The organism is Calothrix rhizosoleniae SC01 (assembly GCF_900185595.1).
Taxonomy (GTDB): domain Bacteria; phylum Cyanobacteriota; class Cyanobacteriia; order Cyanobacteriales; family Nostocaceae; genus Calothrix_A; species Calothrix_A rhizosoleniae.
Genome location: NZ_FYBH01000312.1, coordinates 1 through 57,671 on the forward strand (window position 1 = coordinate 1; position 57,671 = coordinate 57,671).

The 57,671-nt window shown below is 40.3% G+C and carries 52 protein-coding genes and 2 pseudogenes (1 of these 54 running past the window's edge); 30 read left to right on the forward strand and 24 right to left on the reverse strand.

What is annotated here, in order from left to right:
- The 5 genes and pseudogenes from CALSC_RS18900 to CALSC_RS27920 all read right to left on the reverse strand — a co-directional run.
- Positions 1 to 567: pseudogene (locus tag CALSC_RS18900) on the reverse strand (hypothetical protein); the annotation flags it as partial.
- Between the two features lie 265 nt (positions 568 to 832).
- Complete coding sequence (locus tag CALSC_RS27915; protein WP_088242839.1) at positions 833 to 1,066, reverse strand: peptidoglycan-binding domain-containing protein; 234 nt, start codon at positions 1,064 to 1,066, stop codon at positions 833 to 835.
- Positions 1,067 to 1,988: 922 nt separating this feature from the next.
- Complete coding sequence (locus CALSC_RS18910; protein WP_088242840.1) at positions 1,989 to 2,366, reverse strand: nuclear transport factor 2 family protein; 378 nt, start codon at positions 2,364 to 2,366, stop codon at positions 1,989 to 1,991.
- Positions 2,367 to 2,478: 112 nt separating this feature from the next.
- Entirely contained in the window at positions 2,479 to 3,840 is a 1,362-nt protein-coding gene (locus tag CALSC_RS18915) for a gamma-glutamyltransferase family protein (RefSeq protein ID WP_200817690.1), read from the reverse strand.
- Positions 3,813 to 3,986 (reverse strand): gamma-glutamyltransferase, encoded by a 174-nt coding sequence (locus CALSC_RS27920; protein WP_200817688.1) that lies wholly within the window; start codon positions 3,984 to 3,986, stop codon positions 3,813 to 3,815. Before CALSC_RS27920 ends, CALSC_RS18915 begins: the two co-directional genes overlap by 28 nt.
- A gap of 403 nt (positions 3,987 to 4,389) precedes the next feature.
- On the opposite strand from CALSC_RS27920, the gene glgP reads away from it, so the two are divergent.
- The 3 genes from glgP (at position 4,390) to CALSC_RS18930 (ending at position 8,143) form a co-directional block, all read left to right on the forward strand.
- Positions 4,390 to 6,588, forward strand: coding sequence for an alpha-glucan family phosphorylase (glgP, locus tag CALSC_RS18920; RefSeq protein ID WP_088242841.1), 2,199 nt, complete (start codon positions 4,390 to 4,392; stop codon positions 6,586 to 6,588).
- A 76-nt stretch (positions 6,589 to 6,664) separates the two neighbouring features.
- Entirely contained in the window at positions 6,665 to 7,468 is an 804-nt protein-coding gene (locus tag CALSC_RS18925) for a Tab2/Atab2 family RNA-binding protein (RefSeq protein ID WP_088242842.1), read from the forward strand.
- A 348-nt stretch (positions 7,469 to 7,816) separates the two neighbouring features.
- Positions 7,817 to 8,143, forward strand: coding sequence for a hypothetical protein (locus CALSC_RS18930; RefSeq protein ID WP_088242843.1), 327 nt, complete (start codon positions 7,817 to 7,819; stop codon positions 8,141 to 8,143).
- Positions 8,144 to 8,328: 185 nt separating this feature from the next.
- On the opposite strand, the gene CALSC_RS18935 is transcribed toward CALSC_RS18930, so the two are convergent.
- Both CALSC_RS18935 and CALSC_RS18940 read right to left on the reverse strand, forming a co-directional pair.
- Entirely contained in the window at positions 8,329 to 8,655 is a 327-nt protein-coding gene (locus tag CALSC_RS18935; RefSeq protein WP_088242844.1) for a hypothetical protein, read from the reverse strand.
- 1 nt (position 8,656) lies between these two features.
- Positions 8,657 to 9,028, reverse strand: coding sequence for a 2Fe-2S iron-sulfur cluster-binding protein (locus CALSC_RS18940; RefSeq protein WP_088242845.1), 372 nt, complete (start codon positions 9,026 to 9,028; stop codon positions 8,657 to 8,659).
- 77 nt (positions 9,029 to 9,105) lie between these two features.
- On the opposite strand from CALSC_RS18940, the gene cimA reads away from it, so the two are divergent.
- Both cimA and CALSC_RS18950 read left to right on the forward strand, forming a co-directional pair.
- Positions 9,106 to 10,725 (forward strand): citramalate synthase, encoded by a 1,620-nt coding sequence (cimA, locus tag CALSC_RS18945; RefSeq protein WP_088242846.1) that lies wholly within the window; start codon positions 9,106 to 9,108, stop codon positions 10,723 to 10,725.
- 204 nt (positions 10,726 to 10,929) lie between these two features.
- Positions 10,930 to 11,181, forward strand: a complete 252-nt coding sequence (locus tag CALSC_RS18950) for a hypothetical protein (RefSeq protein WP_088242847.1) — start codon at positions 10,930 to 10,932, stop codon at positions 11,179 to 11,181.
- Positions 11,182 to 11,525: 344 nt separating this feature from the next.
- Here CALSC_RS18950 and CALSC_RS18955 read toward each other — a convergent pair whose 3' ends face one another.
- The 3 genes from CALSC_RS18955 to CALSC_RS18965 form a co-directional block, all read right to left on the reverse strand.
- The gene (locus CALSC_RS18955) at positions 11,526 to 12,149 is read right to left on the reverse strand and encodes a Uma2 family endonuclease (RefSeq protein WP_088242848.1); all 624 of its coding nucleotides are present in this window, start codon (positions 12,147 to 12,149) and stop codon (positions 11,526 to 11,528) included.
- 87 nt (positions 12,150 to 12,236) lie between these two features.
- The gene (locus CALSC_RS18960) at positions 12,237 to 12,626 is read right to left on the reverse strand and encodes a nuclear transport factor 2 family protein (RefSeq protein ID WP_088242849.1); all 390 of its coding nucleotides are present in this window, start codon (positions 12,624 to 12,626) and stop codon (positions 12,237 to 12,239) included.
- 107 nt (positions 12,627 to 12,733) lie between these two features.
- On the reverse strand, positions 12,734 to 13,765 hold the full coding sequence (locus CALSC_RS18965) for a tetratricopeptide repeat protein (protein ID WP_327331593.1): 1,032 nt from the start codon (positions 13,763 to 13,765) through the stop codon (positions 12,734 to 12,736).
- Between the two features lie 590 nt (positions 13,766 to 14,355).
- On the opposite strand from CALSC_RS18965, the gene dhaK reads away from it, so the two are divergent.
- The 4 genes and pseudogenes from dhaK to CALSC_RS18985 all read left to right on the forward strand — a co-directional run.
- Positions 14,356 to 15,426, forward strand: coding sequence for a dihydroxyacetone kinase subunit DhaK (gene dhaK / locus CALSC_RS18970; protein ID WP_088242851.1), 1,071 nt, complete (start codon positions 14,356 to 14,358; stop codon positions 15,424 to 15,426).
- Between the two features lie 65 nt (positions 15,427 to 15,491).
- Positions 15,492 to 16,136 carry a dihydroxyacetone kinase subunit DhaL gene (gene dhaL / locus CALSC_RS18975; RefSeq protein ID WP_407641953.1) on the forward strand — a complete coding sequence of 215 codons (645 nt, stop codon included), beginning with the start codon at positions 15,492 to 15,494 and terminating at the stop codon, positions 16,134 to 16,136.
- 420 nt (positions 16,137 to 16,556) lie between these two features.
- Complete coding sequence (locus CALSC_RS18980) at positions 16,557 to 17,135, forward strand: TIGR04376 family protein (RefSeq protein WP_088242882.1); 579 nt, start codon at positions 16,557 to 16,559, stop codon at positions 17,133 to 17,135.
- A gap of 13 nt (positions 17,136 to 17,148) precedes the next feature.
- Positions 17,149 to 17,364: pseudogene (locus tag CALSC_RS18985) on the forward strand (DUF4351 domain-containing protein); the annotation flags it as partial.
- A 115-nt stretch (positions 17,365 to 17,479) separates the two neighbouring features.
- Here CALSC_RS18985 and CALSC_RS18990 read toward each other — a convergent pair.
- Both CALSC_RS18990 and CALSC_RS26020 read right to left on the reverse strand, forming a co-directional pair.
- Positions 17,480 to 18,178 carry a hypothetical protein gene (locus tag CALSC_RS18990; RefSeq protein WP_088242853.1) on the reverse strand — a complete coding sequence of 233 codons (699 nt, stop codon included), beginning with the start codon at positions 18,176 to 18,178 and terminating at the stop codon, positions 17,480 to 17,482.
- Positions 18,179 to 18,385: 207 nt separating this feature from the next.
- Positions 18,386 to 18,664, reverse strand: a complete 279-nt coding sequence (locus tag CALSC_RS26020; RefSeq protein ID WP_143288304.1) for a hypothetical protein — start codon at positions 18,662 to 18,664, stop codon at positions 18,386 to 18,388.
- A 164-nt stretch (positions 18,665 to 18,828) separates the two neighbouring features.
- On the opposite strand from CALSC_RS26020, the gene CALSC_RS18995 reads away from it, so the two are divergent.
- The gene (locus CALSC_RS18995; RefSeq protein ID WP_088242854.1) at positions 18,829 to 19,746 is read left to right on the forward strand and encodes an alpha/beta fold hydrolase; all 918 of its coding nucleotides are present in this window, start codon (positions 18,829 to 18,831) and stop codon (positions 19,744 to 19,746) included.
- A 41-nt stretch (positions 19,747 to 19,787) separates the two neighbouring features.
- On the opposite strand, the gene CALSC_RS19000 is transcribed toward CALSC_RS18995, so the two are convergent.
- Complete coding sequence (locus tag CALSC_RS19000; protein WP_088242855.1) at positions 19,788 to 20,375, reverse strand: hypothetical protein; 588 nt, start codon at positions 20,373 to 20,375, stop codon at positions 19,788 to 19,790.
- 39 nt (positions 20,376 to 20,414) lie between these two features.
- Between CALSC_RS19000 and CALSC_RS27605 the strand changes: the two genes are divergently transcribed.
- Positions 20,415 to 20,513, forward strand: a complete 99-nt coding sequence (locus CALSC_RS27605) for a DUF4351 domain-containing protein (RefSeq protein ID WP_268807225.1) — start codon at positions 20,415 to 20,417, stop codon at positions 20,511 to 20,513.
- Positions 20,514 to 20,537: 24 nt separating this feature from the next.
- Here the strand turns inward: CALSC_RS27605 and CALSC_RS19010 are convergent, their stop codons facing one another.
- From CALSC_RS19010 to CALSC_RS19020, 4 genes are all read right to left on the reverse strand, one after another.
- A complete protein-coding gene (locus tag CALSC_RS19010) occupies positions 20,538 to 21,404 on the reverse strand; it encodes an SAM-dependent methyltransferase (RefSeq protein ID WP_088242856.1) in 867 nt (288 codons plus the stop codon).
- Positions 21,405 to 21,967: 563 nt separating this feature from the next.
- Positions 21,968 to 22,690 (reverse strand): hypothetical protein, encoded by a 723-nt coding sequence (locus CALSC_RS19015; protein ID WP_088242857.1) that lies wholly within the window; start codon positions 22,688 to 22,690, stop codon positions 21,968 to 21,970.
- 39 nt (positions 22,691 to 22,729) lie between these two features.
- Positions 22,730 to 22,954, reverse strand: coding sequence for a hypothetical protein (locus CALSC_RS26025; protein WP_143288305.1), 225 nt, complete (start codon positions 22,952 to 22,954; stop codon positions 22,730 to 22,732).
- A gap of 142 nt (positions 22,955 to 23,096) precedes the next feature.
- Entirely contained in the window at positions 23,097 to 23,390 is a 294-nt protein-coding gene (locus CALSC_RS19020; RefSeq protein WP_088242858.1) for a hypothetical protein, read from the reverse strand.
- A 327-nt stretch (positions 23,391 to 23,717) separates the two neighbouring features.
- On the opposite strand from CALSC_RS19020, the gene CALSC_RS19025 reads away from it, so the two are divergent.
- The 4 genes from CALSC_RS19025 (at position 23,718) to CALSC_RS19040 (ending at position 27,196) form a co-directional block, all read left to right on the forward strand.
- On the forward strand, positions 23,718 to 24,749 hold the full coding sequence (locus tag CALSC_RS19025; RefSeq protein ID WP_088242883.1) for a hypothetical protein: 1,032 nt from the start codon (positions 23,718 to 23,720) through the stop codon (positions 24,747 to 24,749).
- Positions 24,750 to 25,025: 276 nt separating this feature from the next.
- Positions 25,026 to 25,520, forward strand: a complete 495-nt coding sequence (locus CALSC_RS19030) for a host attachment protein (protein ID WP_088242884.1) — start codon at positions 25,026 to 25,028, stop codon at positions 25,518 to 25,520.
- Between the two features lie 346 nt (positions 25,521 to 25,866).
- Positions 25,867 to 26,457 (forward strand): TetR/AcrR family transcriptional regulator, encoded by a 591-nt coding sequence (locus CALSC_RS19035; RefSeq protein ID WP_088242885.1) that lies wholly within the window; start codon positions 25,867 to 25,869, stop codon positions 26,455 to 26,457.
- A 76-nt stretch (positions 26,458 to 26,533) separates the two neighbouring features.
- Positions 26,534 to 27,196, forward strand: a complete 663-nt coding sequence (locus tag CALSC_RS19040) for a glutathione S-transferase family protein (protein ID WP_088242859.1) — start codon at positions 26,534 to 26,536, stop codon at positions 27,194 to 27,196.
- Between the two features lie 138 nt (positions 27,197 to 27,334).
- On the opposite strand, the gene CALSC_RS19045 is transcribed toward CALSC_RS19040, so the two are convergent.
- Complete coding sequence (locus CALSC_RS19045; RefSeq protein WP_088242860.1) at positions 27,335 to 27,703, reverse strand: hypothetical protein; 369 nt, start codon at positions 27,701 to 27,703, stop codon at positions 27,335 to 27,337.
- Positions 27,704 to 28,082: 379 nt separating this feature from the next.
- On the opposite strand from CALSC_RS19045, the gene CALSC_RS19050 reads away from it, so the two are divergent.
- The 10 genes from CALSC_RS19050 (at position 28,083) to CALSC_RS19095 (ending at position 41,931) form a co-directional block, all read left to right on the forward strand.
- The gene (locus CALSC_RS19050; RefSeq protein WP_088242861.1) at positions 28,083 to 29,363 is read left to right on the forward strand and encodes a hypothetical protein; all 1,281 of its coding nucleotides are present in this window, start codon (positions 28,083 to 28,085) and stop codon (positions 29,361 to 29,363) included.
- Entirely contained in the window at positions 29,360 to 30,427 is a 1,068-nt protein-coding gene (locus CALSC_RS19055) for an AAA family ATPase (RefSeq protein ID WP_088242862.1), read from the forward strand. Before CALSC_RS19050 ends, CALSC_RS19055 begins: the two co-directional genes overlap by 4 nt.
- Before the next feature lie 196 nt (positions 30,428 to 30,623).
- Positions 30,624 to 31,805, forward strand: coding sequence for a hypothetical protein (locus CALSC_RS19060; RefSeq protein ID WP_235006854.1), 1,182 nt, complete (start codon positions 30,624 to 30,626; stop codon positions 31,803 to 31,805).
- A gap of 39 nt (positions 31,806 to 31,844) precedes the next feature.
- The gene (locus CALSC_RS19065; RefSeq protein WP_088242864.1) at positions 31,845 to 33,437 is read left to right on the forward strand and encodes a formylglycine-generating enzyme family protein; all 1,593 of its coding nucleotides are present in this window, start codon (positions 31,845 to 31,847) and stop codon (positions 33,435 to 33,437) included.
- Positions 33,438 to 33,653: 216 nt separating this feature from the next.
- A complete protein-coding gene (locus CALSC_RS19070) occupies positions 33,654 to 34,502 on the forward strand; it encodes a formylglycine-generating enzyme family protein (protein ID WP_088242865.1) in 849 nt (282 codons plus the stop codon).
- A gap of 691 nt (positions 34,503 to 35,193) precedes the next feature.
- Entirely contained in the window at positions 35,194 to 35,865 is a 672-nt protein-coding gene (locus CALSC_RS19075) for a hypothetical protein (protein ID WP_088242866.1), read from the forward strand.
- 269 nt (positions 35,866 to 36,134) lie between these two features.
- Entirely contained in the window at positions 36,135 to 37,256 is a 1,122-nt protein-coding gene (locus tag CALSC_RS19080; protein ID WP_200817689.1) for a radical SAM protein, read from the forward strand.
- Between the two features lie 41 nt (positions 37,257 to 37,297).
- Entirely contained in the window at positions 37,298 to 37,759 is a 462-nt protein-coding gene (locus CALSC_RS19085) for a hypothetical protein (RefSeq protein WP_088242868.1), read from the forward strand.
- Positions 37,760 to 38,058: 299 nt separating this feature from the next.
- On the forward strand, positions 38,059 to 40,074 hold the full coding sequence (locus tag CALSC_RS19090; protein ID WP_200817691.1) for an FAD-dependent oxidoreductase: 2,016 nt from the start codon (positions 38,059 to 38,061) through the stop codon (positions 40,072 to 40,074).
- 441 nt (positions 40,075 to 40,515) lie between these two features.
- Positions 40,516 to 41,931 carry a carotenoid oxygenase family protein gene (locus tag CALSC_RS19095; RefSeq protein WP_088242870.1) on the forward strand — a complete coding sequence of 472 codons (1,416 nt, stop codon included), beginning with the start codon at positions 40,516 to 40,518 and terminating at the stop codon, positions 41,929 to 41,931.
- 306 nt (positions 41,932 to 42,237) lie between these two features.
- Here the strand turns inward: CALSC_RS19095 and CALSC_RS19100 are convergent, their stop codons facing one another.
- The 4 genes from CALSC_RS19100 to gpmI form a co-directional block, all read right to left on the reverse strand.
- A complete protein-coding gene (locus CALSC_RS19100; protein ID WP_088242871.1) occupies positions 42,238 to 42,981 on the reverse strand; it encodes a response regulator transcription factor in 744 nt (247 codons plus the stop codon).
- 778 nt (positions 42,982 to 43,759) lie between these two features.
- Positions 43,760 to 44,605: a peptidase gene (locus tag CALSC_RS19105; RefSeq protein ID WP_088242872.1), complete on the reverse strand. Its 846-nt coding sequence runs from the start codon at positions 44,603 to 44,605 to the stop codon at positions 43,760 to 43,762.
- Between the two features lie 20 nt (positions 44,606 to 44,625).
- On the reverse strand, positions 44,626 to 44,859 hold the full coding sequence (secG, locus tag CALSC_RS19110) for a preprotein translocase subunit SecG (RefSeq protein ID WP_088242873.1): 234 nt from the start codon (positions 44,857 to 44,859) through the stop codon (positions 44,626 to 44,628).
- Positions 44,860 to 44,979: 120 nt separating this feature from the next.
- Positions 44,980 to 46,578 carry a 2,3-bisphosphoglycerate-independent phosphoglycerate mutase gene (gene gpmI / locus CALSC_RS19115; protein WP_088242874.1) on the reverse strand — a complete coding sequence of 533 codons (1,599 nt, stop codon included), beginning with the start codon at positions 46,576 to 46,578 and terminating at the stop codon, positions 44,980 to 44,982.
- A gap of 450 nt (positions 46,579 to 47,028) precedes the next feature.
- On the opposite strand from gpmI, the gene CALSC_RS19120 reads away from it, so the two are divergent.
- The 3 genes from CALSC_RS19120 (at position 47,029) to CALSC_RS19125 (ending at position 51,023) form a co-directional block, all read left to right on the forward strand.
- Entirely contained in the window at positions 47,029 to 50,019 is a 2,991-nt protein-coding gene (locus CALSC_RS19120) for a valine--tRNA ligase (protein ID WP_088242875.1), read from the forward strand.
- A gap of 219 nt (positions 50,020 to 50,238) precedes the next feature.
- Positions 50,239 to 50,427, forward strand: a complete 189-nt coding sequence (locus CALSC_RS26030) for a hypothetical protein (RefSeq protein WP_143288306.1) — start codon at positions 50,239 to 50,241, stop codon at positions 50,425 to 50,427.
- A 74-nt stretch (positions 50,428 to 50,501) separates the two neighbouring features.
- Positions 50,502 to 51,023, forward strand: coding sequence for a hypothetical protein (locus tag CALSC_RS19125; protein WP_088242876.1), 522 nt, complete (start codon positions 50,502 to 50,504; stop codon positions 51,021 to 51,023).
- Between the two features lie 431 nt (positions 51,024 to 51,454).
- Here CALSC_RS19125 and murD read toward each other — a convergent pair whose 3' ends face one another.
- Both murD and glyS read right to left on the reverse strand, forming a co-directional pair.
- Positions 51,455 to 52,897, reverse strand: a complete 1,443-nt coding sequence (gene murD, locus CALSC_RS19130; protein WP_088242877.1) for a UDP-N-acetylmuramoyl-L-alanine--D-glutamate ligase — start codon at positions 52,895 to 52,897, stop codon at positions 51,455 to 51,457.
- Positions 52,898 to 52,981: 84 nt separating this feature from the next.
- The gene (gene glyS, locus CALSC_RS19135) at positions 52,982 to 55,132 is read right to left on the reverse strand and encodes a glycine--tRNA ligase subunit beta (RefSeq protein WP_088242878.1); all 2,151 of its coding nucleotides are present in this window, start codon (positions 55,130 to 55,132) and stop codon (positions 52,982 to 52,984) included.
- 699 nt (positions 55,133 to 55,831) lie between these two features.
- Here glyS and CALSC_RS19140 point away from each other — a divergent pair.
- Together CALSC_RS19140 and CALSC_RS19145 are read left to right on the forward strand one after the other, a co-directional pair.
- Entirely contained in the window at positions 55,832 to 56,503 is a 672-nt protein-coding gene (locus CALSC_RS19140) for a hypothetical protein (RefSeq protein WP_143288307.1), read from the forward strand.
- On the forward strand, positions 56,500 to 57,671 hold the start of the coding sequence (locus CALSC_RS19145; protein WP_235006855.1) for a PAS domain-containing hybrid sensor histidine kinase/response regulator. Its footprint extends 1,357 nt past the window's final position; only the first 1,172 of its 2,529 coding nucleotides appear in the window; it begins with the start codon at positions 56,500 to 56,502; its stop codon lies beyond the right edge, outside the window. Before CALSC_RS19140 ends, CALSC_RS19145 begins: the two co-directional genes overlap by 4 nt.

The following is a 57,671-nucleotide window of genomic DNA, read 5'->3' on the forward strand; positions in this document are numbered from 1 at the left end:
AACTTCTGAGAGTGCTTTTAATTTTTCATCTAATCTAATGACATTTTTAGCAACACTTTCTGGAAGGGGTTTATTATCGCGAGATTCTTCCACTGCATCACGAGCAAGTAATACTTCTAATACTTTATCTATATCAGGATGCGGCAATAGTGATTCTAATGTTGAAATTGCTGATTCATAACGCTTTGCTGCTTGATTAGGTGAGAGGATTAATGGATATTTTAAATGCCACCACCATAGATTAGGTGCAGCACTTAAACTATCTTTCCATTGTGCCAATTGGTCATCTTCACTTAATACTTTAGCCTGTAATCTCAGACGAGCATCCAAACTCAACAGTTGGGCATAACTTCCCCCTTGGGGATTTTGATCCATCTGTCTTTTCTTTTCAACTGCATCACGAGCTACAAGTACTGCAACCTTTTGTTCAAATGTTGCTTCAGGCAAAGCCTCCTCTAAAGCATAAATTGCATTTTCGTAAGTTTCAATTGCAATGTCTAATTGAGATTTAGGAGGTGTAACAGGTGTTGATGTCTGTGTAGGAACTTGTCCGTTTGTTTGCATCATATTTATTATTTTTAGATGAATAGGTATTAGCTTTCAAGAATGACGGATAGGCAGTAAATTCGCTTTTGACTGACCGAGAAAGAAAAGGATATAAGCTCCCAAATTTATTTGTGGAAGCTCCCCTGCTTCCTGCCTCTTCCTGACATTTGTTGATAAACAATTTTATTCGCAGACAAAATATGTATTGAATATATGAGTGCCAGCATTAAACAATGCTGGCACATAATAATTATTTGCAAAATATAAAACTACTGATCAAAAATATTTAGCAGCCAACTGCACACATGAGAACATTCCATGTGTTGGGACCAACAATTCCATCACAAGTTAAACCATTTACAGACTGAAAACCCATTACAGCCTGTTGAGTTGCTGGACCGAATTTTCCATCTATAGAACCAACGCTAAAACCTGCTGCTTGTAAAGCTTGTTGTACCCCAAAAACAGACTGGTCTTCGCAGTAGTTCTGTAACAGATAACCTGGATACTCGTATCCCATTTTGACCTCTTTGTATACTGTAATAACTGTTTAAAAAAAATGATAGATAACGTAAATAATGGTGAATATATTTTTATATTTGACCGTAATAGTCAGAAATAAAAAATATAATTGACTATAGTCTATGCAATTCAAATAAGCGGAAATGTCTAAATATAGGAACTGAAAAACTATATTTTATATATTATTACGTTGACCATCAATCAATATTTTTGCATTGCGTATAATCTATAGCATCAGTATTATTACCTGATTATTTAGAGATGTATTAAACTGATAATAATTAACAAATACACAATATAAATAAATAAAAATTGCACTCCTGAACAGAGTTTATATTCATATCATTTAGAACTTCTCTGGTTCAATTATGGGTTGTGATATGGCACTACGCAATTAGGGTACGGACATTGTTGAAGCATCAAACCTATGAACCATAAACTTAGGTGATTTCTGAAAATAATTTTACCAATGAAAAAGGCGCAAGCCTTGCGCTCCTGAGGGAAATTTGTAATCGCCTAGTAATTTTAATTCTGGAAATCTCCTTATTACTTATTACTTGCACGTATCGCTATATCCGTGGTTACGGTGAATCACTGTGAGAGATAAAATGTACAATATAAAATGAAAACAACAAAAAACCTTCTCCCCTATGAACTGGAACCTCCAGACTGAAAAAGATAAGTCGCAAGCAAGTACCAATATACAAAGTGAGGGAGAAACAGAAAACGAAAAGATTTTATGTCCCCATTGTGAGCGCACAGCTACGAATGGAATTAAATGTAAAGGGATGTGTGTAGCTGATAGCGACTATTAAGGATAAACAAATGGATGTGTTGTTCTTAGTCTCTGGAATCCTTTGGTTAACAATCTTGCTAATCCAAGTATATAATGCGATCGCAGGCAATACATACACCCAGTTTCACTCTATTATACTTGAGTGACCAGCAATAACCTGCCATTGGAACTCTTTAATTTGTGCCCAAACCCTTGTGAACCGAAAGCTACCGCCTGTGGGCACACCTTTATAACTACCCGACAACTGCATTTTTACTGATACAATTGCGATTTGTTCTTTAACCTGTATATGCCTTTCTGATGCTTCTAGTTGATCAATTTTAAATATGCCAGTTTTGTGACCAGCAAGATCATCTTTTTTACTGATTAATTGCCCTAAATGATTCGTAAAAATTAAATCTGGAGCCAACAACTCATCTAATACTTCCAAGTTGGAAATAAGCATTGCAGTTCTTAAATTTTCTTCAGCTTCTATTATTTCTTTCTCAATGTCACGTTCCATAATGGCTTTTGATCTTAAGTTTATAATAGGAGCATTAATAACCTCGACTTTTAGAAAAAGTCAAATATTTGCGTTTTTTCACTACTGAATTAAATATACACCATTACGCCGACTATCCCCTGCCCCTGATATCATCCCATTCGCTATTTTTTGAACTCCATGTACACCCCCAAAAACATATTTTTTCTTGCCATAATCGGGATTTTGTATTATTAGGAAGTCTCAAAGTTGCCAAATCATTTAAATCAAATCCTGGCTCAATATCAAACTGATAATTTTCCCAATGACATCGAGGACTGGTAATCGCATCTGTTATGGGCATTTGCCAATCAACTAAATTAGAAATTACTTGTAAAATTGCTGTACGAATTCGATTAGAGCCACCAGAGCCTAAGACAATTTCTGGATGACCATTTTTGAGTAAAATTGTGGGAGACATCATGGAAGAAATACGTTGATTGTCTTGCCACTGATGAAAGCCATTGGGATTTAAATCTGCTTCACCCAACATATTATTCATCATGATCCCCGTCCCTGGAATCATATAACCAGAACCTTCTCCATTCGATGTGGTAACTGAAGCAGCGTTACCTTCCCCATCCATGACACTAATATGAGTTGTACTTCCCCATTTATTCACCACATTATTTAATTTTTGTTGATAAAATTGTAAATTATGATTAGCTGACAATTCTCCTGGGCAAACTTGATGATATTCATTTTCCCTCGCCTGATTGGTTAAGTGCATTACCTCTGCTAGAATTTGTAAATGTTTGCGATCGCCAAATTTAATCCCAGTAAAACTAATGCTAGATAATAGACCTAAACTAAAGGCTATAAGTATACCACCGGCACTGGGAGGGGGATTTGTAATTATGGTATAATCCCTATAATTAATTGTTAAAGGTTTGCGATTTATAACTCGGTAATTTTGTAAGTCTTCCCTAGTTAAATAACCACCATGCTCTCTGCAATCTTGGATAATTTTTTCGGCAATATCCCCTGCATAAAAATATTCTTCTCCCATGGCGACTAAATTCTTCAAACTTGCAGCTAAATCTTTCAATATCAGGATTTCCCCTGACTTTTTTAAATTTCCATTAGGTGCGTATATTATTCTCGCTTCTGGGGAAGCGAAAATAATTGGTTTGAGAAGTTGTAAACAATATGCCTGAAAATCATTAATTTCTAAGCCATGTTCAGCATAATGAATAGCTGGTTCGGCAACCACATTTAATGGTAATTTGCCTAATTTTTTGTGTACCTCAAATACTCCCTTGATATTTCCCGGTACAGCCATAGAACCTAATCCAATATGAAAGGTTTGTACCGCATCACCAAAGTTAACATGGGTGGGATAAAAATCAATCTCATTTGTAGCTTTTTTTTGCTGTGGCGTTTGCGTAAAAAAGTCAAATAAAATATTTTCTTGATTTTTCCTATGGGCTAAAAAAATCCCCCACCAGCAGGAGATGTCAGCATGGGTTCAGTCACAAAAGAGGCTAAAATTGCTGCAACTGCCCCATCAAAAGCATTACCTCCCATCTTGAGAACTTCTATACCTGCTTCAGCAGTTTTTTTATGTCCAGCAGCCACCACGCCACGATTTTTTTGTGCCATTTTTCTATGAATTTTACTATCGATTATAGTTTTTGTTTTTATTAACCTTAATTATTAAATTTTTCTAAATTTATTTTGTCAAATTTTGGGCGAGTAAAGAGATTCTAAAAAGCTTCAATCTTTACAGAAAATTTGAGGATATACAACCGTATAAACCCTTACAAAGTAGAAAGAACAGAATGTAAACAAATTTCATAAAAAACAAACAAATTTAAATAGTTTCTGTTTTTTTATGCGATAAATGTTACATATGGAAGATGCATAATGATGAATGTGCTAAAAAATTGGAAATAGAATCTGGCAACTGACAAAAACAATTGACAGGTCTAAAGCCTTAAAGACATCACGAGAGATTTTAGGTATTTAGCGAGTCACCGGAGAAATATACAGAGCATAGAAAATTATGACTACAAATAGTGCAACCACACCAGTACAAGAACTGAGAAATAGATTACCTGGTTCCCTCCAAAGGTTAGCTGATTTGGCATACAATTACTGGTGGTCATGGAATAGCGATCGCGCAGCCCTATTTCAAAATATTGATCCCCAAGAATGGGAAAAATGTGGGCATAATCCAGTCACTATTTTAAAATCAGCTAAATACGAAAGACTCACCCAATTATTGGAAGATCCCAGCTATTTAAAGCAAATTGCTGCTCTGGAGCAAGAATTTGATGGCTACATGAATCCCAAAGAGACTTGGATGAGTAGGGTTGCACCCCAAGTTACCAAGGAGCATCCCATTGCCTATTTTTGCGCTGAATTTGGCATCCATGAGTCTCTACCTATTTATTCTGGAGGTTTGGGAATTTTGGCAGGGGATCACCTCAAATCTGCTTCGGATTTAGGTTTACCCATGGTCGCTGTCGGTTTATTGTATCGTCAAGGTTACTTCCGCCAACGTTTAGATAGTGAAGGTTGGCAAGAAGATTATTACGTCGATAATAATTTTCATGAGATGCCCATTGAGTTGGTGAAGAATGACCACGGACATCCCTTGTCTATCGAGTTAGAAATTCGCCAAAGGATGGTGAAAGTGCAAATCTGGCGAGCCCAGGTAGGTAGAGTTAGTCTTTACCTCCTAGATACCGAACGCCCAGATAATGATCCCATAGATCGTTGGTTAACTGGACACCTGTATGGTGGTAATCAGGAAACCCGTATCGCCCAAGAAGTAGTATTGGGTATTGGTGGCATTCGTGCCCTCAAAGCTTTAGGTATTCAACCCTCCGTCTATCACCTCAACGAAGGTCATGCAGCATTCTGTACCTTAGAAGTAGCTAAGCAAGAAATTGAGCGTACAGGTGAGTCTTTCTATGACATTGAAGCTGATGTGCGTAAAAAATGCGTATTCACCACCCATACCCCTGTTCCCGCCGGTCATGATGTCTTCTCCTCCGACTTAATGGACTCCTTCTTTGCCCATTACTGGCATCAATTACACCTGTCTCGGGAGCAATTCCTGGCATTGGGAGCCAGAAGATTAGGGGATCCTTGGGAACCGTTTGGGATGACAGTATTAGCACTGCGGATGTGTCGTACCTCTAACGGAGTGAGCGAATTACACGGTCAAGTTTCCCGGAAGATGTGGACAGTGTTATATCCTCGTTGTTCGGAAAACGAAGTTCCCATCGGTTATATAACCAACGGTGTCCATGCTCCTACCTGGACTGCTCCCCTAATGGTGGACTTGTATAACCAGTACCTGGGTGAAGATTGGAAAAATAATGCCGTCGATCCCCAAATGTGGGCAAAAGTGGATAATATTCCTGATCAAGAATTGTGGTCACGGCATCAAATCCTCAAAGAGCGATTAATTGCTTATACCCGTTACAAAGTGAAAAAATCCCGCCAGGAAAGGGGAGAAGAGGAATATAGAATTCAAGCCACCGACTCCCTGTTAGATCCCAAGGTATTAACCATTGGATTTGCTCGGCGTTTCTCTCCCTACAAGCGAGCCTACTTACTGCTCCAGGATTTTGAAAGGTCTTTACGAATTTTTGGTAACAGCCAGCGTCCTGTACAAATTGTATTTGCTGGTAAGGCTCACCCTGCTGACGAAGAAGGAAAACGGATTATCCAACGTTTAGTAGAGTGGTGCCGACACCCAGAACTATTAAATCGAGTCGCATTAATTGAAGACTACGATATTTACACTGGTCAAAAACTGGTACAAGGGGTTGATATTTGGTTGAATAACCCCCGTCGTCCCTTGGAAGCATCTGGCACTAGTGGTCAAAAAGTCTGCTTTAATGGTGGTATTAATTGCAGTGTCCTTGATGGTTGGTGGTGCGAAGGTTATAAATCAGGGGTTAATGGTTGGGCAATTGGTGAAGATGCTCACACCAGCGATCAAGAATTACAGGATCGCATTGATTCTGAATCCTTGTATCACCTCCTAGAACAAGAAATCGTACCCATGTACTATAACCAAGATGCCAATGGTGTATCCCAACGTTGGGTACAAATGATGAAGGCATCAATTAAAACCAATGCCCCATTATTTAATACTGATCGCATGATTGCCGATTACGTTTCCCAGGTTTATGTCCCTGAGATTTCTACCTCTGTGAAACCAATATTGGCAAAGGTAAACGGATAATATCTGGTAAGAATAATGTAGGGATGTAACATTGTTACATCTCTACAAAAATTCTGGATCTAACTTTTTACCAAACATGGCTATCTGGCAAGTTGACTTTTATCGTCGTCCTCAACCAGACAAGGAAGGACAAGTGGTATGGGATTTATTTATTTGCAATGCCAATCGCAGTTTTGAATATCAAGCCACTTGTCCTCAATCCCAAGCTAATTCCAACTGGGTGGCATCCCAACTCCAATTGGCAGCTGGTAAAGTTGGTCATAAATTGCCAGATGTAATTCAAGTATTTCGTCCCCAGTCTGTAAATTTAATAAACCAGGCTGGGGACGAATTAAGTATTAATACAGAAGCTACTCGCCGCACCCCGGCATTAAAGCAGTGGTTACAGGAAAAACAAATTCCCATTAATTTAGAAAAACCACCTCCCGTTCCCTTACCAGAAAATCTCTGGGGAGAAGAATGGCGTTTTGCTAGTATCCCTGCTGGGGATCTAGTAGATGTATTTGCAGAGCGTCCCATTCCCATTGTGGAAATACCAGAATTTTTGTTACCCATCAATTTGGGTTTAGCTTCCACCCAAGGGATTCCTGGTATAGTGATTTATGGTGGTAGGCGATCGCTATCTCTAGCCAGGTGGTTACAATCAGCTAATCCTGTAAGCATTAACTACATTGCAGGGGAACCAGATGGTTTGGTGTTAGAAGCAGGTTTAATAGACAGGTGGGTGATTGCTACTTTTGAGGATCAAGAAGTCAAAACCGCAGCTCAAACTTACCAACAGCGACAACAAAATAGTCAAGGATTACATTTTTTATTAGTGCAGCCTGATGATTCAGGGATGACTTATAGTGGTTTGTGGCTGTTAAAGCCAGAAGATTAATTTGTTAAAATAGATGGGAATACAGGGGGAAAATACTTATTCTGGGCGATTTGACTTTTGCACAAAATTAGGTTTTTAGCGATCGCACTGAGAGCAAGCAAATTCAATTCAAAACAATCTGTCCTCTAACTTCTAAGCAGAGGACAGGGGACAAGAAGTATGGGGGAAGGAAAAATTATACTTAGATAATTAGTGGTGCAAATTATTTTTCATTGGGACTGACTTCCTTGGTAACATTAAAAATATATACAGTAAGTTTCCTCATTCTGAAATAGTTAGACGCGCTCAGAAGAAGTCCCCATGTTGAGTTGGAATGGTAACACATAGCCATCAAATGGAGAAAGCAGTATGGGTAACAAATCTACAGAAAAAAATCCCAAAGTTAGTGCAACATCTGGTATCTGGGGCTGTGCTATTGGTATGCTAGGCGTGTGTATCCCCTTAGTTGCCATCACCGATAGTGGAATTATATTGCCCCTGCTGGTAATTCTGGGTGCTGGCGGTGGAACAGCAGCAGTATGGTTTGCACCCGATAAACGCCAGCAAGAAGAAGTTTCTTTAACTCAGACAGTGAAGACGTTGGAAGAACGGGTGATTAATCTAGAGACAATTTATACCAGTCTTCCAGATACCACAAAACCCTTTTCACTGCCAAAAACAGAAGACCATATTTGAGGTGTGATATGAATACATAATCGGTGCAGATGCTCCCAGACCGATCATATTTAATTATATTTAAAAATAGGGTGAGTATATTCACCCACCCTTAAGCAATTATTTAGTTTGGTTATACCCATCCCACAAAATCAAGATCGATGACGTTAATTTGATGGTAGTACACAAACATTAACTTGCCGGTTCTACCACAAAGCACGAATTGGTTCGTTAGTTTGATTTACATTAGTCATAGGGCTTTCTGCGCTGGTGCTAGTACCTGGTGTTGTTCCAGGAGTGCTGCTGGTGGAAGTATTATTCTGTGCCACACTACTGGAATTAACATTAGCAGGTGTCTCCTTGGTAGCAGTGCTATTAACATTAATATTAGCGGGCAGTACTCGTGAAGCTTTACCGCCAATATCCTTATTCGCGTTTTGTTGACCACCCATAGGGAAAGTAATGCCTAACAAAGTACCTAGCAAAATTGCCAAGCCACCAGCCATTAAAATTAGAGGTGTCCATCTACCCATATTATTTTTCTCCGTTTTCTCCGTTTTCTCCGTTTTCAGCCTTTGGTTTCCAAACTATTTGAGAACCGTGTCCCCAAAATCCCTCAAATTTAGTCACTCTCACATCACCTAAAACCCTAGTTTGACAGGCTAAACGCAGGTCTTTTGTAGGAGAATGGGGAGGTAGGGAACGTCGAGTTTTATCGCGCCAATTTACTGGTGATACTTCGCCTTCTATCTGAACTGCACAAGTACCACAACTACCAATTCCCCGACAATTGATTAATTTAGACTTACCATTATGGAGATCGATACCATTTTCTAGCAAAGTTTTACGTAAATTGGCTCCGCGATCGCACTCAATTTTCTTACATTGAGCTAGTATCTTGGGCATAATATACAAATTCACTCATTGGCTTTTTGTTTTATACTTACCCATACCGATAAAATTGTCTTACAAATCCCAGTCTTATGTCCGCAAATAAAGCACCCCAAATTTGGATCTACGACACCACGCTACGGGATGGCACACAACGGGAAGGGTTGTCGGTGTCGATTGAAGATAAGTTACGTATCGCCCGGAGGCTCGATAGACTGGGAGTCCCTTTCATTGAAGGCGGTTGGCCCGGTGCAAATCCGAAAGATGTACAATTTTTCTGGCAGTTGCAAGAGGAACCCCTGCAACAAGCAGAAATTGTCACTTTCTGCTCCACTAGGCGACCCTACTCCAAGGCAGTAGATGAGACAATGTTACAAGCAATTCTTGCCGCCGGCACCCATTGGGTAACGATTTTTGGCAAGTCTTGGGATTTACACGTCACCGAAGGACTCAAGACCACTCTAGCAGAAAATTTAGAGATGATCCGTGATACCATTGAGTATCTTCAAAGTCAAGGTCGTCGAGTGATTTACGATGCAGAACACTGGTTTGATGGTTATAAACAAAATCCAGAGTATGCTCTGCAAACCTTAGAAGTGGTAGTTGCATCCGGTGCAGAATGGATTGTCCTATGTGACACTAATGGCGGTACTTTACCTCATGAAGTCACTCAAATTGTTGCCGATGTGGCAACATTTCTGCCCCAAAATACTCAACTGGGAATCCACACCCACAATGATGGTGAGCTGGCGGTGGCTAATGCTTTAGCCGCAGTCATAGCAGGAGCAAATATGGTACAAGGCACAATCAATGGCTATGGAGAACGTTGTGGCAACGCTAACCTCTGCTCTTTAATCCCCAATTTACAGTTAAAATTGGGTTATGATTGTATGGGTACAGAACAAATATCACAACTAACAGAAGCCAGTCGATTCATCAGTGAAGTTGTGAACCTTGCTCCTGACGAACATTCACCTTTTGTGGGACGTTCGGCGTTTGCCCATAAGGGTGGTATTCATGTATCAGCAGTAGAAAGAAATCCTTTAACCTACGAACATATTCAACCAGAGCAAGTAGGTAATTGTCGTCGGATCGTAATTTCTGAGCAATCAGGAGTTAGTAATGTGTTGGCTAAGGCTCGTTCCTTTGGTATGGAACTAGATAAACACCACCCAACCACCCGCAAAATTTTAGAGCGTCTCAAAGAATTAGAAAGTGAAGGATATCAGTTTGAAGCTGCGGAAGCCAGTTTTGAATTATTAATGCGGGAAGCCTTAGGTAGTCGTCAACGCTTTTTTGAAATTAAGGGTTTCCAAGTTCATTGCGATTTGGCAAAGGGGAAGGAAAATACTAATGCCTTAGCCACGGTGAAAATAACTGTCAATGGTCAACATATTTTAGAGGCTGCGGAAGCAATTGGTCCAGTGGCTGCTTTAGATAAGGCATTACGTAAAGCTTTAGTCAATTTCTATCCCCAAATAGCTGCTTTTGAGTTGGCAGACTATAAAGTGCGAATTCTCAACGGACATACGGGAACGGCTGCTACTACTAGAGTTTTGCTCGAGTCCCGCAATAACCAACAGCGTTGGACAACGGTAGGAGTATCAAATAATATTTTGGAGGCTTCCTATCAAGCGGTAGTAGAAGGTTTGGAATATGGATTGTTATTGAGTTTAATAGAGATACAATCTAGGGTGGACACTACACACTGATGGTGGATTTTTGACCGCCACAAAAAACGAGTCATCAGTCTAGCTGTACTGGCAGATGAACAGCAAAATTGGCGACCAAACCGTTACGAGTATTCCCTGGGTGGATGTCATGTAAGGTTAGAATTTTCCATCGTTAAACTATTAGACTATGAAGCACAATGGCAAAGCTTGGAGCAAACAAAAAACCCTTTCGGTATAGTTGTCATGGCACATTTGCAAACCAAAGCCACCAACCAGAACCTGGAAAGTAGGTTACAGTGGAAGCTAAGAATAGTAAGAATATTGTTTGCAAAAGGTTATAAACGCGAACAAATAATTGGGTTATTTCGGTTTATTGACTGGGTAATGATGTTACCAGAAGAATTAGCAAATAACTTTAAAACAGAATTAAGACGCGAGGAGGAAGCAGGTATAATGCGTTATGTAACTAGTATTGAGCGGTTAGCAAAACAATAAGGAATACAAGAGGGAATACAAGAGGGAAAAATACAGACCGCGTGTGAAAGCGTAATTGAAGTTCTAGAAGCACGTTTTGGGAAAGTACCAAATGCGATTCTCGAAAGGTAAATGGTATCAATGATGTATCTGTGCTTAAAGCATTACTTAGAGATACGATTGCAATTCCTTCACTTGACACATTTTCACAGCGACTCCCTTAGAGTACCGCAAAAATATTAGAATTTTCGTTGAAAGTTTAATGATGTCCTATTTAGTTAAAGAGCCAAGTTTGCTTTGCGAGTCTTTCTGCAAAAAGTATTTCCTTATCTAGCTCACTCAACCTAAACGGCTATTTTTAGTAATTACAAACGAGCATTAAAAATGTGATTTGCAGTTAGATTGAAAGTAGGAAAAATTGGAGAAAGAATTTGGTCGTTATTTCTAAATTGAGTTATTTGATATTCTCCATCAATGAGTTGATAAACTGAGATAGTTGGTTGTTTTGGATCGCCAATAAATCGTTTACCACCAAAAGCCTCATAGTCAACTATCCAATATTCTTTGATTCCCATTTCTTCATAATCAGCAGACTTTTTTGAGTAATCATCTCGCCAGTTTGTACTGACAACCTCAACAATTAATCTCACAGAATCAGCTTGTTCAATAATTGACTCACTTTCCCATCTTGTTTCGCTTACAAGATTTTCTTCATCTAAAACAATGATATCGGGTTCGTATCCAGATTTTCCAGCTAAAGTTTTGACAATTGATTCTCTGGGAATAAACCAAATATCCTCTTTATTTAAGTTTCTAATGGCTATATTGAGATGATTAATGGTAAAACCAGTTACCCTTGAATGCTTACCTCTCGGTTTTGCCATTTCCAATATTACCCCATTATGTAATTCATAACGTACCTGAGAATCTTCTGGATACCACTCGATAAATTCGTCAAATGTTATCGGTTTAGTTAATGCTTGACTCATGTATTTTCAGGCTGCAATATATGAAAAGTAAACTTATTACTTATTACTTATTACTTGTTACTTATTACTTGCGCCTAGCGCTATATTTTATGGCTGAACAGCTTTTACCACAGCTAAGGTATCAATATATTGACGAAACTGCACAACTTTGCCAGCTTTGAGCCTCCAAATTGAAGCGGTGGGAGCTTGCATACTTTTGCCAGTTGTATCATACGTACCACTATCAACCCCAAGGGTAATTACAATATCACCAGCATCAATAAATTCATCAACATGGGCACTAAAATTAGACCACTCGGAACCAATTTTAGCGAATACACCATTTACAATAGCCTCATGTCCTGTAAAAGTTCCTCCATAGGGAATGCCTTCGGATTCTATCCATTCTATATCCTCCGCAAGTATTTCTAGGACTGCATCAATATCTCCGGCTGCAAATGATTTATATAGATTCTTGATAATATCAACGTTATTCATGTATTTACAACTAAATACCGATCAACACCAAGATTAATTCATATCATAGATAAAGTCCGCAAGGGCGGACTCAGAAAATTGCAACAATATTTAATCCAATTATCCAATTATTGGTTCATATGACTGGCTGAGGCTTCGATGGAAGTTTTTGGAGTATTGGGTATTACTTCTGTTGGCTGTTGTTCTACAGAAAATTCCACAATCTGGTTCGGATTAGCTGGTATAGATGTTTCCGTAGGTTTGTTTTCTGAAGGGGATTTTTTGGGTAAATTTGCAGTTGCAGTTCCTGGTAATGAGGGTTGTTTTTGTACGTAAGCGATGTACTCAATAATTTGCCCTATTTTCTTCGTCTGCTGGATATCTCCTTGTTCCTGGTATTTCTTCTGGGCGTGCTTCAGAAATTGATTTGCTTGTTGGAGTTCACCTTGATTATATAAGGTAACTCCCAAATTATAGTAGGCAGTGGTATCATTGGGCAGACGGCGAATTGCTTCTTTGTAAGTAGCGATCGCATCCTTTGTTTGTTCTTGGACTACCAATAAACTACCCAAATTATTGTAAGCCACAGCATTTTCCGGATTGGTTTTGATCACTTGGCGATAAGCTGTGATTGCTTGCTCAAGTTCTCCTTGCTGTTGGAGAGCGATCGCTAAATTAAAATAAGCTTTATCATTATTCTGATCAAGGTTGGCTGCTTCTTTGTAAGCTGCGATCGCTTCTGATGTCCGTCCTTGTTCATATAAAACCACACCCAAATTATATTGAGCAGATGCCATTGTCGGATCGGTAACTAAGGCTTGGCGATAAGCACTAATAGCAGCTTCTGGCTTTCCTTGTTTTTGCAGTAATACTCCCAAATTATAGTAAGCTTGCACCAAATTTGGGTTCAGTCTAATGGCTTCACTATACTCTTGTGCAGCTAAATCTAGACGATTTTGCTGCAACATAATGTTACCCAAGTAATTATGCGCTTTCCCCAACTGAGAATCTTTTTCTAAAGCTTGACGAAAAGCATATTCTGCTGCTGGTAAATCATTGCGGTTATAGCGCATTACTCCCTGTTGAAATAGGCTAGCTGCTTCCAGGCTTTGGGAAACTACCTCTTCTTGGGCTAACAGCTTGCTATGGGGTAATTCCATTATTGTTGATGCTGTTAGTATGACACAGGCAGAGGAACACAAAATCCCTATTTTCTTAAATACGTGTAAACACTTTTTTGCAAGTTTATTATGATACATACTTTACACCTCGGTTATTAAATAAATCGATCTTAATCTAAGACTACCCAACATGCCAGTCTAATTTTCTTTCTTACATATTTAATTTGTGAATCTGTTGAACAGAATAATATTAGGTTGATGGGATGGCTGTCATCACAACTTTGGATTTTAGATTTTGGATTTTGGATTGACCTCATGTCTAAAATTAGCATATTGTGATAATTAATACTTGATGTGTAGATATAAGGCTGGAGTTGTAGAATAAAAAATTAAAAATTTTGATGAACTAAAGTTTTTGCCTACATTAAATGGTAGGTTTGTTTCCAGTTTGGATACTAGTACAGCTCGGCGTAAGGGACTTCCAAATAAAAAAAATAATCAATCACTTGAAATGCAGGGGAGCAGGGAGCAGGTAAGCCACTGACCCTTGCCTTATCCAAACGATAATTTTGTACGCCGACCTACTTACTTGTTAATTGTGCGTAGCGCTCTTAGTGGAGGTCAAGATTGTGAAAAAGTTGATTAACCAACCCCTGAACTTTATACGCGATAGTTTAGAGGGAATGGCGATCGCCCATCAGGATATAATTAAAGTTAATTTTGACCCCACTTTTGTCTATCGGACTCAAAGTCCTACCCAGGGTAAAGTAGCAATTATTTCTGGTGGAGGGAGCGGACACGAACCTATGCACCCTGGTTTTGTAGGTATGGGAATGTTAGATGCAGCCTGTCCCGGAGAGGTATTTACTTCCCCTACCCCCGACCAAATGCTAGCAGCAGCACAGAAAGTTGATGGAGGGGCTGGTATCCTTTATATCGTCAAAAATTACAGTGGCGATGTGATGAACTTCGAGATGGCAACGGAGTTAGCTCGTTGTGAAGGGATGCGGGTGTTGAATATCTTAATTGATGATGATGTTGCCGTCAAAGACAGTCTTTACACTCAAGGAAGAAGGGGCGTAGGAACCACAGTGTTAGCGGAAAAAATTTGTGGTGCCGCAGCAGAGTATGGTTATAATTTGACCCAAATAGCAGATTTATGTCGGCGGGTGAATTTGTACGGACGAAGTATGGGCATGGCACTCACTTCCTGTATTGTACCCGCCAAAGGTACACCTACCTTTGCTTTGGGTGAAGAAGAAATAGAAATTGGTATTGGCATTCATGGAGAGCCTGGAAGGGAACGTTTAAGCTTGAAATCAGCCAATGAAATTGCAGAGATATTGGCACTATCTATAATTGAAGATTCCGACTATAGTCGCACCGTGCGGGAATGGGATGAAGATAAAGGAGAATGGGTAGATGTGGAGCTGATAGATCCGCCATTACAAAGAGGAGATAATGTATTAGCCTTTGTTAATGGTATGGGTGGTACTCCTCTGAGCGAACTATATATTATTTATCATCAATTAGCAGAAATTTGTCATCAAAAAGGGTTGACAATTGTACGCAATCTAGTTGGTTCCTATATTACTTCTTTGGATATGCAAGGTTGTTCCATTACCTTACTGAAATTGGATGATGAAATGGTACGACTGTGGGATGCGCCTGTAAATACTACTGCACTGCGATGGGGCTAGTTATAGCGCTACGTGCAAGTAATAAGTAATAAGTAATTTTTAAACTCATTCTTTAGGCTGTGATTATGAATCAAACGCAAATTATCCAATGGATGCAAAAATTTGCTGATACAATCGAAAAAAATAAAGATTATTTAACAGAATTAGATGCAGCGATCGGTGACGCAGATCATGGAATAAATATGGATCGCGGTTTCAAAAAGGTGATGGAGAAACTACCAACACTAGCTAATCAGGATATTGGCAACATTTTGAAAACAGTCAGCATGACCTTAATTTCCAGTATTGGTGGTGCTAGTGGTCCTCTGTACGGTACTTTCTTTCTACGGGGAAGTACCGCAGTCATGGGAAAGCAGGAATTAACCCCAGAAGATACCTTGAAATTATTACAAGCAGGCTTGGAAGGGGTAATACAACGAGGTAAAGCACAATTAGGTGATAAAACGATGGTAGATGTTCTATCCCCGGCTGTAGAGGCATTTGAACAGGCTGTAGATGATGAGAAAACAACAGAGGAAGCTATGGAAAATGCGATCGCAGCAGCAGAAGAAGGGATGAAAGGCACCATACCCATAATTGCTAAAAAGGGACGAGCTAGTTATCTGGGAGAACGCAGCATGGGACATCAAGATCCTGGAGCAACTTCTACCTATCTGATGTTAAGAAGTCTATTGGAGAGTGTTAGGGAAGAAGTAATAAGTAATAAGTAATAAGTAATAAGTAATAAGTTTACTGCTCATAGGTTTGGGCCTTCAATAAGGTTCTTGCCCTAATTACGTAGAGTCTGCTGAATAACTGAAAAATATTGATTTATCAATGCTTTGAGGCTATTTTATTGAGGAAGGGCGTGCAAGGAAATTCGGATTTTAGGTTTAAAATCCTTGCATCTGTGATTTTTTCTGGCAAAAAGAATAGAAATAAAGAGGCTGGAACTACTCCCTACTCCCTACTCCCTACCCCCACCAAAAGGCTTTTATGCCTAACGGCACGCTCCGCGAACAGCAAGCCCTACGTAGTGGTATAGCAATAGACACGTCCAAAATCTAAAATCCAAAATCCCATCTCTTTGCGGCGAGGATAATAATTATTACAATAAAGCTAAGATATTTTGACCTGTGGAGTTTGGGATTGTGGGCTTATTTGATGATTTTAGTCGGTTTCTGGAAAACCGTTTAGAGGAATTTCTGCGTAATAATCCGCATTTGGAATTAGAAGCACTGTTGGAACAACTAGCAGAGCAGGAAGAAGATACTTTAAAGCTGATTGCAGACTTAAAAGTACAAGAAGTGCGATCGCAAGATGAAATTCTTTCCACAGCCCAGGAAATCCAAAGATGGCACATCCGGGTGCAAAAAGCACAAGCCTCCAATCGCCCAGATTTAGCTGCTGCAGCACAAGAGAGGGAAGCTGCACTCCTACGTCAAGGAAATACCCTTTGGGGACATATGCAAGGCTTGAAAGAACGTATTGCTCAAGCACAAGAATTATTAAGAAAAATCCAAGTGCGACGACAGGAAGTACAAGCTAAAGCCACAGCAGCCCAAGCAGCACGGGCTCAAGCTCAAGCTCAACAACAACGCATTGAAACTTCTGGTTGGTCAAATGCCACTAGTAGTTACGCTAGTAGCTATGATGATCTAGAAGAGAAGTTTCGCCGTTGGGAAACTGACGCTGAGTTAGAACAGATGAAGCGGGACATGGGAAAATAATGATTAATGATGGGAGAATATTATGCAAGAGTCTTTGATTTATCAAGATATTTTGCACAAAGGCGAGCGGCAGGAAGCTTTAAAATATACCTTACGCCTTTTAAATCGACGCTTCAGTGAAATAGATGCTTCAATAATTGAGCGCGTGCGAGTATTGTCTACGGAACAGTTGGAGGCTTTGGGGGAGGAATTTTTCAGTTTTTCTAATAAATCTGATTTAGAAGCTTGACTTAAGGAAAATACAAGCAGCTAAATAAAAACAGTTATATAAAATCCTGCAAATTAATTATTATTCAAATAAATTTCACCACACCATAAGTGCGGTGTGGTGAAATTTATTTTTATTACACGTCGTAGTCTAATGTCATATCCCGTGTTAAGATTACCTTACCATTGGGGTTAAAAACGTAAAGAGCAATAGCTTTTTCGTTTGCAGGATTGTAGATTACTTGATAGCTATACTGACCATTTTTGAAGCTATAAATATAAGCTTGTTCTTCCCGTGAAGTTTTGGGATTTTTCAAGGTCAATTTAGAACGAGTTTTTGTATTTTCGCCTTCGTAGATATAAGTTCCAGACTGATTAGTATAAAGTCTAACAACCCACTCTTGGTTAGCATCAATAAAGGTTCCTTGAGGACGACCATAGCCCTTAACCATATTCCGACTTAGGATAAGATTACCATTGGGATTGAAAACGTAAAGAAAGATAGATTTAGGTCTGGAAGGATTATAGATTACTTGATAGCGATATTTGCCATTTTTGAAGGTATATTTATAAGCTTGTTCTTCCCGTGAAATTGTAGGATTTTTCAAGGTCAAGGAACTACCATTTTTGGTGTTTACAGCTTCGTAGGAATAAGCCCCAAATTGATCTAGGTACAAGCGAACTTCCCATTCTTGGTTGACATCGGCAAAAGTCCCTGTTGCCCGGACGAAGTCTGTAGGCATAGCAGAAGCATTGTTTGTAGTGAAAGCAACTTCTGTAATTGCGGGTGTTCCCAAACCGAGAATAGATGCTAAGGCAATGGCTTTGATATTCATAATATTTTGACCCTGTGATTTAATGTATCTCTTTCTATAAATGTCTTCCATGCGAAGCATCTGGTTTTCGTATTTTCACTGGCAAAAAAAGACACTATGTTAACTGTCTATAAATAAGTACTAATAAAAACTTATTCTGACGTGACATTGCAGTTAAAAAACAAGGACAAAATAAAATTCGTCACATGGTGGTATATTATTCTGAATTTAGTATGGGCGCTTACTGATACAGTGCGATAAGTCTTCTTGCTTGACGCAGAGCGTATCACACGTCAAGAAGAGACGGGGAGACGCACCAGACACCGATGTGGTGGGGCTTGAACCGCCCACCAATCGGGAGCCATCAAATCGCAGATTTTGATGGGGGGACTCAGACCCTTGGGACTTATCGCCCCGGACACTGGGCTTGGGACACATCCTGCTCCGCGTCCCCGCGTCATCCGGTTGACAATCAAGACAGTCAGCACAATAATCTGTTATTTTCACTACAAAATTAGATGCGTTTACCCTGATTTATCTGCAAGTCCCTTATGGGATAATAAGCTAGAATACTTAGAGTTTCAGAGTATAGAATTAGAGGTAAGGTAAACAGTCGCTACTAAGAATGTTTATCCCTCATAATCAAGATTTAAAATCAGTAAGTTGTGCCAATGATATCAACAACATCAGCATCTACCCTTACCATTAGTAACATTGGTGGCAGAGTTTGTGAATATATTTGGAACTGGCAAGGGAAACAGTTCAAAATCGCTTATGAAACCAGAGGGTCAGGGCAACCAGTATTATTATTACCTGCCTTTAGTAGCGTTTCTACCCGTGGAGAAATGGCAGGAATTGCAGGAATGCTTTCATCTCAATTTCAAGTATTGGCATTTGATTGGTTAGGTTTTGGTGAGTCAGAACGTCCCAATTTAGATTACAATCCTGCTCTTTACCAACAATTACTGGAGGACTTTGTCAAATCTATCTTTAATGTTCCAATTATCATCATTGCAGCAGGTCATGCAACAGGCTATGCTACCAAATTAGCATCAAAAATTCCCAATCTTGTTACTAAAATAATTTTAATCGCTCCTACTTGGCGTGGTCCTTTGCGGGTAATGGGCGTACCATCACAGATAAGAAGCATGGTAAAGCAGATGGTTTACTCTCCAGGTATGGGGCAAATACTCTATCAGTTAAATACTACCTCTGGTTTCTTACGCTTTATGTATAGCCGACATGTCTATGTAAATGAAAGTAAATTAACTCCAGAATTTATTACCCAAAAAAGACAAATTACCCAACAACCAGGAGCAAGATTTGCCCCTGCGGCTTTTGTAACTGGAGGAATAGATCCTGTAGAAGAACGTACAGATTTAACTACTGATTTACAATCTTTATCTATTCCCAAATTAGTAATTATTTCTGAACAAGCCCCCCCTGCATCATTGGCAGAAATGCAAGCAATAGCTGCATTACCAGGGGTAGAGAAAGTTTGTCTTACTGGAACTTTGGGCATACATGAAGAATATTCAGCCAATGTAGGTACAACAATTCTGAGTTTTCTGAGCTCACCCCACGGATAAATCATGGGGGCAACAACTCACTGCCTGAGTTTCGTTTCATTTCATGGGTTTGGGATGTTTCCGCTTGCCCAAAGGTAACCGAAATAGAGCAAAAGATAGAGAATGTTCATCAGGATTAGTATGCTTTTGCCCCATTGCGATCGCGTCCGTCTAAAAATGAAGTAACTCGCTACCAAAACCAAAACCGTTTCAAGCCCTGCCCCCCACACTCCATAATGCTGCGGATCCCAGTAGGAAACGGGGCTTTCAAAGCGAAACTCACTGAAAGGCCAGAAATGACGGTGACCATCATCATGATGAAGTGGTAAGTCTTGGAGACAATGAAGAATGGTGCTAGCACAAAAGGCAGCAATGGCAGAACGTTTGTAATAAAGAGCAAGACTTAAGCCAATGAGGGCCAGGGGAATGGAGTTGAACAGGTCGAAGATGTTTTGCCAGTGAGGTAAAAAGTAGAGAGTGCCCCAGATTTCGCTGTCAGGTCGCCCTTGGATGATGCGAGTCCAAATGTAGAACCAAAACATGGCAGCATCAGGCACAAATGCCCCTAACATGATGGGTGAAGTCCACTTGGGGCGATGGCGGTGTCCGAGGATACCCAAATTAAGGATAATGTGACCTGGTGTTTGCATAAAGGGCGATGTAATGGGATAGTTGAGCACGTGTGAGTATTGTCTACGGAACAGTTGGAGGCTTTGGGGGAGGAATTTTTCAGTTTTTCTAATAAATCTGATTTAGAGGCTTGGCTTAAGGAAAATACAAGCAGCTAAATAAAAACAGTTATATACAAAAAATCATTCTTTTTTAGCGGTCACCATGAAGGAACGTCGCATTCCAGGTATTGAACGGGGTGTGATTTGGACAGAATAACGTCCATAATTTGCTCTCATTTCTCCAGGTTGGATAACTGACGCATTCCACCCATAACAAGCAAATAATTCTTCTGGTTCGTCTGTGCCAAAACGCCAATTTTTACTAATTAATCCATTCTGACGTTGAGAGCCTATCTCCCACGATTTTACACTTATTAAATCTACACCCAAATAACTTCCTTTGACACTGAAATCAGAAATTGTTTGCAGTAATGTATTTACCTCTTTTTCATCCAGATACATCAATAAACCTTCCATTAACCAAACTGTAGGTTCATTAGATTTATATCCCTGATTTTTTAATAAATGCACCCAAGGTTTTTGCAAATCTGTGGCGATGGTCTGACGATGACATTTAGATGGAATATCCTTAAGAATTTCTTCTTTGCGAGACATGATTTCTGGTAAATCAATCTCGTATATACATATTTCAGGTGGTAAGGGCAGGCGATACGCCCTAGTATCATACCCCACCCCTAGAATTACAATTTGACGTACCTCTGGTATTACAGATACCAGAAAATCATCGAAAAATTTAGTTCGCACTGCCACAAATTGGATGCGAAGGGTATTTGATTTCGGGTCTTTACCGTCTTGTTTGTCCCAATTATCCCTCAAAGACTGCATTTCCTTAAACCCAACTAACTGAGCAGCAAAAGGATCTTCAAAAAGTCGGTCAGTCCTTTCCGATTCAATAGCACGTTTAGCTGCCATTACTACTGCGGTACGACAGACATCATTTTTGATTTCTGGTATTTTTTCGGCTTTTGCTGCCAGTTCATTTTCCATAATTTACAATTTACTGCTTAATAACGGGCGCAATTATCATTGTCACAAAAAATCGGGATAAGCAATATTACATCAAAGTGCGATCGCCTCTTACACCTGGATGGTCTAGCCAAGTTAAGCATTTCATCGACACGATTTGTAATACCGAAGGCGTTAGGTGGCAAACCCTTTGAAGGATCAAAAATACCAACAGTAAAGTTCCTGTTTAATAAACTTTGCCTCTATACTAAATACCTTTAACTCTGTTAATTGTGGTATCAAAACCTTTTTAATAGGTTCAAAAAAACACACATCAAAGAATCAAAATAAATATGACCCACAAAATCGATGGAATAATCTTGATTAATTCAATGACTATCTCTTTAGGCATAGGTTGTCTACTCTGTAAGAAGCATTAAATTTAAGCTGGGGCAATGTGCGCAAGATAGCTCAATTGAGAGGTTTTTTAGCACGCTTCGGAGAGGAGATCCAGGTATCAAGACCTTGTGTCCATCTACTCCTCCCTAATAATCTTCCCAAACCTCAGTTTTCAGCTCATGCATACTCTTACAAGCCCCCTTCCTTCATTTGTGGGTTTTCTCCTTTGCTCCCTGCTGCCTTCCCCTCTGCTTCTTCGGTGACTTGGATGGAAGCGGAGTGCCATCCCATGGACAATATTTCCAGGATATATGTGCAGGTTTGCCGTTAGGACATAATCTTGGAACAAACAATGAATTGAGAGGAAATTCTATTACAGAATTGGGTTTGGTGGTATCAATTTTTCCGTCGAAAGAAATAATAAGTTTTCCTGCTTCATATGGTGAAACGATCTTTTTTCCAGACGAATCAACATTCTTAAATGTAAAGAACCACATTCCTTTACCAAGTTGACCTGCAAATTTTGACAAGAATGGTTTCATCTCTGTTAAGAAACGGCTGACATCGGCACTTTTCGTCGCTGATGCTAATTTTACAGATGTACCTTTAGAGTCGGTGTATGTAACTTTTAGCCCTCTTTGAACTTCAGCTTCAGAAGCAAACTTAAAATTACCGTTAGGTACAATCTCTGCTTTGACAACTGCAACTACAAGTACTGGTTGGGGAGGTAATCCCAACTGTTCTAATGGCAAATACCACGCCATATTTATAGAATTACTGTCTTGTTCAAATAGAATTGTTTCTTTGACTAACTCTTCAGTAGGTATTTCTGAAGCTGAACGTCTTTCTATAGCACTTGCTGGGACTGCACCCAGTCCAAATAGGGTGAATGTCGCGATTGCCAGACTCAAACTCTTACTTTTAGACATCTGCTCCCATCACCTACTTGCTTGTTGAAAATACTGGTATTATACAGACTTTCTCTGTATGGGGAGTAAAGCTCCAAAGTGAGATGAACTCTTTGAAAGTGCGATCGCCCTCCTACCTACCCCATCTTCACCTTTGGTACGACAGCGACAACCCAGACCCAAATATTTATTTACACGTGTCCTCGGACAGCGCGTATCTCGCCATATCCCCTCAATGTCCGCCTGATTACTTATGAGATTGCCATCCATGCAAAAATCACCCAAACTCTTTCTCCTCCTGCTTCCTGACCCCTGTCCCCTTGCAGCCCTAATGATAAGTATTTAACCGGACACGATATTACAGGAGTCTTACCCAAAAAAGTTTTTTCCTCATCCACAATCTCAAAATCCAAAATCCAAAATAGTGTTATTCCTCGGCTTTTAACTCTAAGGAATCATCCTCTGTAGAGGAAGTGGTTAAAGGAAGAGAAGCAGAGGTTAGGGATGGTGAATTTAACTGGATTTGTTCAGTAGATGGTTCTAGAGTTGCACCCATACTATGGTGCAAATAGGAGCCAAATATTTTTTCATAATTAGAAGCAATCGCTAAAAAAGCACCACCTAAAATACAAATGGGTAGCGGTAAAGAAAATTGTTTTACCCAATCAAATAGTTGAGCCAGGGCAAAAAGTACTACAAAACAAGCAATCCAAACCCTCATGTTCTTGCTCTCATTAAAATTCACAATTAGCCGATTTTATGCGGTTGGATCATATTGTATAGCAGTCGCCATTATGTTTAGGACGTTTTTCAGTTGTTAGTTGTTAGTTGTTAGTTGTTAGTTGGTGGTTGACAGTTTTTGAGTAGAACAATATTGTCCTAACCGATATGTCCATTGCTATATCAATCTTGCATCAATCTCATTGACACCTCCCACATTCCCCACACTCCCCACACTCCCCACACCTCCCACTCCCTATTAATTGATGCCCTAGGGTGAGATTATGTGATAATATCCCGTTCTATCCATATTTATACCTTCCCAGCCGTGCAATCAACTGATAACATCAACGAAATAGCTGATGCCTTGCAACAGCCAGCAGATTTAAATTTTGAGTTACCCGATCCAGAAGATGAAGATATTCCGGAGCTGGAGTTTCTCCAACAAGTGGATATTGCATGGCAAGTGTGCGATCGCTTTGATTTGCAAACGGAAATCTGGCGAGGTAGAATTTTACGGGCTGTCCGTGATCGAGAAAAGGTGGGAGGTGATGGACGAGGTACAGGTTTCCTTGGTTGGTTGAAGGAACGGGAAATTAGTAAAAGTCAGGCTTATGGTTGGATTCAACTGGCTAATAGTGCCGATACTTTGTTAGAAGAAGGTAAACTCCAACCAAGTGCCATTAAGAATTTCAGTAAGCGGGCTTTTGTGGAAACTGCTAAGGCTGTACCAGAGGTACAGGTAATGGTAAGTGAAGCTGCTGGAAAAGGCGATCGCATCACCAGAAGGGAAGTAAGACAAATCAATGATGAATGGACGGCGATGACTTCGGATTTGTTACCACAGGAAGTGAAAGCTAAAGCTGCCGATAACACCCTTCCTACCCGTTATATTGCCCCATTGGTTAAAGAGCTGGAAAAGCTGCCAGAGTCCCATCAGGAGTCTTTACAGGGGGAATTAGAAATCAATCCTGATGTGGATACCCTCAAACAAGTCACCACAGAAGCTCGTAACTTAGCTAAGTATCTCAAAGCTTCAGCTCAAGTACAAGCTCTAGATAAACAAAGGGTAGATATTGAATCTGCCCTCATAGAAGCACAAAGGGTTGGTTGCTTAAATATAGCTGCGGATTTGGTCAATCAAGCCTCCCAGATGGAACAGATGATTGCTAAGTTATACATGACCTGGAAGCGTATTAGTAATTTAGCAGATAGGTTATATGTTGATACTGGAGCCAGTACACCCAATTTGCGATCGCTCCTCGATTCCGTAGAACCCCTAGGTGGAGAAGTGATGGAATTACAAATAAGTGATGCGAGCGATCGCTCAATCCGTTTACAAATTCAAGAAACTGAATAATTGCTGAACCGGATGACACTGGGCTTGGGACACATCCCGCTCCGCATCCCCGTGTCCCTGCTTCATCCGGTTCATGTATAGGGTTTCTCCCCTGCTCCCTGCCCCCTGCCTTATCCAAACGATAATTTTTTACGCCTACCTAATTATTCTGGGGGTATCTTTGGTTTCCTCACAAATTCCTCAAGTTCTTCTGCTATGGGTAAGGTTAGAGTGGAATAAAGTCATTGTGATTACAAATGATTATTGATTCCCCAATATAAACAAGGGGGTAACCTAATGAATCAAGTCCTAGTTACTGTTATAGATAGAAGCAGAGCAAGGTTCCTGATTTTAGAAGGGGCACAATTTCCTGAACATGAGTCTGGTCCAAATTTGCTCGAACAAAAAAATATATTGAATCCTATTCAGAAACTACAGGGTAAGGAATTGTGGGCAAATGTAAAACCTGGACGCAATCAAGGTTCAGGAGGTAAGGCTCATGCCTATAATGATCGCCGTGAAAATCATGTGGTAGAGTTTGAACGCCGTTTCGCTCAGATGATTACCCGTGAAATTTTAGATTTCACTCAAAGCCTAAATATTCAACAAGTTTTGCTTGTAGCTGAACCAAAGATTTTAGGTATTGTTCGCCAAGAGGTAATTCCTGTACTACCAAAAAATCTACAAATCCAAGATTTACCTAAAGATTTGTGTAACCATAAACCTTTAGAAATTCATGAGCATCTAGCTAGTTATAACCTCTTGCCAGTACGCACAATCATCTCCAACTAATGCTCCTTGAGGACGGAGAGAACGTCAAAGAATATCTCCGAATAAAAGACCCCGATTAATAACCGGGGACAGGAGATTATTCGCAATTTGATCTGTGCAAGAACGCATGAATGTACATAAGATACAAATTCTGTGACCATGAAAGTTGCCAAAATGCCTAAAAAATAATTAGTATGCTATAAATAAATAAAACCCCAGCTTATAGCCAGGGTACTGCTCTACGCCTCAGCAAATAGCTGATTAGCTCCATCTTAGACTGATTAAGTCTGTAAAACTGCCAAAATGCCCCGTTTTTGCCAGGATGAAAGAAGGAAAAAGTGAAAAAGTATCAGAATTATCTGATAACTTGTCTAAAGGCGAACAAACAAAAATTAAAATCCTCCAACAAGCAGCTGAACTGTTTAACCAAAAGGGTTATGCTGGTTCTTCCATGTCTGATATCATGCGAGTAACTGGATTAAAAAAGGGAGGTATTTACAATCACTTTCAAAGCAAAGATGAATTAGCACTACAGGCTTTTGATTATGCGAATGCTTGTATTCAGGAACATTATAGAATTGCTTTGAAGGGTAAACGTCATGCAATTGAACGTCTACATGCCATTGTTAATGCTTTTCGCAGTTATGCAGTCAATCCGCCAATTAAGGGAGGATGCCCCATACTCAATACTGCTATTGAAAGTGATGATGCTCATTCCGCATTGCGCGATCGCACTCAACAAGCAATGGATTCTTGGCGGCGCATGATTTGTCGTATTATTGAAATTGGCATTAAAAAAGGCGAACTGTGTCCAGATATTAATCCTGATGAAATGACAACTATTATGATCGCCACCGTTGAAGGTGCTGTAATGATGAGTAAGCTCTATGGAGATTCAATTCATTTGGAAAGAGTATTGAATCATCTCAGCCAATATCTAGAAAATCATCGGCTGTAAACAATCACAATTTTTTTTGCCTATTTTCAGACCGCTTGATCTTTTTTTGAATTTCAAAATAGAGGATAAAGTATCAATGTTGACCTTTTATTACAATCCCCTTTCCCCTAACGCTCGTCGGGTGTGGTTGACTTTATTGGAAAAAAGGATTGACTTTGAGCCAGTGGTAATGAAGTTGGATGGGGATCAAATGCAGCCGGAATTTTTGCAGGTAAATCCTTTTCATCACATTCCCGCCATTGTTGATGATGGTTTGCGAGTCATAGAGTCTCTGGCAATTATGGACTATTTAGAAGCCAAGTATCCCCAGCCATCACTGTTACCAAAAGAACCAGAAGCATTAGCAAAGGTACGCATGGCGCAGATGTTGACAGCAAATGAGCTATCTCCCCAAATTGTCCCCTTGATTTATACCAGTGAAGAATCCCCGAAAGTTATACAAGCAAAGCAAAATATAGATCAAGTATTAAAATTTTTCTCGGAACTCTTGGGAGATAATGCTTACATAGGTGGCGATCGCTTAACTTTAGGAGATATTGTTGCTGGCAATGGTGTGATATTACTAACCTATTTGGAAATTGATTTAAGTAATTATCCTACAATTAAAAGTTGGTGCGATCGCTTAATGGGGCGGGAGTCGTGGCAAAAAACAGCAATGAGTACAGAAGATTTTCAGCTATTCAGGCGGCGAGTGCGAGTATTAATTAGACAACGAATGCAAAGTATGAAAGAGAAGTAATATGATGTCCGCCTGATTACTTGTGATATTACCATCTATGCAAAAATCACCAAAACTCTTTCTCCCCCCGCTCCCTGCTCCCTACTCCCTTTAGCTTGGGTCTGATTATACCAGCCCAAGCCTTATCTCTAAGTTATCTTACTTAAGATTCGATTGTGCCTTACTCACTAGCTTTCCATTCTTAAATTTGATAGTGATGTGAGAATCATCAAAGTTTTGCCAGAGAAAGGTTGCTGTCGTTTCAGTACGGTTAATTTCAATACCCCGACCCAAAATTGCTTGCACATCCGTCAAGGACATTCCTAGTTTTAACTGTTCGTAATCTACACGGTTAACATGCTGAAGTTCTACCTTAGAGCGTGTTTCTTTCTGCTCAATCACAGAAATACCTTTATTGATGCCAATCTGCAAACCGTGTCCAAATAATACTCCCAATCCAAAAACTACATTGAATAAGCTTTTGAAAGGAGTACGTTTTTCATTACTAGAGGAAGAATGCTGAGTCATTGTTTATGTCTCTCTTTAATTCAGTATCCTCATCGTGACAGCGGGATTTTCCCATGCAAGTAGAGACAGCAAGCTTTATAAGCTTATACACTGTTACAAGTATATATACATAGATGATTGATTGAAATGTGTTAAAAATAACTTTAATTTGATGGACTTTTAATGGAAATATCAATGACTTTGGCTTCAATACTTGATAAATAAGATACATCTATTTTTAGTTGCATAAGCAGTAATAACTAGCTTGGGATATTGCTCACTTTTCCCAAGCTAGTCCCACAAATGGTTTACAATGACCTTTTAAATGCCTGGGAAGCTCCCAAGCTTGTCAAAATAACTTCTTATAAGTATTAGTTATGCCTTGCATAGATATTAATCTATGAAAATATGTACAGGAGAAAAACACTTACAGAATTCATGTCATTTTGTTGAAGTCTTATTAGAGCTTGCTTATGCTGATATAGATACACAGATGCACGACTCTGAGCTAAAAGAAGTTCAAGTAAAATGGATTTATGATGACACTTTAGAAATTACCGGAACCAGTTTTGATAAAAAGAAGAAACCTAAAGAGGGTACGACATTAAACGCTTTATTAGAATTAGTTAAAAAACATAAATCCAATTTTCCTGAAAGTCATATACGAAATTCTATTAATTTATTAAATTCAATTCCTTATGATGTAAATCAACAAACTTGCTCTAGAAATGCGAGAGAAATGTATCTTATGGAAGAGGACGATTTACCTACTAAATCTCAAGGTATCAGGAAGTTCACACTTAGGTTGAAAGGTAAAGACGAGGGAATACAAGGTAATCTTCAATATATTAAAGAAAAGATAGAAAACAAATATAGTGATTTTGAATATCATATTGAAGATAAAAATCAAACTCCCGCCCGAAATAATCAGAATATAGAAAAACTCTTATGTTCTTTAGACTGTGAAACCCAGAAGAGAACGTTTCAAGATAGGACTCGTGATCATGATAATAGAAGAGGGGTTTTTCTTGTTAAGGCAGAGAAAATAATTCAGCCTTGGTTCCTATGGCGTTTAACAAAATTGATAGGAGATTTTGAGAATGCACAAATAATTAAAACTCAAATTGACTCTACTATGCGATTTAGATTTGATAATTTTTGGCAAAATTTTGCTCATAATATAGGGATAAAAGGTAATGTAGACCGTCAAGTGATAATTGAAAAATTGACTGATTATCATAAAACAAAGTCTGTAGTTATTGTTGTTAAGCGTTTTGAAGACTTGCCTGATAATCAATTTGAGGAGTTATCTAATTTCTGGTCTGATTTATTTAGAAGTATTAGTGATATATCCAGAACAAATGTTCAAAAGAAAAGGCTCTGGTTCGTTTTATTTTTAGTCAGCAATGAGAAAAATTATACTAATAACAATAATCAAGAAGCTCAAGAATATCCTGTTCCACTGGAATTAAGAGAGATTCAAACAGCAGAAGTAGAAAATTGGTTGACTGAAAATGAAGATGCTTTTCAAGCAAGCAATTATGATTTAGACGTGGGATACGAAATGCTTGATTATCATCTAACACATCCTCACAGTTTAATCGATGATATTTGTCGGAATGTATTTAAGTTAAATAATGGTATTGCAGATGTTGAACACTATTGGAAACAATTTGCATGATGAGCAATAATCAAAACCCAGATTATAAATATACAGCAGCAAAAAAGTACCAGACTGATGATGGTAATGAAGACCCTTTGAAGCAAATTTATTGTCCCTACCCCTATCTACCTAGTGATGATTTAAAAGAAGCGGTTAATTTAGCGATCGCACTGGAACGCCCGTTACTTTTGGAAGGTGATCCTGGCTGTGGTAAAACTCGTTTAGCTGGAGCGGTTGCTTATGAATTTACCAAAAAATATTTACGAAACCAAGAAGATAAAAATCAGGAAGATAAAAATAATAAACAACAATGGTGGGATTATTATATATGGAATATAAAATCTACAACCCGTGCTCGTGATGGACTTTATAGATATGATGCTGTTGCTAGATTACGGGATGCTCAATTGATGGGAACTGATCCAGACAAATTGAAAGATTTTTTAGATGAAGAGGCTGAGAAATTAAAGGAGCGGTTGAAGTCTAAGAAAAATTATAGAAAATTTGAACCGTTAGCTAAGGCATTAGGTGCAGAGAAACAACATGATTATCGTCCTATTTTATTAATTGATGAGATTGATAAAGCAGATAGTGATTTTAGTAATAATTTACTACTTGAATTAGAAGATTTTAGGTTTACAATTCCTGAAACTGGAGAGTCATTTACAACTCCTGAACAGAAACCGATTATTTTTATTACTAGCAATCGGGAGAAACCTTTACCAGAGGCTTTCTTGCGTCGCTGTATTTACTTTTATGTTGATTTTCCTGATGAAAAGCTACTCAGAAATATAATTGATAAGCGATTTGGTACCCTCAGAGGTAAGAAAAAAGAAGTAGGAGACAAAGCAATAAATATTTTTTATAAAATTCGTACATTGCTGGAAAATAATCCTGGAAGTAAGCCACCAGGAACTAGCGAATTTATAGATTTTTTCTATGCTATTTCCAAGAAGGAGAATGCACTGGAAGACTTGGATAACTTATTTAATAGAACACCATTGTTGGGAATGCTGATTAAAACCAAGCAAGACCGGGATTTAATATCAGAATCATTAATAAAGTCAGTAGGACTTACGTAAAAGTAACGTCACTGCGTCATTACGTTTGCGTAGCATGTCCGGAACGGACGAACGACAGCGACGTAATCGCAAAAATCCTGGGATTGCTTCCCTACACTTCGTTTCGGTCGCAATGACAAATCTTCGTTGCGTAAGTCCTGGTCAGAATCAGAATAAGTAAAATAATCCTCTCCTGAAGCTTATTAATCATCGCTTTATGAATAATTATCAAGATACTTCTACTTTCTTCGATGATGATTACCCACACTTATTAAAAACTGGAATTACTCTCACCTTAGAACAGTATGAATCTTTATTATTAGATTTATTCCAAGAATTGCGTCAAGCTGAAATGGCTTTAACCCTAGAACAATATGAGTTATTACAAATTGCAGTTGAAAAAGGGTATGGTTTAAGCGGATGGCAAGATTTAAAACGGTTATGTCAGTTACTGTGGGTAAAACCCCATGCTGATTATGATATTAATATTTTTAATCGTGTTTTTGACCGTTATTTCCAGCAGCATCGTGCTAAAACACCTGAGAAAACTCCTGATACTGAAAAAACTCCTGTTCCTGGAAAAACTCCTGATGCTGAAAAACCATTATCAAATCTTCCCCAAATTCCACCCAGAAATTTTGACAACCCATTATCTCAACAACCGAATACAGTACAATTTGCAACTGCATTCAAGGGTTCACCACCTCCCCAACAATTGAAATTTGAACAGTCTAATTTTGTCTTTAATCCCAAGGATTTCCCCATCAATTTACACGATGTTCAAAGAATTTGGCGTTTATTAAAAAAACCAGTACGGATTGGTTGGGAAGATGAATTAGACATTGAAGCAACCGTTGAGCGGATTGAAAGGGAAGGTTTTTTAGCTGATGTGGAGATGCATCCAAGAATGACTCGTAAAGCCGAATTATTGCTGCTAATTGATGATAATTCGGCAATGATACCATTTTTCCCAGCATTTGAGCCTTTTATTGCAGCAATTAACTCACATCGAGTCACTCCCGCTCGCATATATCGGTTTACCAGCTATCCCGACGAATATCTGTATGATTGGGAAGATCCAACTGTTGCTCATCCCCTGATTAATATCTTGCCAAAACTGCATCGCCACCGCACTATTGCCCTAATTTTAAGCGATGCTGGAGCAGCAACAATCACCGACAGCCCAAACCGCATTGAAGGAATATCCAAGTTTTTAATTGCATTATCTCCCTGTGTTCGTCAATTAATTTGGCTGAATCCTTTACCTCCTAACCGATGGCAGTATACCTCAGCTTGGAGAATCCATGAGATACTTAATGGCAAGATGTTAGCCTACGAGCTTGCCAATTTACAAACAGCAGCCAAAGAAATTCCCCAGCAGAATGGGATTAATATATAAGCCATGCTTCTAGCACGGGGTTTCTAACCTATTTTTCTGATGACAAAAGCATCACCAACAGCAACAAATTCTCACAAAAGAGGACAAAGAGAGGATTTAACGACTCGCCGCATTCGAGTCTTTGAACAACGCTATGGAAAAAAGGCGCTGGAATTAGCCTATCATGCAGCTTTCCCTTTGACTATCACTTCCCATTTACTTTATTGTTTGCGGTCAAATTTTGTCACCGATTGTCCTTGGTATGCTGTAGGAGATGTGTTGCTGGGGTTATGTGAATCCATTGGCTATGATTTGTATGAGATGGAAGAGGACACAAGAAGTGTCTTAATCAAGAGGTTAAGTGAAGATAAAAGGTTTGGAGAACAGCAACTCCAGAAACTGGCTGATTTTATGGCTCAGTATATTTTTAATCGCTTCACCCAAGAGAATAATGAATATCGGCGAGAATGGATACCTTTGTCATATTTAATGGCAGATAGTCAAGAAGCCAAGCTGATCAAGGAACAATTGCAAAGTTTACTACAATCCTTGCTAGAAAATGATGAAGAACGGATCAAGTGGAAAGAATTAGAAGAAAAATATGAGGATTTGCTACGGAAGGAAGGTTTTGAACCGTTGTTATTAAAACCGTCACTGGATGAGCTTGAGGGGGAATCCATCCTAGATGATGAACAAAAGCAAATTGCACAAGCGATGGGAGTTAAATTCAAACCTTTTGAGTTTGATGTCGCAGTTATTAGCCCAACCTTTGAGTTTGAAACTGTAACGGTTAATGCTCGCGGGGAAGAAATTAACACAGAGCAACACCAAGCAATTTATTATGTAGAATTTCTAGGAGAAACACCGGGGGAACCAGCAGAACTAAGCATAGAAATGGTAGCGATTCCGGGGGGAACTTTTGCAATGGGTTCCCCAGAAAATGATCCACAACGCTATAAAACTGAAAGTCCCCAGCATCCCGTAACCGTACAACCTTTTTTCATGGGTAAATATCCAGTGACACAGGCACAGTGGCGATTTGTAGCACAGTTAACCCAGGTAAATCAGGAAATATACTCAGAACCATCTAATTTTCAAGGAGATAATTTACCAGTAGAACAAGTCTCTTGGTATGATGCCGTTGAATTTTGCTCACGCCTTTCTCAATATACAGGCAGACCCTACACTCTACCAACCGAAGCAGAATGGGAATATGCCTGCCGTGCTGATACTACTACACCGTTTCATTTTGGTGAAACCATTACTGGTGACTTAGCAAATTATAGAGCCAGCAGGACTTATGCTTCGGAAGCCAAAGGAGAAGATCGGAATCAAACCACCCCAGTAGGACAATTTACACCCAACGCATTTGGTTTATACGATATGCATGGGAACGTTTGGGAATGGTGTCTTGATGATTGGCATAATAGCTATGAAAATGCGCCCACAGATGACACTGCTTGGTTTGACAGTGAGGATGATAATCTTTCTCAAAAGCGTGGTAATGCAGTGCTGCGGGGCGGTTCCTGGTTCAACCTTCCTAAACTCTGCCGCTCGGTGTACCGCTACGCTGACGTTAGGGCGGAGCGCGACTTCATCAACAGCGATATTGGTTTTCGGGTTGTCTGTGCCGTTGGGAGGATTCTTAAGTAGCCCTTTATACTCTTCCCGTTTTCCCCTGCTGTGGAGCGTAGCGAAAACTTGGTTTCAAGCCCTCCGAAGTTGCTCTTGGTGGGAAACTCACAAGACTGCACTGCTCTCTATATTTATATATGGAGTTTCTCCTCTGCTCCCTGCTCCCTGCTCCCCTGCCTCTTCGTGACGGCGACTCGATTTTTTTTGCAAAATATGAAGGTTAATTGACAGTTAATGGCACAAACTATCATTGAACGTTATCGGCGGAAAGGACTACATTTTGTTGAGGACTTGGGTAATGGAATTGAGCTAGAAATGGTGCTGATTCCTGGGGGTAGCTTCATGATGGGTTCACCAGAAGATGAACTAGAGTGTAGTGACTCAGAAAGCCCTCAGCATTTGGTAAACATTAACCATTTTTGTATGGGTAAGTATCCAGTCACTCAAGCACAATGGCGAGCAGTGGCGAATAGGTCGGATCTGCGGGTTAATCGGGACTTAGAACCAGAACTATCTTATTTCAAAGGTGATAGCCATCCTGTGGAAACAGTATCTTGGTACGATGCGGTTGAGTTTTGCGATCGCTTATCCCAACTTACAAAAAGAAAGTATCGCCTCCCCAGTGAAGCAGAATGGGAATATGCTTGTCGCGCTGGTACAGAAACCCCATTCCATTTTGGCGAAACAATTACATCAGAATTGGCAAACTATAACGCTAACTACACTTACGGTGTTGGTGTGAAAGGAACATATCGAAATGAAACAACAGAAGTAGGGAGCTTTGGAGTAGCTAATGCCTTTGGTTTATACGATATGCATGGGAACGTTCGGGAATGGTGTCTTGATGATTGGCATGGTAACTATAAAAATGCGCCCACAGATGGCACTGCTTGGTTTGACAGTGAGGATGATGATCTTTCTCAAAAATCTGGTAATGCAGTGATGCGGGGCGGTTCGTGGATCGTCAGTCCTAAGCTCTGCCGCTCTGCGTACCGCTACTACAACATTAGGGTGGAGCACGACCCCCTCGACTTCAATAGCGGTTTTCGTGTTGTCTGCGCGTTTGGGAGGACTTCTTCGTAGCTCTTTATACTCTTCCCCTTTTCCCCTCTACCCTTTTTCTTTTACCTTTCCTGAGCGGAGCGATCTAAAAATTTTTTTCAAATAAGCATTGCCAGATAACTTCAAAAGAGATACCCACAAGATAGGACATATTGTAAACAAAGATTGCGGAATGTACTTTATTGATTTACAAAATTGACCATCAATTATTTTTTTCGGGAATGTATCCTATAGGTGCTGTATTTGTTTTTTGTCCAAAGTTCAAATCAGGGACTTATATAAAAAACAGAAATTCATTTTCTGGCCGCATAAATCCCTAAACAATGACTAATAATTAGGAATAATGCACAGATGGCTTGTCATAGAGTGCCATGCAAAAATGTAAAGTTCAAATTTTGCTTTTGAACTTGGCACTTATGCAGTTTTTAACTAGTTTTGATGCCAAAAATTTATAAATTTCGATCCAAAACCGGAAAAATATTCTAGCACTATTGACAAGAACTAAGTTGCCGAGGATCGGAGTGAGTCGAAAGATTCATGCTCCGTTTCGCAGACGAGTCGGATGGGTGACTGTTCGGCTTAATTTAACAGCATTATGCCAATTACACAAAGCATCTAATGAATACTTACAGATTCAATAGTTGCACTCTGCAACGTTGTTAATCGTATGTATTGATGCAATATAAACTTCTATTTTCGGAGAAAAATATCTATGTCAAATCAAAATCCTGGGAATCCAAATAATCTCAAGAAATCTGCAAGTAAAGTGGCAGCTAGCTTACTTATATTAACAGGTTTTGTTTCTTTTGCTAGTCAAACTGGTTTGACTGACCAATTAGCTAGCAACTTGGATCAATATCTCATGCCTGCTGCCCAAGCTAAGGATGTTGGAAACCACCATATAGCGATTGTGGATCGGCAGTTAAACCAAAAACTAGTTGCTAATTCCTTAATTATCAATGACAAAACAGCTTTTGTAGTAAATCAAGTAGGAGAAAAAACACCAGCTCCTAGTGGTTACTACAAGCTTTCTGATGGCTCCATTCTCAAAGTCAAAGATGGTCAAATTACCAACTTAGCTAGCTTGCAGTCTGGTACGGAACAGAAAGTAAGTGCTAGACCTAGATGGTTAGATATCAATTGGTCTCAGGATGCAAGACGAACCTTGAGATCTAACAATCATACGGATGAGCAGGTTACTAACTTAGCTAGCTTGCAGTCTGGTACAGAACAGAAAGTAAGTGCTAGACCTAGATGGTTAGATATCAATTGGTCTCAGGATGCAAGACGAACTTTGAGATCTCAAGACATGAATGCTGACATTCAACAAGAAGTCGCAAAACTAAATGTTCGAGATACTTTAAACCGAATCATCGAAGCATAGAGTCATAGGTCGGGTGGGCACACTGCCCACCTAGCCTGAGTTTGGTATGTTCTATGAACTAATCACTGCAAGTTTTTTAAGTATTGGGTATTGACTCACATCTTGTACCACATGATTATTGCGAAAATAATCGCCTGTAACCCTGATTATCTCCTAGGGTGGGCAATGCCCACCTTACCCTTATTGAGAAGGTGCAAGATATGAGTTGAAAGTAAAACATCTGCTGGAGAGTGAGATTTTCTATGTATATTGTCATGAAGTTAAGCAAAATGTGCAATTTAAGATGTACATATTGTTATGAATATGATGAACTATCAAATAAAGAACGGATGCCATTAGATGGCATAGAGTACTTTTTTAAAAGCTTATCTGAGTACGTACTCAGCCGTGGTAATTATTTCCCAATCCATCTTGTATTTCATGGTGGGGAAGCTCTACTTCTTCCTCATGAATATTTGCGAGCAGTTTGCAGCATTGCAGAAAAATATCTTGGTGCTAATGGTGTTAAATACGATATTTCTGTACAAAGTAATCTATTTAAACTTTCCAATAAAACTCTGGACTTATTGGAAGAATTAAACCTCCATTTGGGTATTTCTCTTGATGTTTTCGGAGACCAAAGACTCGATATTGCTGGCAGAGTTTCCCAAGACAAGGTCTTAGATAACCTACAGCGTTTGTTAGACCGTGATGTAAACTTTGGTGCTATATCTGTTCTCCATGCTTTGAATGTAGATAAAGCAGTAAAGACATTCCAGTTTTATCAAGAACTAGGTATTGGCTACCGCATTTTGCCAATTCACAGCAGTCATGAAACACCTCCAGAACGTATGAAGCATTTGCTTCTCAGTCACGAACAAACTATTGAGGCATTACAAAAGGTTGCCAAGGCTAAATTTAATTCTTCCTCACCGATTGAAATCCTACCACTAGATGATTATTTTCAGGCAGCAGTTAGGTATCTGATAAATGGTGAAATAGGACTTTACAACCCCTTTGATTTTGAATGGGCGCTCATCGTTAATACTAATGGTGATATATATCCTCATGGCGATGCCTATCAGCCTATTGGTTTAATGGGCAATATTTTTCGCCAGTCTATAAGTGAGATTTTAGTTTCTGAAGCTCACACCAATGCTACTAAGGTTCGCATGGAAAGAGCCGAAACTTGTCGTCGTTGCAAATTTGATGGTAAATGCGTCCAGTTACCTATTGCGGAAGCTATTCCCAGCGAGCGTTTTTACGATGAAGCGGGTGTACTTCAATGCTCAATAGCTCAGCCGATGATTCAATTTATGGTTGATGAGATTCAACAATCGTCTGATGCTCAAGCTCTTCTAAATCTTTATCAGCATCCAGAGCAATCAATGCCACAGTTGCTTCCTCTTTAAAAGGTCGGAAATTGTTTTAAAAATCAATAGTTTACATAATTATGTCAATCAAGTTGTTAGAGTTCGTTGAAGAAGCATCTAAACCACCTTTTCTTTACCACGGTAGCCCGCACAAGTTAGATCTAATTGTACCAAATCAAGCTCGTGGTTTAGGAAACCAAGTAAATAATCGGCTTAATTCTGTTTATGCATCGGATGAGCGCAATTATGCTATTATGTTTGCTCTTAATATCTTTCCCAATCACCAAGGAGAGCGCACTTGGTCAATATCTTGGACACCAGAATTGATGGAAGTGGTGATTACAAATGGCAAGCTTGACCTTACGACAGAAGGATACCTTTATCGCTTACCTGCGGATACTTTTAGGCAAGTAGAGCATTTTCAATGGGTTTCAGATGTACCAGTGAAACCTTTAGAATGCCAAATTATCAGACCTAAAGACCATCTCCATTGGATTAAATATAAGGCAGGGGGCAGGGGGCAGGGAGCAGGGAGCAGGTAAGCCACTGCATTGCGCTGGTTTCCCTCGTTGTAGCAAGAAGAGTAAGGTGGGCATTGCCCACCCTACTGTTGCGTACTCCCTACTCCCTACCCTCACCAAAAGACTTTTATGCCTAACGGCACGCTCCGCGAACAGCAAGCCCTACTTATTAATTCAATTCCTGACAAAAGCTTGCAGTGAACATTTATGAGATGGTAGCGTCATTCCAGTAATTCAGTTCCCATTGAAAAATATCAAGGTTTGATGCCAATGATTTTTCCATAGGAACTGATATCGGATTTGAACGGATGGTGCTGAAAATGAAGCGATCGCTCAGTGTAATTACTATTTTCTCTACATTTGTCTCGTGCTTTGCACCCTATGCTGTAGTTGCTGCACCACCACGAAATCCTGATAAAACTGTCAATTGTGACATGTTAGTAGTAGGTGGTGGACTGTCCGGTGTAGCTACAGCATATGAAGGTTTATTAGCCGGACGCAGGGTCTGTTTAACGGAAATTACGGACTGGCTGGGGGGACAAATTTCTGCCCAAGGAACATCTGCATTGGATGAAAGACCAACCCAAAGGCGTAAACTATTTTACTCTCGCGGATATTTGGAATTACGGAAACGGATTCTGGAACAGTACAACCAACTCAACCCCGGTAAATGTTGGGTGAGTGACTCTTGTTTTCTACCCGGCGATGGTCATAAAATCTTGGGCAGAATGCTTAAGAATGCAGCCAAGAAAGGTAAAGGCAAATTGCAATGGTTTCCCAACACGGTAATTAAAGAATTAGATATTAGTAGTGATGGGAAAATCATTAATAGTGCGATCGCTATTCAGCATCAACCAGCAAAAGGCGCGTCACCACTCAATACTTTACCCCTGTCCCAAACCATTGAAGACTCCTATAGCTATCAAAATTCTGACCAATTTAATAAAAAAATTATTCGTTTTGTTTCTCGTCAACAAAAGCAAAGGAATACCCCCAATTGGTATGTTGTAGATGCCAGCGAAACCGGTGAGATTATCGCCCTTGCAGACGTTCCCTATCGCCTAGGAATTGATGCTCGCTCCCACCTAGAACCTTCTTCCTCCAGTGCCAATAATGACCCCTATTGCACCCAAGGATTTACCTATACTTTTGCAATGGAAGCGACTAAAGATGCTCAAAAGCAGCAAATGCCTCCATTTTATATGCAGTACTCTCCATACTTCAGCTACGAATTGGAGCGGCTAGCAAGTTTCCCCCTAGTATTTACCTACCGCCGTATTTGGAGTCCCCAACAAGGAGAACCAATGAAATTCCGTGGGATTAATTTTACCGCTCCCACACCAGGGGATATCTCCATGCAAAACTGGACTTGGGGTAATGACTACCGTCCAGGAACATCCCAAGATAATTTAGTTTATACCCGGCAACAGCTAGAATCTAGCGGACAATTACAACCAGGGGGATGGATTGGCGGACTGCGGACAGAAAGTTTACGCAAAGCAGAAGAGTTATCCCGTTCTTACTTTTACTGGTTAGTAGCTGGTACCACTGACTCCCAATTAGGGGAAGGAGTGAAAAAACCCCATCCTAATCACCGCTTTCTTTCTGGTTTAAATTCTCCCATGGGAACAGTACACGGCTTGTCTAAATATCCTTATATGCGGGAAGGAAGACGGATTATTGGTCGTCCTAGCTGGGGACAACCTCAAGGCTTTACAATTTGGGAAATTGATATTTCACGACGCAACTATCAGGACAATTATTACCGCGAAACACTTATACCGAAAATGTTTCGCAGATTACAAGTGGCTCTAGCTGGCTTGGAAGCTACCTCTATCATTTCTGGGGAAAAGCGTTTAGAAGATACAGGTAGGCGTACTCGCTCTACTGTTTATGCTGATGCTGTAGGTATAGGTCATTACGCCATTGATTTCCATCCTTGTATGGTTAAAAGTCCTCCAGAAGCTCCGGGAAATCAGGAGCGTCCCAATGAAAGGCGGGGAGCAGGACAAGCTTACCCCTTCCAAATTGCCCTCAGAGCAATGATTCCCCAGAAAATAGATAATTTATTGGTAGGTGGTAAAAGTATTGCTACTAGCCACATTGCAGCTGCGGCTTATCGGGTACATTCCTTTGAATGGTCTGCTGGTGCAGCAGCCGGAACCACAGCGGCTTTTGCTTTGAAGAATAATGTGGCTCCTTATCAGTTGGTAGATGAATTACCCAGAATAGAACCCCAGCTTTTAGCATTGCAACGTCTGCTGAATCAAAATAACAATCCCACCGCATTCCCTGATACCTCGATTTTCAACGATAACTGGGATGATTGGAAGTAGGATATAACCCCCTCTACTCCCTAGCTAGAAAATAGGGAGTGGGGAGTGGGGAGTGGGGAGTGGGGAAAGAGGTGTTTATGACGCTTCCCGTCAAGCTGCGCTGACATCCTTGATGGTGAAATTTTTTTTCATCGGGACTACGTTGCGAAGTACTTTGAAGGTAGGGAATGCCATAATATTCTCAAACAAATAAATTAATAAGTATGACTTTATACTATTTAAATTTCTTATAAAAGTTATACTATCCTATAGGTTCTACCTGGGAATTACTGAGAAGTGGCGAAGCCACTTCTTTTTCTGGTGATGAAGCGCTATTCCAACTGAAGTGAAAGAATTGAAGAAGTTGGAGTTATAATTTTTATGCAAAACATCCACTAGTCAAATATCAGTATCAGCTTCACATTGCCAATTCTTCAGGATCAACAACCTTTACCCAACAGAATGTCAAATAAAAAAGCTTGGGCTAATGCGATCGCTCAACCAGCAACAGAATTTCCTCTCACTCCCCTATCAGTAATCTATGGTAAAATTCCCGCAGGTTTGCGAGGTAGTTTATACCGCAATAGTCCAGGAAGGCTGGAGAGGGGCGGTATAAAGGTGGGGCACTGGTTTGATGGAGATGGTGCTATTTTAGCGGTAAATTTTACCGATGATGGTGCAACGGGAGTTTATCGTTATGTGCAAACTGCTGGTTATCAAGCAGAGACAGCCAAAGGTAAACTAATCTATGGCAATTATGGTATGACTGCCCGTGGAGCATTTTGGAATAGATGGTTGAAACCAGTTAAGAATGCTGCCAATACCTCTGTATTAGCTTTACCCGACAAACTTTTAGCCTTGTGGGAAGGTGGTAAACCTCATGCTCTTGATTTGCAAACCTTATCAACTTGGGGTTTAGATGATTTAGAGGGATTAAGCAAAGGTCAAGCTTATTCGGCTCATCCGAAAATTGATGAGCAAACGGGTGATATTTTTAACTTTGGAATTTCCATCGGCAAAAACCCCCAGGTGAATATTTATCGGAGCGATGCAACTGGCAAAATTGTGCAAACAGGAGCATTCCCCTTGACAAATGTGCCATTAATCCATGATTTTGTCTTAGCTGGGCAATATTTAGTATTTTTTATCCCCCCAGTGGAATTGAATATCCTCCCTGTAATATTGGGATTTTCTTGCTACTGTGATTCTCTGAAATGGAAACCCCAGTTGGGAACGCAGATTGTCGTAATTGACAGAGAAACTTTGTCTGTGGTGAGTCGTAGCCAAGCAGAACCTTGGTTTCAATGGCATTTTGCCAATGGTTATGTGGATGAGGGCGGTACATTAGTTGTAGACATGGCTCGGTATGAAGATTTGCAAACCAATCAATTTCTCAAAGAAGTACCCACAGGTGTAACCCACACTCCTGCCAAGAGTAATTTATCAAGGGTACAGTTAAATCCCCAAACTGGTAGATTCATGGGGATAGAGACAATTTTAGATAGAAATTGTGATTTTCCCAGCGTACCACCCCAGAATGTTGGGCAAAATTCTCGACATACCTATTTATCCATATCTCGCCCAGGAACGGATATTAGTCAAGAAATATTAAATGCGATCGCTTGCTTTGACCATGAAAATGGTACCCTCATGGAAACAGACTTAGGAGAAAATCTTTATCCTTCGGAACCAATTTACGTCCGAGATGCTCATAATCATCAGCAAGGTTGGATTCTCACTGTTGTTTATGATGGTAATACCCATTGCAGTCAGGTTTGGGTATTTGATAGTCAGGGATTAGATCAAGAACCCATTTGCAAATTAACCTTACCAGAGGTAATTCCTCACAGTTTCCACGGTACTTGGAAAGCAGCATGACCAGAAGAAGCAGGGGGAGTGTGGGGAGTGTGGGAAGTGGGAGAGTGAGAGAGTGAGAGAGTGAGAGAGTGAGAGAGTGAGAGAGTGATGGTTGATGGTTGGGAGTTAAGATTTTTTATCTTTCACTCCTTCCCTCTTTCCCTCCTTCCCTCCTTCCCTCCTTCCCTCTTTCCCTCGTCTCCCCTACTCCCTACTCCCTACTCCCTACTCCCTACTCCCTACTCCCTTGCCTTAAAACTTAATTGGCACTCCTTTTCCCAATAGAGTGCCAATCATGAAGCGAATTCTCGATCTGAAGCCTGACTTTTAACTAACCACTGATGTTGAAGCGTCCTCATTTGATGGAGGAGTACTGGGTAATTCTAAACAATAACCTGCACCATATACTGTCTTGATGTAACGAGGATGGCGGGGATCTGGTTCTAGTTTAGTTCTCAAATGACGAATATGAACCCTAATGGTTTCAATATCATCATCGGGATCGTATCCCCAAACTTCTCGCAAAATTTCACTCGGTGACACGGTTTGACCATGACGTTGCAGCAAACAATGGAGTAACTCAAACTCTAAGTGGGTCAATTTCACGGTTTCATTGAACCATATTGCCTCAAATCTTTCTGGAACTAAGGTTAAAGAACCATAATTGAGAATTTCACTGTGTTTTGCTGCTTGTGGAATGCGATCAGTACGCCGCAACAACGCCCGCACCCTTGCCAGCATCTCTTCCACTTCAAAAGGCTTGGTCAGATAATCATCCGCCCCAGCGTTAAAGCCTTCTACCTTATCTTGAGTTTGGCTTAATGCCGTTAACATCAATACAGGAATTTCCGCAGTTCGTTCATCCCGGCGCAAACGCTGACAAATTGTAAATCCATCTACTCTAGGCAACATCAGATCAAGCATGATTAGATCTGGCTGTAGCTGGAGGGCTAAAGCCTGACCTTTGATACCGTCTTCTGCTTGACTGACATCATAGCCAGCCATTTCTAAATTTACGGCTACCAGTTCTGAAATTGCAGGGTCATCGTCTATAACAAGAATCCTCGGCATTATTAAAAAAATATTACTACTTATTAAGGATCAATAAGAACCTTTGACATAATACAAAGATTACTTTATTTATTATAAAAAATATGTGAAATACAATCTAAATTGTAAACTAAAACATGAACAAAAAGTAAGGTTCATCGTACTCAATCTTGATTAGGTATAAGGTTTACAAAAAAATCCGATTAATTTGACGCACTAAGGTAATTCTGTTTGTTCTGACTACATTTTGGACAATTTGTCAAATAAAAATAGTTAAGGGTAAACAACTCCTCTCTTAAACAAACATTAAGGATAGGCTAATCTTAGGTTATTAATTTTTGTTGCCAAATTGCCATCCGGAAAAAGCTAATTTGCAGTCAGTAAGAGGCAAGGGAGTAGGGAGCAGGGAGCAGGGAGCAGGGGAGAAACCCCATACATTAATGTAGGGTCTGCTGAATAACTGAAAAATATTGATTTATCAATATTTTGAGGCTGTTTTATTGGGGAGGGGGTGCAAGGAAATTAGGATTTTAGGTTTAAAATCCTTGCATCTGTTATTTATTCTGGCAAAAAGAATAGAAATAAGGAGGCACCGAACTACTCCCCAATCCCTACTCCCTACTCCCTACTCCCTACCTCCACCAAAAGACTTTTATGCCTAACGGCACGCTCCGCGAACAGCAAGCCCTAATGTAGAGAACAGCGCGCAGAAAGGGGGTCTCCCCCATGAGCGATTGCGGAGGGCTTGAAATCAGGAATTATTGAGAAAGAGTGCTTATGCATAGCGGCACAATTATTTCTAATTTTTCCACAAATAAATTTGGGGGCTTGTATCCTTTTCTTTTTCAGTCAGAGACCACCCTAAACTTGTGGGTTGTTGGTAAACTCGCTTTAGGGTATTAACATCTCTTTTGGAAATGGGAGGCGGATTGCGAACTTGGGAAAAGTATAAAGTATCACTTTTTTGTCGGCTATGACCCCAAATACCTAAGCCATGACCGAGTTCGTGACGAGCAGCTGCTAAGAGATACTTATTTGTTTGACTGGGACTGAGGAGAATTTGAATGCGATGGTAGAGAATATTATTCTGGTTGTATAAATTATAGATAGTGAGAGCAGAACGAGCTCGGGTTGTTTTGCGGATGGGATCAAACCTTAATGGTGGTGCTTGGCGAACAATGGTAATATCTGCTATCTCTGGTGAGGAAACTATCTGCAAGGGTAGATATTGGTTCCACTCTGCCACAGCTTGGGAAACTAAGTTGACCCAACTTTCCACCTGTGCAGCATTGGATAATTGGGGTGTGGCGATGTGAATGCGAACGGGAAACCGCGACCAAATCAAGTAACCAATAGGCGTAGGCTTTACCTGGGAAAAATAGTCACCACTATTGTTACTATCTTGCCACTGTAATAGTGAGGCAGGTAATTTATGGACTTTAGGTGTCGGAAAAACCGCAGAAATTAACCCCTGATTTTGTCTGGGGGATTTTGGGGTGGAAACATTGCTAGTTCCCCCAAAAGCAAATAACTGCACGGTAATAAAAATTACCAGCAGTCCACTAATAGTTACTCCGCATAAGAATAAGAGCCAATGCTTCCATAATGAGGATAGGGTTTTGGGTCTTTTTTGATTTTTCCCCATCTCCCTACATTCCTCTTTGATTATTTAGGTAGCCAACCGGCGCTTAAAACTATGGTTAGACCCAGAAATATAACTGTGAGCATCCAAGTCACTCGGTTCAAAGTATTTTCTGCGCTTTTGGTGCTGCTGAACAACTGCGCTTGACCACCAATGGCGGCGATACCGTCACCTTTAGGACTGTGGAGTAGGACTAAAATAATTAAACCAATGGCAGAAAATGCCCAGATCCCTTGTATGACGCTAGTAACATTCATGGTAGCAATGTCTAATATTTTTGCACTTGTGTGAATCGGTTGTGAGTTTTGAGTTTTTAGTCAGGGGTTTAGCCATTCTAGATAACTCATCACTCGCAACTTTTGTTTACAGTCCAATTTTTACAGTCCAACTCGTAAAGGAGTGCGAGTTAACTTTACCTCATAATCGGCACCGTGGATTAGCGATCGCCCGGTCATTTCTGGGGGCTGGGGTATTTGTAATATGTCCAGAATCGTCGGAGCAATATCAGCAAGTTTGCCATCATTCCTCAAGTTAACTTCTGTACCATACCCAGGGATTTTCGCTTTTTCTCCCTCCACTAAGATTAAAGGAACTGGATTGGTGGTGTGAGCCGTCCAGGGATTTCCCCCTTCATCTATCATATACTCAGCGTTACCGTGGTCGGCAGTAATAATTGTTGTCCCACCAGCTTTGCTCACACTGGTAAGTAAACGAGCGACACATTTGTCCACTGTTTCAATGGCTTGTACCGTGGCTTCTATTTGCCCTGTATGTCCCACCATATCAGGGTTGGCATAATTTATGACCATCAGGGAGTAAATACCCTTGTTAATGGCTGCGAACGCTACATCTGTAACTGCTGTTGCAGACATTGTCGGTGCGCTATCATAGGTTGCTACCATCGGGCTATTTACCAGTTCCCGGTCTTCTCCAGGAAAAGGTTCTTCTAAGCCGCCATTAAAAAAGTAGGTCACATGGGCGTATTTTTCTGTTTCCGCCGTACGAAACTGTTTTAAACCCTGTTGAGAAATCACTTCTCCCAAAATATGGCTGAGATTTTGGGGTTCAAAGGCAACATCCACAGGTAATTCTGGATCGTACTGGGTGAAGGTGGCAAAATCCAAGGGTTGGATTTTCTGCCGATCAAAGCCTGCAAATTTATCGCTGACAAAGGCCTGGGTGAGCTGTCTAGCGCGATCGGGACGAAAATTGAAGAATATGACCCCATCCCCTGGTTCTATGGCTCCAGAGGCAAGGCGCACGGGAACAACAAATTCATCTGTTATGCCTTCGGCGTAGGATGCTTGGAGGACTTCTACCGCCGAGCGTCCATCACCTTCGCCATCTTGGGTGATTACATCATAGGCTTTTTGGATTCGATCCCAACGGCGATCGCGATCCATCGCATAATATCTACCACTGAGGGTAGCTATGCGTCCAACCCCAATCCGGTCTATGTAATCTTGAATTAGACCTAGTGCTTTGACACCATCTTTGGGTTTGGTATCCCGTCCATCTGCGATCGCGTGGATACAAATTTCTGTAATTCCTTGGGATTTAGCCAAGTCCAAAAGTCCAAACAGATGGCTTAAATGGGAATGTACCCCGCCTTCTGAACATAGTCCCACTATGTGCAGCTTACCATGACGATTTTGCACCGCCTGACAAGTTTTTACCAGTGCCACATTCCGATTTAGAGAACCGTCTTCCACGGCATCAGAGATACGTACTAGTTCTTGAGGTACAACTCTACCTGCACCAATATTCAAATGACCAACTTCAGAGTTGCCCATTTGTCCGTCAGGTAGTCCTACAGCTTTTCCAGAGGTGCGAATGAGTGTATGGGGGTAAGCAGCCCACAAGCTATCCATTACCGGGGTTTTGGCTGTGGCAATGGCATTTCCTTGTGTTGACTCGCAGTAGCCCCATCCGTCTAAAATGACTAGCACCACGGGAACAACAGGTGCCTTGGTCATAATAAATTACCCTTTACTTTTTGTAATATCCGCATGATACCACTGCTACCCACAGCCGCAAGTGAATTTCTGCTTAACTAATAGGTTTCATGACAAACCTTTGGTTTTTTAGATATTTCTTTAAGTTGAAGAAACAACTCTTAATTTTGGCAATTAAATTATTGACAGAAGAATAAAAGGATACAAGCCCCTAGATCTATCTTATGGACAAAGTAAGAAGCAATAAGGCAATTACAATGGTTTCAGTACTTAATTTCCATTAAACTCACAATATATTCTTTATAGTTTTAATTTCAAACTGAAATACTGATAATTGATCACTGAAATGACCTAAAAATAAAAGGACACAAGCCCATAAATTTATTGATGGACAAATAATTGATAATTATGCCGCGATGCATCAGCACAAGGTGACTCAACTTTCCGCAAAATCCAAAATTCACAATTTTTATGACCGCAACAACAACTAACCTCCCTAGTTTATACGAACCCTTTACAACTGAAGCTAAATGGCAGAAATTTTGGGAAGATAACCAAGTTTATCAAGCCGATCCCGCCAGTGGTGGGGAATCCTACTGCATTGTCATTCCTCCCCCCAATGTCACTGGTAGTCTGCACATGGGACACGCCTTTGACAATAGTTTGATTGATACCCTGATTCGTTATAACCGGATGTGTGGACGCAATGCCTTATATCTACCAGGAACGGATCACGCTAGCATTGCCGTACATGCAATTCTGGAAAAGCAATTAGCTGCTGAGGGGAAAACCCGTTACGAATTAGGACGAGAACAATTTCTGGAACGAGCGAAGCAATGGAAGGCTGAATCTGGTGGAAAAATTGTTAATCAGTTGCGCCGTTTGGGTGTATCTACTGATTGGTCACGAGAACGTTTTACCCTGGATAATGGTTTATCAAAGGCGGTTTTGTTCGCTTTTAATTCTCTCTACAATCAAGGATTAATTTATCGCGGAAAATACTTGGTCAATTGGTGTCCGGCATCACAGTCAGCAGTATCTGATGTGGAGGTGGAATCAAAAGAGGTTGATGGTAATCTTTGGCATTTCCGCTATCCTCTTACCGATGGTTCTGGTTATGTAGAGGTCGCCACTACTAGACCGGAAACTATGCTGGGGGATACAGGAGTGGCGGTGAATCCCAGTGATGAACGTTACAAGCATCTCATCGGCAAAACCCTGATGTTGCCAATTATGGATCGAGAAATTCCGATTGTGGGGGATGAATTTGTAGATCCTGCCTTTGGGACTGGATGTGTCAAGGTAACTCCTGCCCATGATCCCAACGATTTTGAAATGGGACAACGTCACAATCTGCCATTTATCAATATTATGAATAAGGATGGCAGCTTGAATGAAAATGCTGGGGAATTTCAAGGACAAGACCGCTTTGTGGCGAGGAAGAATGTAGTCGCACGCCTAGAAGCTGATGGCGTGTTGGTGAAGGTTGAGGATTATAAACACACAGTTCCCTATAGCGATCGCGGTAAAGTAGCTGTAGAACCGTTACTATCAACCCAGTGGTTTGTCAAGATTCGCCCGATGGCGGATAAATGTCTGGAATTTCTCGATCAGCAAAATTCCCCTAATTTTGTTCCCGAACGTTGGTCTAAGGTGTACCGAGATTGGTTGGTGAAGCTCAAGGATTGGTGTATTTCCCGTCAATTGTGGTGGGGACATCAAATCCCAGCTTGGTATGCTGTCAGTGAAACCGGAGGACAAATTGCTGACAATACTCCCTTTGTGGTTGCAAGTAGCGATGACGAAGCACGGGAACAGTTAGTTGCACAGTTTGGGGAGAATGTGCAGATTGAAAGGGATCCCGATGTTTTGGATACTTGGTTCTCTTCAGGATTATGGCCCTTTTCGACCTTGGGATGGCCAGAAGAAACTGCGGATTTCAAGACTTATTACCCCAACAGCACTTTAGTCACAGGGTTTGATATTATTTTCTTCTGGATAGCCAGAATGACTATGATGGGGGGTCATTTTACCGGACAAATGCCCTTTAAGGATGTGTATATCCACGGCTTGGTACTGGATGAAAAGGGCAAAAAAATGTCCAAGTCCGCGAATAATGGGATTGATCCCCTACTGCTTGTAGATAAATATGGCACAGATGCCCTGCGGTATACACTGATTAAAGAGGTGACAGGAGCAGGTCAAGATATCCGTATAGAATACGATCGCAAAAAGAATGAATCTTCATCAGTGGAAGCTTCCCGTAACTTTGCTAATAAGTTGTGGAATGCGGCACGGTTTGTGATGATGAATTTGGATGGTCAAACACCCCAGCAATTGGGTGTGCCAGAAGCTACTGAGTTAAGCGACAAGTGGATTCTTTCCCGGTTCCATCAAGTTGTGCAACAAAGCCATATGTACATGGAGAAATATGGTTTAGGGGAAACAACTAAGGCTCTGTATGAGTTTATTTGGGGGGATTTTTGTGACTGGTATATTGAACTAGTTAAATCTCGGTTACAAAACACAACAGATGCTGCATCCCGCAAAGCAGCCCAGCAAACCCTGGCATATGTATTGGAAGGTATTTTAAAGTTATTAAGTCCATTTATGCCTCACATTACCGAGGAAATTTGGCATACTCTCACCCAGCAAGGGACAGATTCTCGACAAAGTTTGTCCTGTCAGCGTTACCCAGAAGCTGACACCAAGCTCATCAATCCAGCCTTGGAATCACAATTTGAACTGCTGATTGGTACAATTCGTACCATTCGTAATTTGCGAGCTGAAGCAGATGTCAAACCGGGAGCAAAAGTAACTGTCAACTTGCAAAGTGACAGTGGTACAGAAAGAGAAGTTCTCAGCAATGGACAATCTTATATCAAAGACTTGGCAAAAGTAGAGAATTTGACTATCGCTGGGGAGCAAAAATCACCAAAACCTCTCAGCAATTTGCGGAAAATATTGGTAATTATTTTTTCCCTATTTTTAGTTAGAATTGCCTTTGCCATATCCAACACTATGGGTAGTATTCCCGTAATCGGAAATTTCTTTGAAATTGTTGGTTTACTTTACGCATCCTGGTTTATTATCCGTAACTTAATCTTGGCTCAGTCGAGACAAAAGCTATGGACGCAGATTCCCCAATTCACTGATGTAGAAAACTCTCCAGAATCACAACAGCCACAAGCAGCACCAGAAAAAGTGATTACTGGGGTAGTAGGGACAGTACAAGTGCTCATTCCCCTAGATGGAGTCGTAGATATTGCTACATTACGAGCAAAACTGGAAAAAAGTTTAACTAAAGTAGAAAACGAGGCTCAATCCTTGACTGGTAGATTAAGTAATCCTAAGTTTGTGGATAAAGCACCAGCAGAGGTAGTACAAGGAGCCAAAGATGCTTTAGCTGAAGCACAAAAGCAGCAAGAAATTTTGCGCGCCCGTCTGCAGATGCTGTCTTAGACACGCCTTGCAAAATTTAACTAACTTGAAAATGGGGAGTGGGGAATCGGGAATCAGGAGTCGGGAATCGGGAGTCGGGAATCGGGAATCGGTGTTTTCATTCTTGGTTGTGGGCAAAATTGTCCGTGGGGAGCTGGTTATAGATAGATTGTGGCTGTTCCCTACTCCCATTTTCCAGTATTGTAGGGTGTGTTAGGACATTTTTGAATGCTGAAACCCATGAACAGTAAACTTATTACTCCTTCGGAGAGACTAAGTCAACGCCATTTGACGGCAGTTGCTTTATGCCGGGGAACCCCTTTGGGTTGCGCCAGTTGCTTTATGCCGGGAAACCCGTCCACCGCAATGGCTTACCGTCCACCGCAATGGCTTACCGTTCACCGCAATGGCTTACTTATTACTTATTAATTGCGCGTAGTGTTTGTTATACCTTTTGCAATATAAAATCAAAAATTATAAATTAAAATAAAAACCTTATACCCATGCTATATCTAGCTCAGGTGCATAAAAATGAATTTTTAGATCAGTATCAATTACGACTGTTAGCACGTCAGGAAGCAGAAAATCTCTGGACAATTATCCCGGAAGAAGCTTTTATTTTACTGGGTAAGAGCAATGCTAATAATGTGAAACGAGGAAGTATACCCCAGTCAAACATCGAGATTGTAGCACATACTAGTAGCGATCGCATTCCTTTTCGTCTCATTGAAAAAATGCTGGTATTAGTTGAACTCTCTAATATGGGAGAAATTGAATGGGTAGAGGAAGCTACTAACTGGGTGCTGAATTTAGTACAAAATTTTCTGACCACTGGTATTACCCCAGATTTCTTGCGTCAAGAAGCAGAGCAAGCAGAAAAGTGGCGACAAGATTTAACGTTGAAGAGTCAAGATTTAGCTCGTCGCAGTTTAGAGTTAGAAGCGCGTCGGGAGCAAATTCAATCCCTGGAAGAAAATATTAAACGGGAGCAAAATGATACTGAGCAGGATGGTAATAAGTCTTAATTTTTTGTGAGTACAACAAACAAATATATGCATCTAGAGGGGTATTTCAACACAAGCAAGTGTAATTTGGAAAAAAATAGCAAATAAAACACCTCATCTTCGCACATACAAGGGATAAACAACATACATTATCCCGCAATCTTTCCATCTCTGGTAGGGGCACGGCATCCATGATCTATTGGGTTATAGAATAATCTTACCCACGCCGTGCCCTGATATCGTTTGCAGTTTGGATATTCCTCAGCAAAAACTTAAGATTATTGACAATGGAATAGTCCTTCTGAAACAGAAATTCAGTCAGGATTAAAGCTGCATGTCATTTCAGTTATCAGTTTTCAGTCACAATCTGTGGTTGGTGCGTGGCGATGAAAATATGGGCACGGCGTGGGTGAGATTGCTTGATTAACCCAGAGATTATGGATGCCGTGCCCCTACTTCTTTCCCTTGCTCCCTGCTCCCTGCTCCCCAGCCTCTTTTGCCCATTCTAAACATAACTGACGAAAGCGATCGCCACGCACTTCAAAGTTAGGATACTGGTCAAAGCTAGCACAAGCTGGTGACAGTAATACTACTGAAGCTGAATATTGTTTACCTAATTCTGCCGATCGCGGTATGGCTTTGTCTAGGGTTTCCACAATTTCGTAGTTGCTATACCCTGCTGCTTGCAAATATTGGGCAAAGTTAGGGGCTGCATTACCTATTAATAATACAGTTGCGGCTTTAGCCTTGATTTTTGCTATCCAGGAGTGGCGATCGCCATCTTTTTCTTCCCCACCAGCAATTAAAATTACTGGGCTATCAACGGATGCTAAACCAACTTCTGCGGCATCATAGTTAGTTGCTTTACTATCGTTGATAAAATCTATACCATGCCATTGACAAATATGTTCTAGGCGATGGGGAACGCCGGGAAATTCAGCCACGGCTCGGGAAATCGCCTCTTTGTCAATCCCTGCTAATCTGGCTGCGGCGACGGACATCAGCAGGTTCTGTTGATTATGTTCTCCTACCATCCGCAAGGCAGAGATTGACACAATTCTTTCATCTTCGGGTAGGGAAGCTATATTTGCAGTCTCCATCACCCAACCATCTGCAATATAAAAGCCCTTGTCACTAATCAGATTATCTTTCCCCTTCACACTAGTCCAATAGGCATTACCCCAATGACTCAAGCCCAATTGACTTAAATAAGGGTCATCACCATTCATTACTTGCAACCGGGAACGATGTAACAGTTGAGCCTTAATATTGTAGTAGTTGTCTAAAGTTTTGTGACGGCTGAGGTGATCGGGGGTGAATGTCGTCCAAATCCCAATACGTGGAGATAAGGTATTAGATGATTCTATTTGATAGCTGCTGAGTTCTGCAATCACCCAATCGAGTTTTGGGTGAGATTGCAATGCAACTTCACAGGCCGCGTAGCCAATATTACCACAAGCCGGGGCATTGAATCCTGCGGTCTGAAAAATGGCGGCGACTAGGGCTGTTGTAGTAGTTTTACCATTAGTCCCCGTAATTCCTACCCAAGGAATAGATTGTAAATATCTCCATGCCAGTTCCATTTCCCCAATAGTTTCTATACCCAATTCCCGTGCCTTGAGTAACACTGGCACATTCCAAGGAACCCCAGGACTGGCGACTATTAATTGTGGTAAATCGGAGCCACATAATTCTAGAGAATGCCCTAGTTTTACCTGAATTTTTTCGGCACTAAGTAATTGTTGTTGTTTCAGGAAGTTTTCGGAGGTGTTGCGTGCAGCTAAGCTTTCTGCCCTAGCGGCATCACTCAGTATCACCTCCCATCCTTCCTTTCTCAACAATCTGGCCGCAGCAATACCGGACTTTCCCAATCCAATTACGTGAGCTTCGGACATAGACTGTAGCGGATATCCCTGGTTAAGCAATATCTATAGTAGCGTTTATTGGCATAAAATAACACTACTTTTTGTTGATTTAGACTACAAATTTTTGACGATGGCACCAAAATCGGCTAACACACGGGCATGGTTACGCAATAAACCCAATAAATGTAAGCGGTTACGTTTAATTGCGGGGTCGGAGTCCATGACTAAAACGCTTTCTGGCCCGTCAAAAAAGTTACTGACAGTGGGTGCAATTTCTGCTAGGGCGGATACCAGTTGTTGATAATTGCGAGACTGCTGTGCTGCTTGGGTTTGTGGCACTAATTTGACCATCCCTTGATAAAAAGCTAACTCGGAGGATTTTTGGAACAATTGTGGGTCAACTACAGCTTCTGGTTGCAATTGATTGGTATCTAAGTCCCCTTGGGCTGCTAACCTAGTGGAACGGTTCACTGTTTCGTAGATTTGCTCTAAAGTCCCATTTTGCCGGATTTCTTGCAGGAAAATGGCGCGATCGCGAACATCTAATAAATCTTGTAATGCCCGTGCTGTATACTCTGGGTCATTTTCACCTAATACAGCATTTACTAAGTCATAGTCAATTTGTTTTTCGTCCTGCAATAAGGTACGAATCCGTTGCAAGAAAAATTCTTGTAAGGAAACAATCAATGCTGCTTGATCTTTATCATGTGTTTCCACAAAGTCTGTAGCGACCCTTTCTATGAGCTGTTGTAAATCAATAGATAAATTCCCAGCCCAAGTAATATTTATCACCGCATTTGCCGCCCGTCTCAAGGCAAAAGGGTCAGAGGAGCCAGTGGGAATCATCCCCAAGCCAAAAATACTGACTAAAGTATCTAGCCTATCTGCCAAACCTACTACTTGACCCGTAATTGTTTGGGGAAGGATATCATCTGCACCCCGTGGGAGGTAATGCTCAAACATTGCTTTAGCCACAGCTTCCGGTTCTCCACTGGCTAGAGCATATTTTTCCCCCATTATCCCTTGCAGTTCAGGAAACTCATATACCATTTGGGAAACTAAATCTGCCTTGCATAATAAGGCTGCTCTGTGGATATTGTGGCTATCATCTGACTTTAATTGTAACTGTTCGGCAATCAAGGCAGCAATTTTAGCAATTCGTCCCGCCTTATCTAACACAGAGCCTAAATCTTCCTGGAAAGTGACCTTGGCTAACTGGGGTAAAAAGCTATCTAAGGGATTTTTTAAATCAGCTTCGTAGAAAAATTGTCCGTCGGCTAACCGGGGGCGGATTACCCGTTCATTCCCTTGAGCAATAATATCTGCTTTGGCTGTATCACCATTGGAAATAGTAATAAAGTAAGGCAATAACTCCTGATTTTTCCCAGTTTTAAACACCGGAAAATAACGCTGGTGACTCACCATTACTGTAGTAATTACCTCTACAGGTAACTGTAAAAAATCTGACTCAAATTCGCCAACCACTGCTGAGGGAGATTCAACCAAATTAGTCACTTCTGCTAACAAATCAGGATAAATCTGCGTATAACCATTAACTTTTTGTGATGCTGCCTGGATTTGTTCTGTAATGATTGCTTTTCTTTCCTCTGTATCTACCATTACAGCAGCCTGGCGGAGAGTGTCAACATAATCTCCAGCTTGAGCAATAGTTACGGATTCTGGATGTAAAACTCGATGACCACAAGAAATGCGATCGCTACTAATTTTTTTAGAACCATTAATCAATTCGATTGGTAAAACTTGCTCATCTAACAAAGCCACCAACCAGCGAATAGGACGGGAAAACTTGACATCACCATCACCCCAACGCATCAATCGCTTACCTTCCAAGCCAAAAATCCATTGAGGAACCAATTCTATGAGGATATCAGCAATTTGCCGACCAGGAATAATTTTTTTGACAAACACAAATTCCCCTTTTTCCGTGGGGCGCACTGACAATGCATCAATTTCTACACCTTGCTTTTTGGCAAAACCCTCAGCAGCCTTGGTGGGTTTACCATCCTTAAATGCAGCTTTGACAGGAGGACCTTTTACTTCCTCTTCTCGATCCTCCTGTTGGGATGGTAATCCTGTAATTAGTACTGCTAAGCGCCGGGGAGTACCGTAAACTCTTACATCTTCAACCTTGAGATTATTATCAGCCAAACTTTGGGGAATGGAGGAGTGCCACTGGATAATAGCACTACTGAGAAAGCTTGCGGGTAATTCTTCTGTACCAACTTCTAATAAAAATGCAGCCATAGGAAAAAATTGGCAAATAGTAGTTCAATTTATTCAGTCAATTTCACTAGTTTACCTTGCCGATTACAGAATTCTGAGAGAATCACAATTGAGTACGCTGAACTATCTACTCTCCGAAGAAAAAATTCCCCAACCAAGTATGAAAATTATTCTGATGTTCAAGGGCACCACCTAGTTAAGGTTAGATAAACTTGCAATCAATCATCAACCTGTTTTATAGTTTGCGGATATTTGGATTGACTGACCAAAAAAATTGGATACACGCTTCCGGATTGATCCGTGGAGAGAAATATGTATTTTCCTGATTTCAAGCTCCTCGATTCATCGATGGGGTCATAATTCTAAACTCCTCATTCTAAATTCTCAATTCCCCTTGAAAGTAAAAGAGTTAAATAATTGACAATTTATATCATCAATTGCCCCATAAGGTTAATAACTAGATAAATTGTTTTTCCTGCCAGATAACTGGCATGATTATTTTTTCCAGAATAGTCAGAGAAATATGTACAAAGGTAGATGCGATTAATTCAAATATGCACGTATAATATCATACAATCTATGAATTATTATCAATACTGTTGAGTATAAGTATGAATCAATATTTTGTGAGCACTCAACTGAAATGTATTGGTGAGAGCTAGTTCTCAAAAAACTTTTAACTCGATTAACTTAATTATAGATCCAACTGCCCAACCGTTCATGTTGAAGCTTAAGCCCTTATATATACGTAAATTTCATCTCAATGATTTCCAGAATTTAGTTATACAAATAGCTATTTTGGTATCAATTTTATGCAGCTTATTGGTGCTTATTGGTTGGTATTTGGATCTAGAAATTATCAAAAATATTGGTGGTTTAAATAAAATATTAATCAAGGCAAATACAGAATTATATTTGATCTTATCTGGACTTGCCCTACATTTGTTACAGCCAAAAATTGTATCCAGAAGAAATAAAAGTAAAACAAATTGGAAATTATTACCATTGTGGGAATTTTTGTTTGGCTTTCATCAGTGGCTACATTTTCATGCCCATATCTTGGCTAAAGTAGCTTTAGGATTACTAATTCTCATTCCATCCCTCACCATGAGTGAATATATAGGAAATTGGCACCTAGGGATTGATGAATTATTATTTAGTGATGCATCTCCAGGGCTCAGTACATCCTATCTGGGAAGAATGAGTTTTTTCACAGCAGTTAATTTTATGATCATTGGTATGGGAATGATCGAGGCTTCTGCTTCGTCAAGGAGGGGAGAGGGGACAGTCCCGGTGAAAAAATTTCACCACCAAATATTAAAGAGGGTTATTTCCCCTACACCCTCTTTCAGTTCATTCTTCTTGGTTATAGCTACAACAAAGTGGAGATGATCGATAGTGTTATGCCTTATTTCCCATCCATGAGCTTGTACTCAGCAGTCACCTTTTTGTTCATTTGTATCAGTATGTTATGGATGGGTAAAGATAAGGGTTGGATAGATGTGGTATTGAAAAAATACCAGCATACTTACCTTGTATTGTCTTGGTTATTGCTGGCAATTTTTCTGCCGGCGATCGCTGGTTGGTTAATTGCTCAAGGTCAGAGGTTAGACTATTATAACCTAATATTTGCCATTGCTTTATTTGCATTAGTAGCGATCGCATTTTTGACTATTTTAATTTGGGAGTTTGTTCTGGAAATCAAGCGCCTCAGCCAGGAAAAAGATGACACCCAACAAATGTTTCAAGCTGCTGAGAATCAATTTCAGACAATTTTCCATACAAACCTCCTCGGGATTGTTTGCGCCAATATTCATTGTGGTGTTCAACAAGCCAATGATAAATTCTTGCAAATGACTGGTTATTCACGGGAGGAACTAATATCGGGTAAAATTACCTGGGTGGAACTCACTCCACCAAACTATATTCTTCAAAATGAGCCAGGTATTAGTCAAACAAAGACTCAAGGCAACTATCAATCTTATCAAAAAGAATTTTTATGCAAAGACGGCAGCCTGATTCCTGTTTTATGTAATAGTAGGGTTTTGTCAGCAACCCACCCAGATATTATTACTTGTATTCTAGACTTAAGCGATCGCCAGCAGTTAAAAATGGCAAGTCAGCAAGAAAAAAGCAAACCGAAGCTCCTAGCAGAATTAACTCAGGATATCAACTGCTGCTCAAATCCTGTAGTCATGCTAGAAACTTGTTTTGCTAAACTAGCTCCAGAACTTGGTTTGGATATCTACTGGCACTATTTGCTGGAGAATGAGCCCCCAGTCATGCATCTCAAATCCTACAGTGGAATTTCTCCAACCTTGGCTCAATCAATGGAATACCTGAAAGTTGGTCAAGATGTATGTGGGAATGTGGCACAATCACTATCTACAATGGTCTTAGATCATGTACAGCAATCCGTAGATCCCAAAACAGCATTTATCCGTTCCCTCGGCATTAAAGCCTATTATAGTCAGGCATTAACAATACAGGAAAAATTGTTAGGAACAGTTGTTTTTGCTAGTTGCAGCCGCTTGCAATTTAGTGAAAGCGAACAATTAAT

Coding starts and splice junctions, on each gene's coding strand:
- glyS (WP_088242878.1), bottom strand. CDS start 55,132: ATGGCTGCATTTTTATTAGAAGTTGGTACAGAAGAATTACCCGCAAGC.
- CALSC_RS19060 (WP_235006854.1), top strand. CDS start 30,624: ATGAATAATTATCAAGATACTTCTACTTTCTTCGATGATGATTACCCA.
- CALSC_RS19100 (WP_088242871.1), bottom strand. CDS start 42,981: ATGCCGAGGATTCTTGTTATAGACGATGACCCTGCAATTTCAGAACTG.
- CALSC_RS18940 (WP_088242845.1), bottom strand. CDS start 9,028: ATGCCCAAGATACTAGCTCAATGTAAGAAAATTGAGTGCGATCGCGGA.
- CALSC_RS18965 (WP_327331593.1), bottom strand. CDS start 13,765: ATGGAATTACCCCATAGCAAGCTGTTAGCCCAAGAAGAGGTAGTTTCC.
- glgP (WP_088242841.1), top strand. CDS start 4,390: ATGACTACAAATAGTGCAACCACACCAGTACAAGAACTGAGAAATAGA.
- CALSC_RS18950 (WP_088242847.1), top strand. CDS start 10,930: ATGGCACATTTGCAAACCAAAGCCACCAACCAGAACCTGGAAAGTAGG.
- CALSC_RS19070 (WP_088242865.1), top strand. CDS start 33,654: ATGGCACAAACTATCATTGAACGTTATCGGCGGAAAGGACTACATTTT.
- CALSC_RS18955 (WP_088242848.1), bottom strand. CDS start 12,149: ATGAGTCAAGCATTAACTAAACCGATAACATTTGACGAATTTATCGAG.
- CALSC_RS19140 (WP_143288307.1), top strand. CDS start 55,832: ATGTTGAAGCTTAAGCCCTTATATATACGTAAATTTCATCTCAATGAT.
- murD (WP_088242877.1), bottom strand. CDS start 52,897: ATGTCCGAAGCTCACGTAATTGGATTGGGAAAGTCCGGTATTGCTGCG.
- CALSC_RS18990 (WP_088242853.1), bottom strand. CDS start 18,178: ATGAATATCAAAGCCATTGCCTTAGCATCTATTCTCGGTTTGGGAACA.
- secG (WP_088242873.1), bottom strand. CDS start 44,859: ATGAATGTTACTAGCGTCATACAAGGGATCTGGGCATTTTCTGCCATT.
- CALSC_RS19075 (WP_088242866.1), top strand. CDS start 35,194: ATGTCAAATCAAAATCCTGGGAATCCAAATAATCTCAAGAAATCTGCA.
- CALSC_RS18910 (WP_088242840.1), bottom strand. CDS start 2,366: ATGGAACGTGACATTGAGAAAGAAATAATAGAAGCTGAAGAAAATTTA.
- CALSC_RS19080 (WP_200817689.1), top strand. CDS start 36,135: ATGTGCAATTTAAGATGTACATATTGTTATGAATATGATGAACTATCA.
- gpmI (WP_088242874.1), bottom strand. CDS start 46,578: ATGACCAAGGCACCTGTTGTTCCCGTGGTGCTAGTCATTTTAGACGGA.
- CALSC_RS19000 (WP_088242855.1), bottom strand. CDS start 20,375: ATGCAAACACCAGGTCACATTATCCTTAATTTGGGTATCCTCGGACAC.
- CALSC_RS19120 (WP_088242875.1), top strand. CDS start 47,029: ATGACCGCAACAACAACTAACCTCCCTAGTTTATACGAACCCTTTACA.
- CALSC_RS19020 (WP_088242858.1), bottom strand. CDS start 23,390: ATGAGGGTTTGGATTGCTTGTTTTGTAGTACTTTTTGCCCTGGCTCAA.
- CALSC_RS19090 (WP_200817691.1), top strand. CDS start 38,059: ATGAAGCGATCGCTCAGTGTAATTACTATTTTCTCTACATTTGTCTCG.
- CALSC_RS19030 (WP_088242884.1), top strand. CDS start 25,026: ATGAATCAAGTCCTAGTTACTGTTATAGATAGAAGCAGAGCAAGGTTC.
- CALSC_RS19050 (WP_088242861.1), top strand. CDS start 28,083: ATGAAAATATGTACAGGAGAAAAACACTTACAGAATTCATGTCATTTT.
- dhaL (WP_407641953.1), top strand. CDS start 15,492: ATGAATCAAACGCAAATTATCCAATGGATGCAAAAATTTGCTGATACA.
- CALSC_RS19055 (WP_088242862.1), top strand. CDS start 29,360: ATGATGAGCAATAATCAAAACCCAGATTATAAATATACAGCAGCAAAA.
- CALSC_RS19015 (WP_088242857.1), bottom strand. CDS start 22,690: ATGTCTAAAAGTAAGAGTTTGAGTCTGGCAATCGCGACATTCACCCTA.
- CALSC_RS18960 (WP_088242849.1), bottom strand. CDS start 12,626: ATGAATAACGTTGATATTATCAAGAATCTATATAAATCATTTGCAGCC.
- CALSC_RS18925 (WP_088242842.1), top strand. CDS start 6,665: ATGGCTATCTGGCAAGTTGACTTTTATCGTCGTCCTCAACCAGACAAG.
- cimA (WP_088242846.1), top strand. CDS start 9,106: ATGTCCGCAAATAAAGCACCCCAAATTTGGATCTACGACACCACGCTA.
- CALSC_RS19045 (WP_088242860.1), bottom strand. CDS start 27,703: ATGACTCAGCATTCTTCCTCTAGTAATGAAAAACGTACTCCTTTCAAA.
- CALSC_RS19040 (WP_088242859.1), top strand. CDS start 26,534: ATGTTGACCTTTTATTACAATCCCCTTTCCCCTAACGCTCGTCGGGTG.
- CALSC_RS18995 (WP_088242854.1), top strand. CDS start 18,829: ATGATATCAACAACATCAGCATCTACCCTTACCATTAGTAACATTGGT.
- CALSC_RS19105 (WP_088242872.1), bottom strand. CDS start 44,605: ATGGGGAAAAATCAAAAAAGACCCAAAACCCTATCCTCATTATGGAAG.
- CALSC_RS18935 (WP_088242844.1), bottom strand. CDS start 8,655: ATGGGTAGATGGACACCTCTAATTTTAATGGCTGGTGGCTTGGCAATT.
- CALSC_RS18930 (WP_088242843.1), top strand. CDS start 7,817: ATGGGTAACAAATCTACAGAAAAAAATCCCAAAGTTAGTGCAACATCT.
- CALSC_RS19010 (WP_088242856.1), bottom strand. CDS start 21,404: ATGGAAAATGAACTGGCAGCAAAAGCCGAAAAAATACCAGAAATCAAA.
- CALSC_RS27915 (WP_088242839.1), bottom strand. CDS start 1,066: ATGGGATACGAGTATCCAGGTTATCTGTTACAGAACTACTGCGAAGAC.
- CALSC_RS26030 (WP_143288306.1), top strand. CDS start 50,239: ATGAACAGTAAACTTATTACTCCTTCGGAGAGACTAAGTCAACGCCAT.
- CALSC_RS19125 (WP_088242876.1), top strand. CDS start 50,502: ATGCTATATCTAGCTCAGGTGCATAAAAATGAATTTTTAGATCAGTAT.
- CALSC_RS27920 (WP_200817688.1), bottom strand. CDS start 3,986: ATGGCACAAAAAAATCGTGGCGTGGTGGCTGCTGGACATAAAAAAACT.
- CALSC_RS19085 (WP_088242868.1), top strand. CDS start 37,298: ATGTCAATCAAGTTGTTAGAGTTCGTTGAAGAAGCATCTAAACCACCT.
- CALSC_RS19095 (WP_088242870.1), top strand. CDS start 40,516: ATGTCAAATAAAAAAGCTTGGGCTAATGCGATCGCTCAACCAGCAACA.
- CALSC_RS19065 (WP_088242864.1), top strand. CDS start 31,845: ATGACAAAAGCATCACCAACAGCAACAAATTCTCACAAAAGAGGACAA.